Source organism: Mycobacteriales bacterium, assembly GCA_030697205.1.
Classification (GTDB): Bacteria; Actinomycetota; Actinomycetes; order Mycobacteriales; family SCTD01; genus JAUYQP01.
The window spans coordinates 1-54986 of record JAUYQP010000059.1 but is presented as its reverse complement, the minus strand read 5'-3'; the positions used below and the strand labels follow the sequence as shown (position 1 = coordinate 54986).

Genomic DNA, 54986 nt, shown 5'->3' with positions numbered 1-54986 from the left:
GGCACCTGTCGCACCGCCGCCAACCGCTCACGACGTCACCGTACGTCAGGCCGGTGCGACCACTGCGAGCAGGGCACCCGCATCGACCTGCTCGCCGGCAGCGACGTGCACCTCGGTGACCGTCCCGGCGGCGCTCGCCCGCACCGCGTGCTCCATCTTCATGGCCTCCAGCACCACCAGCACGTCCCCGGCGGCAACCTCGGCGCCGACGGTCGCGTCGACCCGGACGACGCTGCCGGGCATGGGGGCGACCAGCGCGCCCTCGGCCAGCTGCGAGCCGGGCAGCGGGAAGCGCTCGACCTCCTCGAGCACGGCGCTGCCCAAGGCGGAGTCGACGTACGCCGTGAAGCCCTGTCGCGCGACGGCGTAGCGGCGGCGCACCCCCGCGACCTCGAGGTCGACCTCCTCGGCGGTGGCCGACCACAGGGTGACGCCCTCGAGGCGCCGGCCGTCGACGTCGACCTCGACGCCCCCGCGCGGGAAGGAGTAGGCGACGACGGGGCCGTCGACGAAGGCCGTGGTCTCCGGGGCGCTCGGCAGGCTGCGCCAGCGGGTCGGCAGCCCGGCCTGCGTCGTCGCGGTGGCGCGGCGGTGGGCGACGGCGGCGAGGACCGCGGCAACGGCGTGGAGGGCACGGCCGTCGTCGTCGAGCAGACCGGCCCCGAGGACCGATGGGTCGTGGCGGTCGAAGAAGGCGGTGTCGGTGCGACCGGCCAGGAAGTCCGGCGAGCGCAGGACCCGCACGAGCAGGTCGCGGTTGGTGGTGACGCCGTGCAGACGGGCGCCCTGCAGCGCCGCGGCGAGCCGGCTCGCGGCCTGCGCGCGGGTCGCGCCGTGGGCGACGACCTTCGCGAGCATCGCGTCGTAGTGGGTGCTGACGACCGATGTGCTCTCCACGCCGGCGTCGACGCGGACGCCCGCTGTCGCCGGGATGTCGAAGCGGTGGAGGGTGCCGCTGGCGGGGAGGAACCCGGCGGTGGCGTCCTCGGCGTAGAGGCGGGCCTCGATCGCGTGGCCGGACAGGGTCGCGCTGGTCGCCTCGGGCGGCAGCGGGTGGCCCTCGGCGACGAGCAGCTGCAGGGCGACGAGGTCGAGGCCGGTGACGAGCTCGGTGACCGGGTGCTCGACCTGCAGGCGGGTGTTCATCTCCAGGAAGAACGGCTCGCCGTCGGGGGAGAGCACGAACTCCACCGTGCCGGCGCCGGTGTAGTCGACGGCCTTGGCGGCCGCGACCGCGGCCTCTGACAGCCGCGCGCGCAGGGCCTCGTCGACGGCGGGGGAGGGGGCCTCCTCGACGACCTTCTGGTGGCGGCGCTGGATCGAGCACTCCCGCTCGAAGAGCGCGACGACGGTGCCGTGGGTGTCCGCCATGACCTGCACCTCGACGTGGCGCGGGCTGTCGACGTAGCGCTCGAGGAAGACAGTGGCGTCGCCGAAGGCCGAGGCGGCCTCGCGCTGCGCGCTCGCGACCGCGTCGACGAGGTCGGCCTCGTCGCGCACGACCCGCATGCCGCGGCCGCCGCCGCCGGCGCTGGCCTTGACGAGCACCGGGTAGCCGATGGCGGTCGCTGCCGCCTGCACGTCGGCGGCGGGCAGGTCGGTGACGTCGGCGCCGGGCAGGCACGGCACGCCGGCGTCGGCCATCAGCGCCTTCGCACCGAGCTTGGAGCCCATCAGCCGCACCGCCTCCGGTGGCGGGCCGACCCAGGTGAGGCCCGCGTCGACGACGGCCTGGGCAAAGGCCGCGTCCTCGGACAGGAAGCCGTAGCCGGGGTGGACCGCGTCGGCGCCGGTGGCGAGGGCTGCGGCGATAACGAGGTCGCCGCGCAGGTAGGTCTCCGACGGTGCGGTCCCCGGCAGGCGCACCGACGCGTCGGCCTCGCGGACGTGGGGTGAGTCCGCGTCGGCGTCGCTGAAGACCGCGACCGTCGACAGCCCGAGGTCGCGGCAGGTGCGGAAGACCCGGCGGGCGATCTCGCCGCGGTTGGCGACGAGCACCCGGGTGATGACCGGCATCAGTGCCTCCACACGCCGTAGCCGTCGGTGCCCTGTACGACCTGGTTGTGCACGACCGACAGGCACAGGCCGAGCACGGTGCGGGTGTCGCGCGGGTCGATGATGCCGTCGTCGTAGACCCGCCCGGTGTTGGCGAGCGCCAGCGACTCGGCCTCGATCTGGGCCTCGACCAGCTCCCGCATCGCCGCGTCACCGGCTTCGTCGTACACCTGTCCCTTGGCCTCGGCGGACTGCCGGCCGACGATCGACAGGACCCCGGCGAGCTGCGCCGGGCCCATCACCGCGGACTTCGCGCCGGGCCAGGAGAAGAGGAAGCGCGGGCCGTAGGCGCGACCGCACATGCCGTAGTTGCCGGCGCCGTAGGACGCGCCCATGACGATCGTGAGGTGGGGGACGCGGCTGTTGCTCACCGCGTTGATCATCTTGGCGCCGTCCTTGATGATGCCGCGCTGCTCGTAGTCCTTCCCCACCATGTAGCCGGTGGTGTTCTGCAGGAAGACCAGCGGGGTGTGGGAGCGGTTGGCGAGCTGGATGAACTGCGCGGCCTTCTCCGACTCCTCGTTGAACAGCACGCCGCGGGCGTTGGCGAGCACCCCGACCGGGTAGCCGTGGACCGACGCCCAGCCGGTGACGAGCGACGAGCCGTAGAGCGGCTTCCACTCGTCGAAGCGGCTGCCGTCGACGACGTGGGCAAGGACGTCGCGCGGGTCGAAGGGCACCCGCAGGTCGGCGCTGACGACGTCGAGCAACCCGTCGGCGTCGACCCGTGGTGCGTCGGGGGACAGCGTCGGGCCGGGGCCGAGCTTGCGGTGGCGCAGGTCCCTCACGATGTCGCGGCCGATGCGGATCGCGTCGCGCTCGTCGGTCGCGAGGTGGTCGGCGAGGCCGGAGACGCGGGCGTGCATCTCGGCGCCACCGAGGGACTCGTCGTCGCTCTCCTCGCCGGTCGCCATCTTCACCAGGGGTGGTCCGCCGAGGAAGACCTTGGCGCGGCCCTCGACCATGACGACGTGGTCGCACATGCCGGGGACGTAGGCGCCGCCGGCGGTGGAGTTGCCGAAGACCAGCGCGATCGTCGGGATGCCCGCGGCGGAGAACTGCGTGAGGTTGCGGAAGAGAGCGCCGCCGGGGATGAAGATCTCGGCCTGGGTCGGCAGGTCCGCGCCGCCGGACTCGACGAGGTTGACCAGGGGCAGGCGGTTCTCCCGGGCGACCTCCATCGCGCGGCCGACCTTCTTGCTGGTCACCGGGTTGCTCGCACCGCCGCGCACCGTCGGGTCGTTCGCGACGATCATCACCTCGGTGCCCTCGACGACCCCGATGCCGGTGACGACGCTCGCCCCCAGCGGGAAGGCACTGCCGTACGCCGCGAGCGGTGACAGCTCGAGGAAGGGGCTGTCCTGGTCGACGAGCAGCTCGATCCGCTCGCGGGGGAGCAGCTTGCCGCGACCCCTGTGGCGCTCCACCGAGCGCGGGCCGCCACCGCCGCGGGCCGCCTCGTGGTGCGGCTCGAGGGCGGCCAGCGATGCCAGGGCGGCGGCGCGGTTGGCCACCGCCTCCGGGGAGCGGCGGTCGATCCGGTCGGCTAGGACGGGCACGGGGCCTCCCTCGCGGGTCATGTGAACGACGGCTAACGTAGCGCCATGCAGTCGAACCTCTACGACCCGGAGCACCTCGCCTTCCGCGACACGGTGCGCAGCTTCTGTGACAAGCACATCGCGCCCTTCCACGCGCAGTGGGAGAAGGACGGCATCGTCGACCGCTCGCTGTGGCTCGAGGCCGGCAAGCAGGGGCTGCTCGGCATGGACGTGCCGGAGCGCTTCGGCGGCGGCGGCGTGAAGGACTTCCGCTACAACGTCGTGCTCGCCCACGAGGTCACGCGCGTCGGCGGCAGCGGCGTGGGCTTCACGCTGCACAACGACGTCGTGGCGCCCTACCTCAACGACCTGACGACCGAGGAGCAGAAGGAGCGCTGGCTGCCGCAGTTCTGCAGCGGCGAGCTCATCACCGCGATCGCTATGTCCGAGCCCGGCACCGGCTCGGACCTGCAGGCGATCGCGACGCGCGCTGTCCGTGACGGCTCCGACTGGATCGTGACCGGGTCGAAGACCTTCATCACCAACGGCATCAACTCCGACCTGGTGCTCGTCGTGGCCCAGACCGACCCGGAGGCGGGGGCTCGCGGCTTCTCGATCCTCGCGGTCGAGCGCGGGATGAAGGGCTTCGAGCGCGGTCGCAACCTCGAGAAGGTCGGCATGAAGGCGCAGGACACCGCCGAGCTGTTCTTCGACGAGGTGCGGGTGCCCGCCACCAACCTGGTCGGTGAGGAGGGCCAGGGCTTCATCCACCTCATGGACAAGCTGCCCCAGGAGCGGCTGTCGATCGCGGCCGTCGCGGTGGGCGCGGCGCGCAAGGTCTTCGACCTGACCCTCGACTACTGCAAGGAGCGCAAGGCCTTCGGCAAGCCGATCGGCTCCTTCCAGCACAACCGCTTCGTGCTCGCCGAGATGGCCACCGAGATCGAGATCGCTGAGGTCTACCTCGAGAAGGCGGTCCTCGAGCACAACGAGGGGCGCTTCACCGTCCAGGACGCCGCGATGGCGAAGTGGTGGACGACGGAGCTGCAGAAGCGGGTCGTCGACCAGTGCGTGCAGCTGCACGGCGGCTACGGCTACATGATGGAGTACCCCATCGCCAAGGCCTACATCGACTCGCGCGTCCAGACCATCTACGGCGGGACGACCGAGATCATGAAGGAGATCGTCGGCCGGTCGCTCGGTGTCTGAGGAGAAGGTCCGCGACCACCTCCGGTCGCTCGGCGGGACGACCTTCGAGGGGCAGTTGCCCCCGCACTACCCGACCTGCCTCGGCTGCGGCCCCGACGCGGAGGCCGGCTTCCACCTCGAGGTCCACCGCGACGGCGACGAGGTCGTCACGACCCACGTCTTCACCGGCCGGCAGGGTGGTGCGCCGGGCATCGCCCACGGCGGTGCGGTCGCGACGGTCTGCGACGACCTGCTCGGCTTCTGCCTCTACGTCGCCCTCATCGCCGGCGTGACGCGTCACCTCGAGGTCGAGTACCGCGCGCCCGTCCTGCTCGGCGTGCCTTACGAGGTGCGCGGCAGGGTCGAGGCCGTCGACGGTCGCAAGCACTGGTTCGCCTGCACCGGCACGGCCCCCGACGGGACAGTGGCCTTCACCGCCCGTGCCCTGTTCCTGTCGGTGAAGCTGTCGCACTTCGACCAGGGCACCGACGGCAGCGGCGACGCCGAGCACCCCTCAGCCCCCTAGTCCCCAACCCCTCTCGTCGCCAGCCAAGAAGATCGGACGAGCAGTCGATATCGTCGCCAGATGAGCGACGACCTGCGACTCGTGGTCGAGCGGGAGGCGCTGCTCCTGCGTGCGGGGTCCGCAGCGATCCGTCGCGCGTGCGCGCCCTCCTGCACACCGACTTCCGCGAGTTCGGCGCGTCTGGTCGCATCTGGGACAGGGACTCGGTCTCGGACGCGATCAGCACCGCCCCCGTTGACGTCACGATGAGCGAGCTCGATGCGCGGTCGCTCGGACCCGACATCGCACTCGTCACGTACCGCAGCGACGACGGCCGACGTCAGGCGCTACGCAGCTCTGTCTGGGTGCGACAGGGTGAGGCATGGCTGCTCGTCTTCCACCAGGGAACGCCGGTCGCAGCCAGATGAGGCAGCCCGGTGCGGCACCTGTGGCGGCCCTCGGCGAAGGAGCGCTGTCCCGGCGACCACAACCGCGCCTGCGGGCCGGTGGCACCACCTTGCGGGCATGGAGCCGGTCGGATGCCGCAGTGCTGGTCCGTGCGTACGCCGACCCCGACATCCAGCGCTGGCACGGCCGGTCGTTGTCGCACGACCAGGCGGAGGAGTGGGTGGCGTACGAGGGTTCGCGCTGGGCGACAGACCTCGGTGGCAGCTGGGCGATCACGCGTTCTGACGTTGTCCTCGGACGCGTCGGGCTGAATGACATGAGCCTCGCGGAGGCCTGCGCGGGCGTCACCTACTGGGTGCTCCCGGAGGCACGTGGTCGGGGCGTCGCGGTGGCAGCTCTGCTCGCCGTCGTTGACTGGGCCTTCGACGAGCTCGGTCTGCACCGGCTGGAGCTCAACCACTCGACGGCCAACGTCGCGTCGTGCAGGGTGGCCGTCAGGACCGGTTTCCTCGAGGAGGGCACGAAGCGCTCGCGGGCCCTGCACCTTGACGGGTGGCACGACATGCACGCACACGCCGTGCTCGCAGACGACCCCAGGCAGACTGGTCGCAGCGCCTGACGCTCACCCGCACGTCGTCAGCGTGGGACGCGCCGGGCCAGGAGAGCCGAGAGCACCATGGTGCGGAGGAGCGCCGCCACGCGGTCGGGGGCGACGGCGGGGTCGAGGTATGGCGTGCCGTTGAGCATGGCCAGCCATCTCGGCGAGGGCGAAGCGGCTGTGCTGGAACGAGCCGATCGGCTTGCCGAAAGCCTCGGTCAGGTGGAGCGAGTCCCTGGGCACCTTGCCGCCGCACTACCCGAGGTCGGACCGAAGCACTCCGGGGCTCCCGGGATCGCGCACGGTGGCACGGTCGCTGCGCTCGTCGACGACGTGTGCGGCTTCCTCCTCTTTGTCGTGCGCAAGCCAGCAGTGACACGCAAGCTCGAGGTCGAGTACCTCAAGCCGGTGCTCGTAGGGGTGCGCTACGACCTGGTCGCGAAGGTGGACAGCTTCGAGGGTCGCAAGCTGTTCGTCTCCTGCGAGGGCCGCGGTCCTGGTGGGGAGCTGACCTTCCGAGGTGGTGGGCTGTTCCTCACCGTCGACGTCTCCCACTTCGACGCGGGCACGTCCTCCAGGGAGGGGGAGCCCCCGGTCGCTCTGTAGAGCAACAGGACCCCTGCAACCACGCAGCCCGCCTCGAGGCCCGTGGCGACGAGGTCGAGAGCACCGATGGCCTCTCGGTGGTCACCGCCGACCCCCCAGGGCACACCGACGGCGCGGGTCCACACCCACAGCGCGACGACACCGGCGTTCAGCCCGACGCAGCCCAGCACGACCCGCGGTCGCACAGGGCCCAGGAGCGCCAGGGCGAGCACGAGCTGTGCCACGGCGAGGCTGAGGAAGAAGACACCGAGCAGCCAGGCGTGGTCGGCGTGCGGCCCCACAACGACGGCGTGCACGCCACCGGCACCCGCGCTGCTGGTCGCCATGATGAGGGCAGGCGTGGACCTCGCGGGTCGCACGCGGTCGCTCGTGCGCCGCCACTCCAGCCAGAGCAGGCCCGCGAAGACGACGAGCGGCAGCGCGAACATCAGCAGGTGCGTGGCGTGCGTAGCCGTCGGGGATCCCCTCCTCGCCGCAAGGGTGGCGCGAGCGGGCCAAGGGCGCATGACCAGTTGTGATGGTCTTTCGCCACGGGTGCTGCGATCGGCCGCAAGGGGGGTCATGCTGTCCGCCGACCGGCCGATGAGGGGAGTCCGCTATGGGCTGGCGCATCGGTGCCGCGGCCAACATCGTGACGATGGTCGCGTACTTCGCCATCGTCGCGGCCATCATCGTCCCGTTGATCCGGGAGAAGCAGGTCAAGGCCAACCGGCTCGGCACGGCGACCGCCCTGATCTTCTTCACTTGTGCCGTCGTGCACGGTGGGCACGCCGTGCACGCGCTGCTCCCAGCGCTCGGGCTCGCGACGTCGAGCGGGCTCGGCATGCGCCAGGCCTTCGACCCCGCGACCGTGGCCTGGGACCTGTTCACCGCCGCTGTCGGTATCTACTACTGGACGCTGCGCCGGAGTTACGGCGCGCTCATGAGCGGGGCGAAGCTGTTCGAGGACCTTCGGGAGCGGCAGCGGCAGGCGCTCGAGATCAACGACGGGATCGTGCAGGGACTGGCGACGGCCAAGCTGGCCCTCGAGCTCGACCAGACGGCCGTGACCCGGGAGGCCCTCGAGTCCACCCTCGCTTCGGCGCGGGGGCTGATCACCGAGCTGCTCGGCGAGGTGACAGAGCGACCGGACTTCGAGGCCGGGGAGCTGCGCAGGTCGCGCCCCGCCCTGTTGAGGAAGCCATGACGGCTCAGGTCGTGGACTCGCTCCCTCCGCGCTCCGCAGAGGACGGGGTCACCACCCTGCTCGTCGACGACACCCCCACACTCAGGATGCTCATGCGCCTCGCGCTCGAGGGCACCGGCTTCGTGGTCGTGGGCGAGGCGGGCGACGGTCTGGCGGCGCTCGAGCTGGCCCGTCAGCTGGTACCGGATCTGGTCCTGCTCGACCTCGCCATGCCGGTGATGGACGGGCTCGAGGCGATGCCCCTGCTCCGCGAGGCACTGCCCGATGTGCGCGTGGTGATCCTCTCCGGCTTCGACCGAGCAGCCATGGAGTCGCAGGTCCTCGAGGCTGGGGCCGACGCCTACCTCCAGAAGGGTCTGGCGCCGGAGGCCATGATCCAGGCGCTGCGCGAGATCTTCCCCGCGAGGATGCCGGCCCCCGTCGCGCCCCCCGCGCCGTCTCGAGCCGTGCCCCCGCCGTCGAGGGAGGCTGACCGGCTCGCTGCGGTGGAGCAGGACCTGGAGGAGCTGCTCTACCTGGTCTCGCACGACCTGTCTGAGCCCGTCAACGTCATCAAGGGCTTCGCGGAGCGGCTCGCTCGGCGCACCAGGACCAACGAGGAGGCCGAGTTCTGCGAGTTCATCATCGACTCGGCCCAACGCATGCAGCAGTTGCTCGACGACCTGCTGGACTTCGCCAGGGCGGGGCGCGGTGAGCTACCTCAGGAGCTGCTCGACTGCCGGCGCCTCGTTGCTGACGTCATCGCTGGCCTCGGCAGCACGGCGACATCGGGCGCCCTCGTGTCGACGGGGGAGCTCCCGCGGGAGCTCGTGGCCAACCGCCTCGTGCTCACCCAGGTGCTCCACAACCTCGCGGTCAACGCGCTGAAGTTCGTACAGCCCGGCGTCGTACCCCACGTGCGGATCGAGGCTGAGTGCAGCCCCGGGACAGTGATCTTCCGGGTCAGCGACAACGGAGTGGGCATCGAGCCCGAGCACTTCGACCGGATCTTCCAGCCGTTCAAGAGGTTGCACAGCCGAGAGCGCTACCCGGGCAGCGGTATCGGTCTCGCGATCTGCAGGCGGCTCGTCGAGCGACAGGGCGGCCGCATCTGGGTGGACTCCGGCCCGAGTGGGAGCACCTTCTCAGTGGAGCTCCCCGCATGACCTGCCCCGATCAGGGCACCCCCCGTCGACCAGTACTCGTCGCCGTCCGCGGCGGTGACACAGGTCTGCACGTGCCCTCTCCGACGCGTAGCCCGGAGCTGTTGCAGGACCGCCGTCACGGCGCTGTGCGGACCAGGCTCAGCCTGCTGATGGTGGAGGACAGCGCTGCCGATGGACGCCTGGTCGTCGAGCTGCTCCGTGAGGCGGGGGTCGACTGGCTGGTGGAGCGGGTCGAGCGGATCAAGGAGGCGCAGGCCTACTTGGCGCGGCACCACGTCGATTGCGTCCTGCTGGACCTGGGGGTGCTCGACGCCGATGGGCTCGACGGTCTGCGCCTCGTCGTCGCAGCTGGGCCGGAGATCCCGGTCGTCGTCCTGACCCGGCGTGACGACGACGTGCTGAGCTCGGAGGCGCTGCGGCACGGTGCCCAGGACTACCTTCCGAAGCGCGAACTTGAGCCCCAGCTGCTGGCGCGCTCAGTGCGCTACGCCATCGAGCGCAAGGCCAGCGAGCTGCAGCTCGTGCACCTGGCGCAGCACGACGCCCTCACCGGCTTGGCCAACCGCAGGCTGCTGCTCGAGCGGCTCGAGGCCGCCCTCCTCCGACCGGAGGCTGTCACCACGATGTTCCTCGATGTGGACAACCTCAAGCTGGTCAACGACACGCTGGGGCACGACGCGGGGGACCAGTTGCTCCGGGTGGTGGCTGCGCGGATGCATGAGGTGGTCCGCCCGACCGACACCGTCTCCCGCTTCGGGGGCGATGAGTTCGCGATCGTCTGCCCCGGGCTGCACGACCCCGTCAAGGCCGGCGAGCTGGCCGCGCGGCTGCTCGAACGCGTCTCGTCGCCGCTCATCCTCGGGACCAAGGTCTATGTCCCTTCCGTCAGCCTGGGCGTCGCCGTGTGCGCGTCGGAGGGGTCGACCTCCACGGAGGAGGCCGTCGCGAACGCCGACCTCGCCCTCTACGCGGCGAAGCGGCATGGCAAGGCGAGGTACGAGGTCTTCAACGACTCGCTGCGCACCGCCCCTCCGCAGCAGCTCCTGCTGCACACCGAGTTGCGGACCGCTCTGGTGGAGCACGAGTTCGAGGTCCACTACCAACCAGAGGTCTCGCTGGCGACGGGGGAGCTGGTCGCCGTAGAGGCGTTGGTGCGATGGGCGCACCCCACCCGCGGCCTGCTCACGGCTGCCCAGTTCATCGACGGCGTCGAGGAGAGCGGCCTGGTCGCTGGTCTGGGCTGGTGGGTCCTGGAGCAGGTCTGCTCCACGCTGGCGAACTGGCCCGGTAGGACACCGCCGCGGTTCGCGGTCAACATCAGCCCTCGACAGCTCTCGGTCCCCGGCTTCGTCAGGCAGGTGGCCGAGACCTTGAGCTCCTCGGGCATCCGCCCGGACCAGCTCGAGCTCGAGGTGACCGAGTCCGCGCTGCTCGTCGACGACTCCGTGGCGCGCGTCCTGCGGGAGCTCCACGACATGGGCCTGCGACTGGCCATCGACGACTTCGGGACCGGTTTCAGCTCGCTGAACCACCTCAAGCTGTTCCCCGCCTCGACGGTCAAGGTCGACCAGAGCTTCGTGGCCGGGCTCGGGCAGGACCCGGTCGACGAGGCGATCGTGGCGGCTGTCCTGGGCGTTGCGACGAGCCTGGGGCTGTCCACTGTCGGGGAGGGCATCGAGACTGCTGCGCAGCAGGACCGCTTGCACGAGCTCGGCTGCGAGCTGGGCCAGGGCTACCTGCTCGATCGGGCTCTGCCCGTGGAGCAGCTGTACGCCAGCTACGCCGACGTGCTGCGGATCAGGCCGGGAGCAGCGCCGCCAGGGTGATGCGGCGCAGGACAGCAGCGCGCTGCTCGGGTGGCAGGGACGACTCGATGAGCGAGGTGGTGTTGAGCATCGCCAGAGCGGCTCCCACTGTCAGGGAGAGCTCCGCTGACGTCAGCTCAGGGCGCTCCGGAGCCAGCGCGGCTCCCCACAACCCCTCGTAGAGACGCATCCGCCTCCGTAGCGATCGCCTGACCTGGTCGCCGAGGGCACCTTGCTCTCGAACCCACACGCCGACCAGGGCGCGCTCCCCGACGACGAGCTCGACGTGCAGGTCGACCAGGTCCGAGATCCGATCAGCCCCATGTGCGCTGTCGAGCATCCGGTCCATGGTGCGGTCGACGAGTGTCTCGAGGAGGGCCTGCTTCGAGGCGAAGTGCCGGTAGACCCCCGGTCCGGTGATGCCCGCTGCGGCGCCGATGTCGTCGATGCCCACGGCGTGGTAGCCGCGGTGCGCAAACAGCGCCGCCGCAGCCCTCAGGAGCAGCTCGCGCCGGGGACTCACCGGGCTGACTGTGCTCACTCCCCGCACACTAGCCTCGCTGTGAGCGACCGTTCACATCCCCGACAGGAGGTCCCGTGGCGACCGACCACCGACCGCTGCTCGACGACCTGCGCGCGGAGCAGGCCGACCTCGCCAGGGTCGTCACCGGCGCGGACCTGTCCGCGCCGACCCCGGCTGACGGCTGGGACGTGCGCGACTCGCTCGCGCACCTGGCGGGCAGCGACGTCGAGGCAGTCCGCGCCGTGACCGACCCCGACGGCTTCCTCGCGCTGCTCCCGTCGGTCGGCGCCGACATCGACGGCTTCATCCAGGGCCAGGTCACGAGCCGGCGCGGCACGGCGCCGGAGGTCTTCCTCGCCGAGTGGCAGCAGGGCTTCGACGCGATGGTCGACGCCTTCGCGCCGCTCGACCCCGCGACCAAGGTGCCCTGGTACGGCCCGCCGATGAGCCCGGCGTCCTTCGTCACGGCACGGCTGATGGAGTACTGGGCGCACGGCCAGGACGTCGTCGACGGGCTCGGCGCGGAGCGGTTGCCGACAGCCCGGCTCCGGCACATCGCCCACCTGGGCTTCCGCACCCGCAGCTTCGCCTACGCCAACCGCGGCCTGCCGGTGCCGCCCGGTGACGTCCGCGTCGAGCTGACCGCCCCCGACGGGGGGACCTGGAGCTTCGGTGACCCCGACGTGACCGACGTCGTCGCCGGCCCAGCGCTGGACTTCTGCCTGCTGGTCACGCAGCGGCGGCACCGCGAGGACACGGCCCTGGTCGTGACCGGGCCGGTCGCCGACGACTGGCTCGACGTCGCGCAGGTCTTCGCCGGCCCGCCCGGGCCGGGTCGGGACAAGCGCGCATGAGCGTCGACTGGGAGACGCCCGAGCGGCTCGCGCTGCGCGACCTCGCCGCGAAGGTCGTCGCCGACCACGTCGCGCCGCACATGGCCGAGTGGGAGCGCGACGGCCTGCTGCCGCGCGAGCTGCACCGCACCTTCGCCGATGCCGGGCTGCTCGGGATCGGCTTCGACGAGGCGGTCGGCGGACAGGGCGGCGACTCCATCGACGCGGCCATCGTCGCCGAGCAGGTCGTCGTCGGGGGCGGCTCGACCGGCGTGCTCGCATCGCTGTTCACCCACGGCATCGCGGTGCCCCACATGGCCAAGAGCGGCAACGCCGACCTCATCGAGCGCTACGTCCGCCCGACCCTGCGCGGCGAGCTCATCGGGGCTCTCGGCGTCACCGAGCCCGACGGCGGCTCCGACGTCGCGGGCATCCGGACCCGCGCCGTCCGCGACGGCGACTCCTACGTCGTCAACGGTTCCAAGACCTACATCACCAGCGGGGTGCGGGCGGACTTCGTCACGACCGCGGTCCGCACCGGCGGTGACGGGCACGCCGGGATCTCGCTGCTCGTCATCGACAAGGGCACGCCCGGCTTCACGGTCAGCGGGCCCCTGGACAAGATGGGCTGGCGCTGCAGCGACACCGCCGAGCTGTCCTTCTCCGACTGCCGGGTGCCGACGGCCAACCTCGTCGGCGCCGAGGGCACCGGCTTCCTGCAGATCATGATGCAGTTCCAGACCGAGCGGCTCGCCCTCGCGACGCAAGCCGTCGCCACCGCGCAGCGCTGCCTCGACCTCACCCTCGCCTGGGTGAAGGACCGGCACACCTTCGGCAAGCCGCTGGCCGCGCGCCAGGTCGTCCGCCACAAGCTGGCCGAGATGGCCCGCCAGACCTGGGCGGCGCGGGTCGCGACGCGGGCGGCGTACGACGCCTGGCTCACGACCGGGGACGCCGTCACCGAGGTGTCGATGGCGAAGAACACCGCCTGTGCGGCCTGCGACCACGTCGTCGACGAGGCCGTGCAGCTGTTCGGTGGCCTCGGCTACATGCGCGAGAGCGAGGTCGAGCGGCACTACCGCGACGCGCGGATCCTGCGCATCGGCGGCGGCACAGACGAGATCATGAACGAGGTCATCAGCAAGCGCATCGGGCTGTGAGGACCGTCACGGGCCTGGCGCACGCTGCGTTCACCTGGCGGTGACCTGCGTCGTCCAGGCTTGACCGCATGGACGATCTCGACGACCTCTACGACCTGCGCTCCTTCGACGCCCTCACCGGCATCGACCTCACGCTCTGGCTCCGCCTCGTGCTCGTCGCCGTGGCGGCTCTGACCGTCGGCGGCGTGGCGGTGCTCGCCCTCTAGATGCCTTCTGCGGCCTCGGTGTCGGTGGTCGCGCCGTCGGCCTCGCGCTCGAAGGCCTCCTCGACCGCGAGGTCGCTGCTGGTCTGCTCGGCGACCTGCTCGGTCATCTCGTCGTCGCTGACGCCCTCGCCGGCGGGACGGGTGGTGCCGGGCTGCTCGCTCATGGTGCGCTCCTTGGCTCGGGGGGATGTGCGACCCCTACCCACGTCGGACGGCGATCCATGCCCCGTAGGCTCGCCCGGTGACCGACACCACTGCTGCCCGACCGGGCGCCCGCCCCGGCAACGACGTCATCGCGGCCGTCGTGCTCGCCTTCGCCCTCGTCATCGGAGGTGCCGTCGCCCTCGCCACCGCAGGTGGTGACGACGCGGCCCTCGGCGCTCCGGCGCCCGGCGCCTCAGAGCCCGCCCCCGAGCCGACCGATCCCGCAACGGCCCCCGCCAACGGCCAGTGCAGCTACCCGGCCGGGGAGAAGGCGAGCAAGGACGTCGGAATCCCGCCGGCCACACCGCTGCCCGTCGGCGGCAGGAAGGCCGTCCTGCAGACCTCGGCCGGTGCGATCACGCTGACGCTCGCGGCCAACGCGCCGTGCACGACGTCGTCGTTCGCCTTCCTCGCCGGCAAGGGCTACTTCGACAACACGCCCTGCCACCGCCTCACCACCCAGGGCATCTTCGTCCTGCAGTGCGGCGACCCGACCGGCCAGGGCACGGGCGGCCCGGGCTTCACGCTGCCCGACGAGGCGCTCGAGGGCGCGACCTACAAGGCCGGCACCGTCGCGATGGCCAACACCGGCCAGCCCGGCTCCGGGGGCAGCCAGTTCTTCCTCGTCTACGACGACACCGACCTGCCGCCGAGCTACACCCCCTGGGCGACCGTCACCGGTGGGCTCGACGTGCTGAAGGCCATCGCCGCCGCGGGCTCGGAGCCCGAGGGCGACGGCGCCCCCAAGCAGGCCGTCACGATCCAGGGCGTCACGATCAGCTGACGCCGCAGACCCGAGCCGCCAGCAGCACCAGGGTGCGGGTCACCCGCACGAGCTCGTCGATCGCGACGGACTCGTGCGGCGAGTGCGCGTCGCGGATGCTGCCCGGGCCGTAGTGCAGGGTCGGGACGCCGCCCGCGGTGAGCAGCCGCAGGTCAGAGCCGTACGGCGCACCGTGCACGTCAGGCACGTCGCCGTGCAGGGCGGTGTGCGCGCCCGAGACAAGGCCGAGCAGCGGATTGTCCTCGGCGAGCTGGCCGGGCGCGAACTGCCCGCCGGGCCACTCGACGACGACGGGGTGCTGCGCGAGCCACGGGTCGTCGGCGCAGACCTCGGCGACGGCGGCCTCGAGCTCAGCGCGGGCGTGCCCGACCGGTTCGCCGAGGGCGACCCCGAGCCGGCCCTCCGCGACGAGCAGGTCGGGGACGCTGCTCGCCCAGTCGCCGGCGCGCACGGTCCCGACCGACAGCGGGTAGGGGAGCGCGAAGCGCGCCATCAGCGGGTGCGGGTCGCGGTTGCGGCGCTGCTCGAGCCGACGCAGCGCGTGGTGGACGGGGAGGTACTTCTCGACCGCGTCGACGCCGTCGAGCCGCATGCTGGCGTGCACCGACCGGCCCGGCACGGTGAGGCGGAAGGTCAGCGCACCGGCGCAGGCCGGGATGATCGCGCCGGAAGTCGGCTCGCACACGACCGCGAGGTCGCCGGTGTGGCCGCGGCGCAGCGTCGCGAAGGTGCCCAGGCCGCCGTCCTCCTCGCCGACCACGCTCTGCAGATGCAGGCTCCCGCGCAGCCGCACCCCCGCTGACTGGAGAGCTTCGACGGCAGCGACCTGGGCGGCCAGGCCCGCCTTCATGTCGCAGCTGCCGCGGCCGTGGACGCGACCGTCGCGGACGACCGGGTCCCACGGGTCGTCGCGCCACTGCGCGCGGTCGCCGGTCGGCACGACGTCGATGTGGCCGTTGAGCACCAGCGACGGGCCGTCGCCGTCACCGACGGAGCCCACCAAGCCCCAGGCCTCGTCGCGCGGCGCCTCGGAGCCCGGGAAGGCCGGGTCCGCGGTCACCTCGGCGAGGTCGACCTGCCACAGGTCGGTGTGCATCCCGGCCGCCCGCAGCCGCGCCTCGAGCCGGTGCTGGGCCTCGCTCTCGGCCGCGGAGCCGGTGACGCTCGGGACCCTGACGAGGTCCTGCAGGAGCGACACCAGCCGCGCCTCGTCGACGGCGTCGAGCGCGTCGGCGACCTGGGCTGTCAGTTGCGGACCTCGCTGAGAGGGGATGGTGGTGGTCTCAGTGTGCACGCCTGCATCATCGGGGCCGGACGACGCGGACCCGAGCGCTACGGCACGAGATGGTCAGAAAGGATCCGTCGCATTCTCCCGGTCCGACCCGCTTCGTCACCGTCGCGACCATCGGCTGCCCCTAGGCCAGCGCGACCCGCAGCTCGGGCTCGGTGACGGCGCGGACGTCGTCGACGGTGACGCCCGGCGCGAGCTCGGTGAGGACCAGGCCGTCCGGGGTGACGTCGAGGACGGCGAGGTCGGTGATGACCTTCTGGACGCAGCGCTTTCCGGTCAGGGGGAGGGTGCACTCGCGCACGACCTTGGCGGAGCCGTCCTTGGCCGCGTGCTCCATCATCACGATGACGAGGTCGGCGCCGTGGACGAGGTCCATCGCGCCGCCCATCCCCTTGACCATCTTGCCGGGGATCATCCAGTTGGCGAGGTCGCCGGTCTCGCTGACCTGCATCGCGCCGAGCACCGCGACGTCGACGTGCCCGCCGCGGATCATCGAGAACGACGTGGCGCTGTCGAAGAAGCTGGCCCCGGCCTGGAGCGTGACGGTCTCCTTGCCGGCGTTGATGAGGTCGGCGTCGACGTCGGCCTCGGCGGGGTAGGCACCGACGCCGAGGATGCCGTTCTCGGACTGCAGCACGACGTGGACGCCGGCCGGCAAGAAGTTGGGCACGAGGGTGGGCAGCCCGATGCCGAGGTTGACGTAGGAGCCGTCGGTCAGCTCCTTCGCCACCCGGGCGGCGAGCTCGTCACGGGTGAGTGTCATCGCGCGACTGTCCTCTTCTCGATCCGCTTCTCGACACCCGGGGCGTGCACGACGCGCTGCACGAGGATGCCCGGGGTGTGCACCTCGGCCGGGTCGATCTCGCCGGGCTCGACGAGCTCCTCGACGTCCGCGATCGTGACGCGGCCGGCCGCCGCGCACAGCGGGTTGAAGTTCTGCGCGCTCATCCGGTAGACGAGGTTGCCGTGCCGGTCGCCCTTCCAGGCGTGCACGAGGGCGAAGTCGGTGCGGATCGCCCGCTCGAGGACGTAGTCGCGGCCGTCGAACTCGCGCACCTCCTTCGGAGGGCTGGCCAGCGCGACGCCGCCGTTCCCGTCGTACCTCCAGGGCAGGCCGCCCTCGGCGACCTGCGTGCCGACCCCGGCGGGGGTGAAGAAGGCGGGGATGCCCGCGCCGCCGGCGCGCAGCCGCTCGGCGAGGGTGCCCTGCGGCACCAGCTCGACCTCGAGCTCGCCGGACAGGAACTGCCGCTCGAACTCCTTGTTCTCCCCGACGTAGCTGCCGGTGGTGCGCCGGATCCGCTTGGCCGCGAGCAGCATGCCGAGGCCCCACTCGTCGACGCCGCAGTTGTTGCTCACCGTCTCGAGGTCGGTGACCCCGGTCGCGAGCAGCGCCTCGATGAGCGCCGTGGGGATGCCGCACAGCCCGAAGCCACCTACCGCGAGCGACGATCCGCTCGCGATGTCGGCCACGGCCTCGGCGGCACTGCCGAAGACCTTGTCCATGCGGTGCATCCTGCCGCACCGCACGCAGCTCAGAGCAGGGTGGCGGCCTTCTCGGCGGCGGCGAGCAGCCGCCCGGTCTCGCCGGGCTCGGTCACGGTGACCCGGATGCCGTCGCCGGCGAAGGTGCGGGCCAGCACGCCCTGCTCCTCGAGGACCTCCGCGACCGGCGCGGCGAGCTCGCCCAGCTCCAGCCAGACGAAGTTGCCCTGCGACGGGGGTACGACGAAGCCCATGTCCCGCAGGGCCGGTCTGACCGCCTCGCGCTCCGCGACGACGGTCGCGACCCGGCTGGCGAGCTCGTCGGCCGCGGCGAGCGAGGCGATGGCGGCGGCCTGCGCGACGCTGTTGACCGAGAAGGGCAGCGTGACCTTGCGCATCGCCGCGGTGACCTCCTCCGACGCCAGGCAGTAGCCGGCCCGCAGGCCCGCCAGGCCGTAGGCCTTGGAGAAGGTCCGCAGCACCGCGAGGTTGGGGTGGGCGCCGAGCAGCGGCACCCCGTCGACGGCATCGGGGTCGGTCACGAACTCGTAGTAGGCCTCGTCGCAGACGACGAGCACGTGCTCGGGCACGTCGGCCAGGAAGCGCACGACGTCGTCGCGGCGCAGCGCCGGGCCGGTCGGGTTGTTGGGGGAGCAGAGCAGCACCAGGCGGGTCCGGTCGGTGACCGCGTCGCGCATGGCGTCGAGGTCGAGGTGGCTGTCGACGAGCGGGACCTGCACGCCCACGCCGCCGGCGAGGCGGGTGAGGACGGGGTAGGCCTCGAAGGAGCGCCAGCCGTAGACGACCTCGTCGCCCTGGTCGACGGTGACGTCGAGCAGCTGCTGGACGAGCGCCACCGACCCGCAGCCGACCGAGACCTGGTCGGGCGTGACGGCGTAGTGGCCGGCGAGGGCCTCGACCAGCGCCGTCGCGAGCGGGTCGGGGTAGCGGTGCGCGTCGGCGGCGGCGGCCGCGACGGCCGCGGCCACCGAGGGCAGCGGCGGGAAGGGGGTCTCGTTGCTCGCCAGCCGCGCCGCCACCTGGCCGGCGGCAGGCCGCTTGCCGGGCTTGTAGGCGGCGATCTCGCCGAGGGCCGGTCGCATCCGCACGTCGCTCATGCCCTCACGGTAGGGCCGTGGGCCAGACTGCCGCCATGTGTCCTGCCGCACCACGTGGCGGTGGCGCCCAGCAGGCGACCTGGCAGCGGGTCCGCCGGGCCTCACCGCGGCTGTCCACGGCCGCCGTGCGCCGGATGGAGGCGCTGCCGTGGTTCGCGGCGCTGTCAGCCGAGCAGCGCTCCTGGGTCGGTCTGGTGGTGCAGAGCGGTCTCGCGAGCTTCGCCGGCTGGTTCCGCGACACCTCGGGCCCCCCGACCGCCGACGTGGCCATCTTCGCGGCCGCTCCGCGCGAGATGGCCCGGGCCGTGACGCTGCAGCAGACCGTGCAGCTCATCCGGGCCACCGTCGAGGTGCTCGAGGAGGCGGTGCCGACCCTGGCCGGCCCCGGGCCCGGCGAGGCGGCGCTGCTCGAGCGCGCCGTCCTGCGCTACTCCCGCGAGGTCGCCTTCGCCGCCGCCGAGGTCTACGCCGCTGCCGCCGAGGAGCGCGGCGCCTGGGACGCGCGGCTGGAAGCGAGCGTCGTCGAGGCCCTCGCCCGCGGTGACGTGGGGGAGGCCGTCCAGTCGCGGGCCGCCTCGCTCGGCTGGGGGCGGCCGGGGTGGGTGTTGGCCGTCGCGGGGGACGCCCCTGTCTCGGCCGCGGACTCCGCGGTGGCCGAGCTGCGGACCGCGGCCCGACACACCGCCCTGTCGCTGCTCGTCGGGGACCACGGCGGTCGGCTGCTCGTCGTCGTGGGCGGCGCGGGTGGTGCCGCCGCGGCCGTGACGCAGGTGGTGGCCGCCTTCGGTAGCGGGCCCGTCGTGACCGGGCCGGTGGTCGACGACCTGGTCGCCGCGGCCGGCTCGGTGCGCGAGGCGCTCGCCGGGCTCGACGCCGTCGCGGCATGGCCGGGAGCCCCGCGGCCGGTGCCGACCCAGGACCTGCTGGCCGAGCGGGTGGTCCTCGGCGACCCGGACGCCCGACGCCGCCTGCTGGAGGAGACCTACAACACACTCGCGTCTGCCGGGGGAGACCTGCTCGACACCGCCGCGGCCTACCTTGACGCCGGCGGATCAGTGGAGGGGACCGCCCGGGCGCTCTTCCTGCACCCCAACACCGTGCGCTACAGGCTGAAGAAGGTGACCGACCTGCTGGGGCTCGACCTGTCACAGCCACGTGACGCTCAGGTGACGCGGATCGCGCTCACGCTCGGCCGGACCAGCTCTTTGTAGGTTACTGACAAAGACCGCTGGTGATCTCGGTGCGCGTCGTCGAGGGCTTTCACCGCCGCGGGACGGCACTGTCGTCGGTGTGCTCGTCCTCCTCTCGCCCGGTCAGGGCTCCCAGACACCCGGCCTCCTCACGCCCTGGCTCGACTTCCCCGGCGCCCGCGCCGCGGTCGAGCGCTGGTCGGAGCAGGTCGGTCTCGACCTCGTCGCGCTCGGCACCACGGCCGGCGCCGACGAGATCCGTGACACCGCCGTCGCCCAGCCGCTGCTGACCGTCGCCGCGCTGCTGGCCGCGGACGCCCTGCTCGACGGTGCCGTGCCCGACGCGGTCTGCGGTCACAGCGTCGGCGAGCTGCCGGCGCTCGCCGTGGCCGGGGTGCTCACCGCCGACGAGGCGGTGTCGCTGGCTGTCCTGCGCGGGCGAGCCATGGCCGACGCCGCAGCCGTCCACCCCACCGGCCTGGTCGCCGTCCTGGGTGGCGACACCGCGCAGGTGCTGGCCCTCGCGGCCGAGCTCGGGCTCGAGCTCGCCACGGTCAACGTCGCGGGGCAGGTCGTGCTCGGCGGCCACACCGCGGCGCTCGAAGAGCTCGCGGCAGCGCCGCCGGAGCGGTCGCGGGTCCGCCCGCTCGACGTCGCCGGTGCCTTCCACACCGCGGCGATGCTCCCCGCCCGGGACCGCCTCGACCGTGCCGTGCAGGCACTCACCCCCGGTCGCCCGCTCTGCCCGGTGGTCGCCAACGCCGACGGTGCCGTCGTCACCGACGGGCGCGAGGCCCTCACCCGGCTGGTCGCGCAGCTCACCGGCCCGGTCCGCTTCGACAGCTGCCTCGCGACGCTGTCCGCGATGGGCACCCACGCCGCCGTCGAGCTCGCCCCGGGCGGCACCCTCACCGCGCTCGCCAAGCGCGCCCTGCCCGGCGCCCAGCTCGCGGCGCTCACCACCCCGGCCGACCTGGAGCTCGGCCGCTCCCTGTTGCCCGCCGGACTGCGGGAGAGCCCGGAGGTGCGCTTCCGGGTGGTCCCGTCCCCGGGCACCGGCGTCATCGACCTCACCCGGCTCGTCGGTGACCGCGTCGAGCAGGGCGAGCGCCTCGGCCTCGTCGCCGGGCGCTCCGGCAGCGAGGAGGTGCTCGCGCCGCTCGCGGGCACCGTCTCGGAGTGGGTCGTGTCCCACGGCGACCCCGTCCGTGTCGGTCAGCCCCTGGCGGTGCTCGCATGAGGGGCGCGGCCGTCACCGGCGTCGGCGCCCACAGGCCCGCCCGTCGCGTCGACAACCTCGCCATCGCCGAGCGCATCGGGTCGAGCGACGAGTGGATCCGCGAGCGCAGCGGCATCGTGACCCGCGGGGTCGCGGGCGACGACGAGTCGGTCGTGGACATGGCCGTGAGCAGCGGCGGCAAGGCGCTCGCCGCAGCCGGTGTCGACCCGGCCGACGTCGGCCTGGTGCTGCTGGCCACCTGCTCCATGCCCGGCCCGCTGCCTGGCGGCTCGCCCGAGGTCGCGTCCCGCCTCGGCGCGACCCGCGCCGGCGCCTCCGACATCGGCGCCGGCTGTGCGGGCTTCACCTACGCGCTGGCCCTCGCCGCCGACACCGTGCGCGCTGGCACTGCCCAGCACGTCCTCGTCATCGGCTCCGAGAAGCTGCTGCCGATGGTCGACCCCGACGACCGCGGCACCGCCTTCCTCTTCGGCGACGGCGCGGGCGCGGCCGTCGTCAGTGCCGCCGACATGGACGGCATCGGCCGGGTGGCGTGGGCCCACGACGGCGACCAGCATGCACTGCTCACCATCCATGGCACGCCGCCGCGGCTCGCCATGGAGGGCCAGGCCATCTACCGCTGGGCCACGATGTCGCTGCCCGCCCTGGCCCGACGGGCGTGCGAGCAGGCCGGCGTCGCCGTCGACGCGCTGCAGGCCGTCGTCCCCCACCAGGCCAACCTGCGCATCACCGAGTCGGTGGTCCGCAGCCTCAAGCTCCCCGGCACCGTCATCGTCGCCCGCGACGTCGTCGACAGCGGCAACACCAGCGCCGCGTCGGTCCCGCTCGCCCTCGCCCGGCTCGTCGAGGAGGGGCAGGTGGGCAGCGGCGACGCGGTCCTGCTGCTCGGCTTCGGCGCCGGCCTCACGGCGGCCGCGCAGGTCGTCCGTCTCCCCTGACCCACCCGCCCCACCCGTCGTACAACCCCTGAGAAACCTGGAGATCCCATGTCCTACCCCCACCCTGACCTGCTCGCCGGCCTCGCCGAGATCCTGCAGGAGATCGCCGGCACCGCGCCGAGCGCAGTCGTCCCCCAGGCGACCTTCCTCGACGACCTCGAGGTCGACAGCCTGTCGATGGTCGAGGTCGTCGTGGCCTGCGAGGAGCGCTTCGGCGTCCGCATCCCCGACGACGCGCTCGAGGGCCTCAAGACCGTCCAGGACGCCCTCGACTTCATCGCGAAGACGGGCGTCAACGCGTGAGGGCAGCCGTCACCGGCCTCGGTGCGCTGACCCCGCTCGGCCCCGACGTCGAGGCGCTGCGCCTCGGACTGCTCGCGGGCCGCTCCGGGGTCCGGCTGCTCGACGACCCGGCCTTCGCCGACCTCCCGGCGCGGCTCGCCGCGACCGTCGACGTCGAGGGCCGGCTCGAGCGGCTGGAGGCGCGCACCCTCGACCGGGTGCAGCAGCTGGCGCTGGTGGCGGCTCGTGAGGCCTGGGCCGACGCGGGTGCCCCCGAGGTCGCGCCCGAGCGGATCGCCGTCGTGGTCGGCTCCGGCATCGGCGGCGCGCTCACGATCCTCACGCAGTACGACGTCCTGCGCGAGCACGGTCCCCGTCGGGTGAGCCCGCACCTGGTGCCGATGCTCATGCCCAACGGCCCGGCCGCGACGGTCGGCCTCGAGCTCGGTGCCCGCGCCGGCGTCCACGCGACGGTGAGCGCCTGCGCGTCCGGCGCCGAGGCGCTCGCCCTCGCGCTGCGGCTGATGCGCGACGGTCTTGCCGACGTCGTCGTCGCCGGTGGCGCCGAGTCCTGCGTGCACCCGCTGCCGATGGCCGGCTTCGCGCAGATGCGTGCGCTGTCGACCCGCCACGACGAGCCCGAGGCAGCGTCGCGCCCTTACGACAAGGGCCGCGACGGCTTCGTGCTCGGTGAGGGCGCGGGCATCATGGTGCTGGAGCGGGAGGACTTCGCTGCGGCCCGCGGGGCGCGGGTGCACTGCTACCTCGCCGGCGCCGGCACCACGTCTGACGCCCACCACGTCACCGCACCTGACCCCTCCGGGCACGGTGCCGCCCGATCGATCACGCTCGCCCTGGCTGACGCCGGCATCTCCGCGGCCGACGTCGGGCACCTCAACGCGCACGCGACGAGCACTCCGCTCGGCGACGTGGCGGAGGCCCGCGCGGTGCGGCTCGCCCTCGGGTCGCACACGCCCGCGGTCACCGCGACGAAGTCCTGCACCGGTCACCTGCTGGGTGCGGCCGGTGCGGTCGAGGCCATCGCCGCCGCGGTCGCGCTGCGCGACCAGGTCGTGCCGCCGGTGCGCAACCTCGACGACCCCGACGACGAGGTCGACCTCGACGTCGTGCGCTTCACCCCGCGCGCCCTCGTCCACGACGCCGCCCTGTCGACGTCGTTCGGCTTCGGCGGCCACGACGTCTCCCTGGTGCTGACCCGATGACGGTCGCACCGGTCCGCCCGGCCTCCCTGGCCCACGAGCGGCTCGCACTCGTAGTCGACGACGCCGTGCTCGTCGAGGAGGTCTGCGGGGTCGTCGTCGTCGAGGGACTGGTCGACGGCACGCCGGCGCTCGCCTTCGCGACCGACCCGACCGTGCAGGGTGGCGCGCTCGGCATGGAGGGCTGCGCCGCGATCGCGCGGGTCACCCACGAGGCGGTCCGCCGCGGCTGCCCGATCATCGGTGTCTGGCACTCCGGGGGCGCCCGGCTGCGCGAGGGCGTCGCCGGCCTCGACGCGGTCGCCCGCGTCTTCGCCGCGCAGACGACCGCGAGCGGCAAGGTCCCGCAGGTCTCCGTCGTCCTCGGCCCCGCCGCTGGCGGCGCCGCCTACGGTCCCGCCCTCACCGACCTCGTCATCCTCGGCCCGCAGGGCCGCATCTTCGTGACCGGCCCCGACGTCGTGCGTCGCGTCACCGGCGAGGACTGCGACATGGTCCGGCTCGGCGGGCCCGAGGTCCACGGTCGCCGCAGCGGTGTCGTGCACCTCGTCTGCGACAGCGACTCCGACGCGCTCCAGCGCGCCCGCGACCTCGTCGTGCTGCTCGCGGCGCAGGGCACGGTCGGGGCTCTCGCGCTGCGTCCGGACCCCTCGGAGGTCATGCCCGAGGAGAGCAGGAGGGCCTACGACGTACGTCCGCTCGTCGACCGGTTGCTCGACGCACCGGGTCTGGAGCTGCAGGCCGGCTGGGCGCCCAACGTCGCGACCGTGCTCGGTCGCCTCGGCGGTCGCACGGTCGGGGTCGTCGCCAACAACCCGCTGCGCCTCGGCGGCTGCCTGGACTCGAGCTCGGGGGAGAAGGCCGCGCGGTTCGTCAACCTCTGCGACGCCCTCGGCGTACCCCTGCTCTTCGTCGTCGACGTGCCGGGCTACCTCCCCGGGCTCGCCCAGGAGTGGGACGGCGTCGTGCGCCGCGGGGCCAAGCTGCTGCACGCCTACGCCGCCTGCTCCGTGCCGCGCCTCACCGTCGTCACCCACAAGTCCTTCGGAGGTGCCTTCATCGCGATGGGCAGCAAGGGGCTCGGGGCCGACGCGGTCTTCGCGTGGCCGAAGGCGCAGGTCGACGTGATGGGGGCCTCGGCCGCCGTCGAGGTCCTGCACCGCCGGGCGCTCGCCGAGCTCGAGGGCATCGAGCGCGAGGCCGAGGTGCTCCGCCTCGCCGAGCAGCACCTGGTCGAGACCGGTGGGCTGCAGCGGGCCGTCGCATGCGGTGCCGTCGACCGGGTCATCGAACCGGCGACGACCCGACAGGTGCTGGCCGACGCGCTGGCGCTGCTGACCGACCGCCGCGGCGACCGCAAGAACACGCCGCTGTGAGCCGCTCCGTCCTCGTCACCGGTGGCAACCGTGGCATCGGGCTGGCGACCGCACTCGCGCTGCGCGACGCGGGCCACCGGGTCGCGGTGACGCACCGGGGGAGCGGGGCGCCCGACGGTCTGCTCGCGGTGAAGTGCGACGTCACCGACGTGACCTCGGTCGACACCGCCTTCGAGGAGGTCGAGGCCGCGCACGGGCCGGTCGAGGTGCTCGTCTCCAACGCCGGGATCACCGACGACGGCCTGCTGCTGCGGATGTCCGAGGAGTCCTTCGCGGCTGTCCTCGACGCCAACCTCACCGGGGCCTTCCGGGTCGCCAGGCGGGCCTCGCGGTCGATGCTGCGCGCGCGCTGGGGCCGGCTGCTCTTCGTCTCCTCCGTCGTCGGGCTGTCAGGCGGTGCGGGGCAGGCCAACTACGCCGCCTCCAAGGCCGGCCTGGTCGGCTTGTCGCGGTCGCTCGCGCGCGAGCTCGGCAGCCGCGGCATCACCTCCAACGTCGTGGCCCCCGGCTTCGTCGACACCGACATGACGGCGGGCCTCTCGGAGGACCGCCGCGCGGCCATCACCGCGTCGGTGCCACTCGGCCGGACGGCGACGCCTGAGGAGGTCGCGTGGGTGCTGGCCTTCCTCGCGAGCGATGCCGCCTCCTACGTCACGGGCGCGGTCGTGCCCGTCGACGGCGGTCTCGGCATGGGCCACTGATGGCCGAGGGCCGGGTCGGCGGCGTCGAGTGGTCGGCCAGCGGTGACGGCCTGCCGGTCACCGTCTTCGCGCACGGCCTCGCGGGGTCGCAGGCGGAGGTCCGACCGCTCGCGTCGCGCACGCCCGGCACCCGGGTGCTGCTGTCGTTCCGTGGGCACGGCGGCAGCGACCCGCTCGTCGACGGGTGGGACTTCGACCTGCTCGCCGACGACCTGCTCGCGGTCGCCGACGCGACCGGCGCGACGCGCGCGGTCGGGCTCTCGCTCGGTGCTGGAGCGCTGCTGCGCGCCCTCGTGCGCGACCCGTTGCGCTTCGACCGGGTCGCCTTCGTCATGCCCGCCTCGCTCGACGAGGTCCGCGACGACCGCGCCACCGACTGGCTGCTGCGGCTCGCGGCTGCGATGGACGCCGACGACCAGGCCGCCGTGACGGACCTGCTGCTGGCCGAGGTGCCCGATGCGGTCCGGCACCGCACCGGTGCGCGCTTGCTGGTGCAGCGGCGCGCCCGCCAGCTCGCGGGGAGCCCGCCGCCGCGCCCGCGCGGTCAGGTGCGCCCGCTCGACGACCTGTCGCAGCTGCGCCGGCTGACCGCTCCCGCCCTTGTCGTGGCCCAGGTCGACGACGACCTCCACCCCGTCTCGGTGGCCCGCCGGCTGGCCGCAGCGCTGCCCGACGCTCGGCTCGTCGAGCTGCCGCAGGGCGCGGTCTTCTGGACCTCCGCGCGCGAGACCGCTGACCTGCTCGCGGCCCACCTGTCCGAGCAGGCCGAGGTGCTCGTCGCCGGGTAGCGTGATCGACGTGCGGACCCTGTTCACCTCGCCGAAGTGGCTGCTGCTGCACGCCGTCGTAGTGGCGATCGCGGTCGCGATGCTCATGCTCGGCAGCTGGCAGTGGGGGCGCGCCGGCGACAGCGGCCGGGTGCAGAACTACGCCTACGCCGCGCAGTGGCTGCTGTTCGCGGGCTTCACCGTCGTCGCCTACGCCAAGCTCGCCCGCGACGAGATCCGCCCCGAGCAGGACGACGAGCCCGCACCGGTCGCCGACCTGCCGGTCCGCGCCCAGCCCGCGGCCCCGCTCGCCGCTGACGACGACCCCGAGCTGGCGGCGTACAACGCCTATCTGCGGTCACTCGCGGAGAAGGGCTCGTGAGCCTGCTCACGGCCTTCCGGGTGCTCGCGCTCACGGTCGGCGTCATGCTGCTGCTGCTCGTCGCCGCGATGGTCGTGAAGTACGGCTTCGACGAGCCCGCGCTCGTCGAGGTCGTCAGCCCGATCCACGGCTTCGTCTACTTCGTCTACCTCGTGGTCGCGCTCGTGCTCGGGCGTCGCGAGCACTGGCGACCGGTGCGCATCCTCGGCGTGCTGCTGGCCGGCACCGTCCCGCTGCTGTCCTTCGTCGTCGAGCGCCGCGTCCACCGCGAGCTCGCCCCGGCGGCGCGCGCCTGAGGGCTAGTCACTCCTCGCCATTCCGGCTGTCCCTGCCCGCGAGCACAGTGGGCTCGCCAACCAACGCGAGGAGGTCCACGGTGAGCGTTCGACGCAGCACGTGCGGCGTGTGGGTGATCGTCTCGGCTCTCGGACTCGTGATGACCGCGGGTTCCGGCACCGCTGTCGCGGCAGGCGGCAACGGCGTTTCCGGGTGCAGTGTCGCCGGCAACCCGGCCACCGATCCCAACCCCGGCTCGATGGTGCGTGAGCACCAGCCTTTCGGCGGCAACGGCAACGACGGTTCCAACCCCGGGTTCAACTTCGCCGGCTTCAGCGGGTGCAAGCCGTAGGAGCAGACCCGACTGGGCCGTCGCACCCGGCGGTCAGGGGGCGGTGTTGCGGACCAGCGACTCGGCCAGCGCGGCCATCGTGTCGCCGCCGCGCGGGGCGATGAACAGCCCCTCGGCCTCGGTGAGAAGGACGCCGTCGAGGTGGCAGGTCGCGGTGATCCAGCGCTTGCGACCCTCGACCCGGTCGAACGCCGCCCGCAGGTCGAGGTCTCGGTGCAGCGGGGTCGGCCTGCGGTAGGTGATCGTGAGTCGGCCGGTGAACCCCGCACTGCCCTGCGACCGACCCAGCAGCTCGTCGAACATCGCCGCGACCATCCCGCCGTGCACGTGCCCGGGCGGCCCTTCGTACGCGGCGCCGAAGCGCACCGTCCCGCGCGTCACCGGGTGGCCGTCGAGCTCGCCCTCGGTCCAGAGCTCGACCGGCGGCGCGAGCGGGTTGGCGGACCCTGACAGCGGGCTGTGGCGCAGGTGGTCGGTGGGTCGCAGGCCCGCCTCGCTGACGACACCGTCGGCGCCGCGCGGGCGCAGCTCGTCGAGCAGGTCGCCGAAGGCCTTCGCCGAGTCGGCGGCGCGGCGCAGGTCGGCGGCCTCGGGGCGCACCAGGACCAGCCGGTCGATGATGCGTCGCAGCTCGTCGGCGAGCCGGCGCTCCTCGAGGGCGGTCTCGGCGTCGGGCGGCTCGGGAGCGGTCCAGGCGGTGTCTGGTCGGTCCTCGGCAGGGCTGTCGCTCACGCCTGCGCACACTAGGGGAGCCGGTGTGATGAGGTGCACGGCGTGGCGGATCGCGCAGAGGTGCAGGCAGCGTTCGAGGTGTTCTGGACGGTGGGGTGCATCGAGGAGGACTGGTCGGCCTGGGTCGATCGGCTTACCCCCGACGTCGACTACGTCGAGCACCACTTCGGTGACTTCCGCGGCCGCGACGAGGTGCGCGCCTGGATCACCGAGCTCATGGTCGCGCGCGCCGACGTCCACGCTCTGCTCGAGTGGTATGTCATCGACGGCGACCGGCTCGTGCTGTCGATGCAGAACCGCTACTACAACCCCGACCCGGCCGGGCCGCCCTTCGACTTCCCCGGCATGACGGCGCTCACCTACAGCGGTGACGGGCTGTTCGCCCGCCAGGAGGACTACTGGTGCGCGAAGGGCGCGGCAGCGTCGTACCTCGCCTTCGTCGAGGCCGTCGAGGCGTACGGCGGGAAGGGCCTGGGAGGCGGGCGCCTCGAGCGGCTCGAGGCCGAGCGGCGCCAGGCCAACCTCGACGTGCTCGCGGCAGGCAGGGTGCGCTACAGCGCGACGGGCACGCGCCAGCCGTAGGGGTCCTCGGCGCGGCCGTACTGGATGTCCAGCAGCCGCTGGCGCAGCGAGGCCGTCACGCCCTCGAGGCCCTCGGCCTTGGTGGCCACGGAGCCGCCGGTCCAGTGCAGCTCGCCGACCGGCGTCACGACGGCCGCGGTGCCGCAGGCGAAGACCTCGGTGATCTCGCCGGAGGTGACCCCCTCGCGCCACTCGTCGACGGCGACGCGGCGCTCCTCGACCTCGTGGCCGGCGTCGCGGGCGAGGGTGATGATCGAGTTGCGGGTGACGCCGCGCAGGATGGTGCCGGACAGCGCCGGGGTGGCGATGCGGCCGTCGGCGTAGACGAAGAACAGGTTCATGCCGCCGAGCTCCTCGACCCAGCGGCGCTCGACCGCGTCGAGGAAGACGACCTGGTCGCAGCCGCGGGCGATGGCGGCCTGCTGGGCGACGAGCGACGCGGCGTAGTTGCCCGCGCACTTGGCCTCGCCGGTGCCGCCGGGGGCCGCGCGCGAGGAGTCCTCGGCGAGCCAGAGCTTGAGGGGGCGGATGCCGCCGGCGAAGTAGTTGCCGCTCGGCAGCGCCAGGACGGAGAACAGCGCGTCCGCCGACGGGCGCACGCCGAGGCCGACCTCGGTGCCCATCATGAAGGGGCGCAGGTAGAGCGACGCGCCGTCGGCGGTGGGGATCCACTCGTGGTCGGTGCGGACCAGCAGCTCGACGGCGGCGAGGAAGTCGTCCTCCTCGATGGTGGGCAGGGCCAGGCGCTGCGCGGAGAGGTTGAAGCGGGCGGCGTTCTCGCGCGGGCGGAACAGCGTGACCGTGCCGTCCTCGAGCTTGTAGGCCTTCATGCCCTCGAAGATCGACTGGCCGTAGTGCATGAAGTTCGTCGACGGGTCCAGCACAAACGGGCCGTAGGGGTGCAGGCGCCCGTCGTACCAGCCCTTGTCGGCCGACCAGTGGGCCGTGACCATGTGGTCGGTGTGCAGCCGGCCGAAGCCCGGGTCGACGAGCAGCGCGCGTCGCTCGTCGTCAGGGGTCGGGGTCGTGGTGAGCTCGACCTCGAAGTCGATCTGGCGCGGCATGCGGACCTCCTGGTGTGAAGTCCCCAGCGTAGCTACCGAGCGACCATCGTCAGCAGCTCGTAGTGGGCCACGACCGCGCCCTCGGCATTGGTGACCTCGGCGTCCCATCGGACCTCGCCGTAGTCGGCGCCGTCGCGCGGGTTCTTCTCCTTGCAGGTCAGCACGACCGAGATGACGTCGCCGGGCTTGACGGGGGTGACGAAGCGCAGCGAGTCGAGGCCGTAGTTGGCGAGCACCGGGCCGGGCGCGGGGTCGACGAACAGCCCCGCCGCGAGCGACAGCACGAGGTAGCCGTGCGCGACGATGCCGCCGAACAGCGGGTTGGCAGCGGCGGCGACCGGGTCGGTGTGGGCGTAGAAGCTGTCGCCGGTGAGCTCGACGAAGCGGTCGATCTCCTCCTGCGTGACCTCGTGGGCGGCGGTCCGGACGGAGTCGCCGACGGCCAGCTCGCCCAGGGTCTTGCGGAAGGGGTGCACGCCGTCCTCGACCCGTGGGGCGCCGGGCACCCAGCGGCCGGTGACGGCCGCGATCGTGGCGGGCGAGCCCTGCACGGCGGTGCGCTGCAGGTGGTGCAGGACGCCGCGGATGCCGCCGAGCTCCTCGCCGCCGCCGGCCCGGCCGGGACCACCGTGGACCAGCGCCGGCATCGGCGAGCCGTGCCCGGTCGACTCCTTCGCGCAGCTGCTGTCGAGCACGTGCACACGGCCGTGGTAGGCCGCCGCGCCGAGGACGACCTCGCGGGCGAAGGCCGGGTCGGCCGTGACGACGGTCGCGACCAGCGAGCCGCGCCCGCGGGCGAGCAGCTCGGGCACGTCGTCGGACGCGGAGTAGGGCAGCACGCTGCAGACCGGCCCGAAGGCCTCGACCTCGTGCACGGGCCCGGAGTGGACGTCGGCGAGCAGCAGCAGCGGCTCGAGGAAGGCGCCCCGGCCCAGTTCGAAGCCAGGGTCACCGACGACCACGTCGCCCCCGAGCGCGGCCACCGACCGTCGTACGGCGTCGCGTTGCTGGAGTGACACGAGAGCGCCCATCGTGGTCGCCTCGTCGCGGGGGTCACCCACGACGACCTTCCCAAGCCGGTCGCGCAGGCCGGCGACGACGTCGTCGACGCGCGCCGCAGGGACGAAGGCGCGGCGGATCGCGGTGCACTTCTGCCCCGCCTTCCCCGTCATCTCGCGGAAGACCTCGCGGGTGAAGAGCTCGAGCTCCTTCTGCCCGGCGTCGGGCCCGAGCACGCAGGCGTTGAGCGAGTCGGCCTCGGCGTTGAAGCGCACGTTGCGCGACACGACGGCGGGGTGCGCGCGCAGGACGGCGGCGGTCGCGGCGGAGCCGGTGAAGGACAGCAGGTCCTGCTCGGTGAGGTGGTCGAGCAGGTCGCCGGGAGGGCCGCTGACCAGCTGCAGCGAGCCCTCGGGCAGCAGGCCGCTCTCGACCGCGACGCGGACCAGGCGCTCGGTGACGTAGGCGGTCTGCGGCGCCGGCTTCACGACGGTGGGGACCCCGGCGACGAAGGCGGGCGCGAGCTTCTCCAGCACGCCCCAGACCGGGAAGTTGAAGGCGTTGACTTGCACGGCGACACCCCGCAGCGGCGTCATGATGTGCTGGGCGACGAAGGTGCCGCCGCGCGACAGCGACTCGACGGGGCCGTCGACGTAGACGGTGCTGTTGGGCAGCTCGCGTCGGGCCTTGGAGGAGTAGGCGAACAGCGTGCCGATGCCGCCGCCGACGTCGACGTCGCTGTCGCGCTTCGTGGCCCCGGTCATGGCGGACAGCGCGTAGAGCTCCTCGCTGTGGGACTGGAGGTGGGTGGCGAGCTGCTTGAGGACCCCGGCCCGCTCGTGGAAGGTCATGGCCCTCAGCGCCGGTCCGCCGACCCGCCGGCCGTGCTCGAGGACCGCCCCGAGATCGAGCCCGGTATCGCGGCCGAACCGCGCGACCTCGTCGCCGGTCGAGGCGTCGAGCAGCGGCTCGCCCTCGTCCTTCGGCGCGTGCCACCGTCCCTGCGCGTAGCTCTCCAGCAGCACGTCCCGCTCCTTGCCCTCTGCCCGGTCTGGGTCGAGCCGGACCCTACTGCCGGGTGGTGTGGTCGGGCGGTGCGCCGGGTGGTTGGGTGGGCGGCAGCACGGACCCAGGACCCGGTCGAGAGGAGCAGCAGTGGTGCACGAGGTGCGCGGTGTCGTCGCAAAGGGCAAGGGCCTGCCGGTGGCCGTCGAGACGATCCTCGTCCCGGACCCCGGGCCCGGCGAGGCACTGGTCCAGGTGCAGGCCTGCGGGGTCTGCCACACCGACCTGCACTACCGCGAGGGCGGCATCAACGACGACTTCCCCTTCCTGCTCGGTCACGAGGCCGCGGGTGTCGTCGAGGCGGTCGGTGACGGCGTCACCGACCTGGCGCCGGGCGACTTCGTCGTCCTCAACTGGCGCGCGGTGTGCGGCTCCTGCCGAGCCTGCGAGCGCGGCCGCCCGTGGTACTGCTTCGCCACGCACAACGCGACCCAGAAGATGACTCTCGCCGACGGCACGGTGCTCTCGCCCGCGCTCGGCATCGGGGCCTTCGCGGAGAAGACGCTCGTCGCCGCCGGCCAGTGCACCAAGGTCGCGACGGTCGACCCGGCCGCGGCCGGCCTCATCGGCTGCGGCGTCATGGCCGGCTGGGGCGCGGCGGTCAACACCGCGCCGGTCCAGAAGGGCGACACCGTCGCGGTCCTCGGCTGCGGCGGCGTCGGCGACGCGGCGATCTGCGGGGCGCTCTACGCCGGGGCCCGCCAGGTCATCGCGGTCGACCTCGACGACCGCAAGCTCGAGTGGGCGCGCGGCTTCGGCGCCACCCACACCGTCAACGCCGGCTCCGTCGACGTCGTGGCGGAGCTCCGGGCGCTCACCGGCGGCTTCGGTCCCGACGTCGTCATCGACGCCGTCGGGCGGCCCGAGACCTTCCGCCAGGCCTTCGACGCGCGCGACCTCGCCGGCACCGCCGTCCTCGTCGGCGTGCCCAACCCGACGATGACCTTCGAGGTGCCGCTCATCGAGGTCTTCGGCCACGGCGGGACGCTGAAGTCGAGCTGGTACGGCGACTGCCTGCCCTCGCGCGACTTCCCGCTGCTGGTCGACCTGTGGCAGCAGGGCCGCTTCCCGCTCGACCGCTTCGTCTCCGAGCGGATCGGGCTCGACGGCGTCGAGGAGTCCTTCCATCGCATGGAGAAGGGCGAGGTCCTGCGCTCGGTGGTCGTGCTGTGACCGCCCGCGTCGAGCACCTCGTGACGTCCGGGACCTTCAGCCTTGACGGGCAGGTCTTCGACGTCGACAACAACGTCTGGATCCTCGGCGACGACTCCGAGGTCATCGTCGTCGACGCCCCCCACGACCCCGACGCGATCGAGGCCGCGGTCGGTGACCGCACGGTCGTCGCGATCGTCTGCACCCACGCCCACGACGACCACGTCCGCTTCGCCCCGGAGCTCTCGGAGCGGACCAGCGCGCCCGTGCTGCTTCACCCCGACGACCGGGTGCTGTGGGACCTCACCCACTCGCTGCACGAGCCCGACGGCGACCTGCGGGACGGCATGCGCCTCGAGGTCGCGGGCACCCGCGTCGAGGTGGTCCACACCCCGGGTCACGCCCCCGGCGCGGTCTGCCTGTCCGTGCCCGACCTCGGGCTGGTCTTCTCCGGGGACACCCTCTTCCAGGGCGGTCCCGGTGCGACCGGCCGGTCCTACAGCGACTTCCCGACGATCCTGCGCTCCATCAAGGACCGCCTCGGCGCGCTGCCGCCCGAGACCCGCGTGCTGACCGGCCACGGTGCAGAGACCACCATCGGCGCGGAGCTCCCGTCGTACGACGAGTGGGTCAAGCGCGGCCACTGACCTGCAGATCGGTGGCAGAGTGCCGGGCGTGGACGCTGTCGTGCTGCACCCGGACCGGGCCCTCACCGAGGACGAGCTCGTCGCGGTGGCCCGCCACGGGGCCCGGGTCGAGATCAGCCCGGAGTCGCTGACCCTGATCCGCGACGCCCGCGCGCACGTCGACGCGCTGGCCGCGAGCGACGTCCCGGTCTACGGCGTGAGTACCGGTTTCGGGGCGCTCGCGACCCGCCACATCCCGGTCGAGAAGCGCACCCAGCTGCAGCGCTCATTGGTCCGCTCGCACGCTGCGAGCACCGGCGCGGAGGTCGAGCGCGAGGTCGTGCGTGGCCTGGCGCTGCTGCGGCTGCGGACCCTCGCCACCGGGCGCACCGGTGTGCGAGCGGAGACGGCAGAGGCCTACGCCGGGCTGCTCAACGCGGGCATCACGCCGATCGTGCGGGAGTACGGCAGCCTCGGCTGCTCCGGTGACCTCGCGCCGCTCGCCCACGTCGCCCTCGCGGTGATGGGGGAGGGGTCCGTACGCGACCACGACGGCCGCCTGCTCCCAGCAGCCGACGCGCTCGCGGCAGCCGGCCTCGAGCCCGTCACGCTCGCCGAGAAGGAGGGCCTCGCCCTCATCAACGGCACCGACGGGATGCTCGCCGAGCTGATGCTCGCCTGCCACGACCTCGCCGACCTGGCACGCCTCGCCGACGTGGCCGCGGCGATGAGCGTCGAGGCGCTGCTCGGCACCGACAGCGCCTTCGCCGAGGACCTCGTGGCCCTGCGGCCGCACCCCGGGCAGCAGGCGTCCGCCGCCAACCTGCGCGCGCTGCTCCACGGCTCCGAGGTCGTCGCGAGCCACGCCGGCCCGGAGGACACCCGGGTGCAGGACGCCTACTCGCTGCGCTGCGCCCCGCAGGTCGCGGGCGCGGTCCGTGACACCCTCGAGCACTGCCGCACCGTCGCCGCCCGCGAGGCCGCGTCAGCCATCGACAACCCGGTGCTGCTGCCCGACGGGCGGCTGGCGTCCAACGGCAACTTCCACGGCGCCCCGGTCGCCTACGCGCTCGACTTCCTCGCCATCGCCGCCGCGGATCTCGCGAGCATCAGCGAGCGGCGCACCGACCGGCTGCTCGACAAGAGCCGCAACCACGGGCTGCCGCCGTTCCTCGCCGACGACCCCGGCGTCGACAGCGGGCTGATGATCGCGCAGTACGCCCAGGCCGGCATCGTCAGCGAGCTCAAGCGCCTGGCCGCTCCCGCCAGCGTCGACTCGATCCCGAGCAGCGCCATGCAGGAGGACCACGTCTCGATGGGCTGGGGCGCGGCCCGCAAGCTGCGCCGCACCGTCGACGGCCTGCGCCGGGTCCTCGCCATCGAGGTCATGACCGCCGCCCGCGGTCTCGACCTGCGCGCGCCGCTCACCCCGGCCCCCGCGACCGCTGCGGTCGTCGCCGCGCTGCGCCGCACCGTCGACGGACCCGGCCCCGACCGGGTGCTCTCCGACGAGATCGAGGCGGCCGTCGCCGCCGTACCCGCTCTGCTCGACGCCGCGTCGCAGGTGACTGGAGGGCTGCAGTGATGGAGTGCCAGGGCTGGTTGCAGGAGGCCGCGCTGCGGTGCCTGCGCAACAACCTCCACCCCGACGTCGCCGAGGACCCCGCCAACCTCGTCGTCTACGGCGGCAACGGCAAGGCCGCCCGCGACCACGCGTCGCTCGCCGCCATCGAAGCCACGCTGAAGCGGCTCAAGGACGACGAGACGCTGATGGTGCAGAGCGGCAAGCCGGTCGCGGTCTTCCGCACCTTCGAGCATGCCCCCCGGGTGCTGCTCGCCAACTCGCTGCTCGTCCCGTCGTGGTCGACTTGGGAGGACTTCTGGTCACTGGAGGCGATGGGCCTCACGATGTACGGCCAGATGACCGCTGGCTCCTGGATCTACATCGGCACGCAGGGCATCGTCCAGGGCACCTTCCAGACCTTCGCGGCGCTCGCCGAGCAGAGGTACGACGGGACCCTGCGCGGCAAGGTCGTGCTCACCGCGGGCCTCGGTGGCATGGGTGGCGCGCAGCCGCTGGCGGTCTCCCTCAACGGCGGCGTCTCGCTGTGCCTCGACGTCGACCCGGCGCGCGTCCGGCGACGGCTGGAGACCCGCTACCTCGACGAGGTCGCCGACTCGCTCACGGCCGGGGTCGCCCGGGCCCGCCAGGCCGCGGCGGCGGGAGAGGCGGTGTCGATCGGCGTCGTCGCCAACGCCGCCGAGGCGCTGCCCGCGCTGCTCGCCGCGGGCGAGCACTTCGACGTCGTCACCGACCAGACCAGCGCCCACGACCCCCTCAACGGCTACGTCCCGGCGAGGCTGTCGCTGGAGGAGGCCGCAGAGCTGCGGGCCTCGAAGCCGTCTGAGTACGTCGACCGCGCCCGCGCCTCGATGGTCGAGCACTGCCGCGCGATGGTCGGCTTCGCGAGGGCCGGCAGCGAGGTCTTCGACTACGGCAACAACCTGCGTGGGGAGGCGCTCGCGGCCGGGCTCACCGACGCGTTCGACTACCCGGGGTTCGTCCCGGCGTACATCCGGCCGTTGTTCTGCAGCGGCACCGGTCCCTTCCGGTTCGTGGCGCTGTCGGGCGACCCGGCGGACATCGCGGTCGCCGACGAGGCTCTGCTCAATGAGTTCCCCGACAACCCCTTCGTGCAGCGCTGGATCCCGATGGCGCAGGAGCGGGTCGCCTTCCAGGGACTGCCGGCGCGGATCTGCTGGCTCGGCTACGGCGAGCGGGCCGCTGCCGGCAAGGTGCTCAACGACCTGGTCGCGAGCGGTCGGATCAGCGCGCCGGTCGTCATCGGTCGCGACCACCTCGACAGCGGCTCGGTGGCGAGTCCCTACCGCGAGACCGAGGCGATGCTCGACGGGTCCGATGCGATCGCCGACTGGCCGGTGCTCAACGCCCTGCTCAACGTCGCGTCCGGCGCGGCCTGGGTCGCGGTCCACCACGGCGGCGGCGTCGGGATGGGCAAGTCGATCCACACGGGCGCGCAGGTCGTCGCCGACGGGACCGCCGACGGGGCGCGGCGCGTCGAGCGGGTGCTCACCAACGACCCCGGCACCGGGGTGGTCCGTCATGCCGACGCCGGCTACGAGATCGCCCGCGACGTCGCCCGCGAGCGCGGCATCGACATGCCCATGCTGTGAGGCTCACCTGAGACCAGCGCACCCGATGCAGTGGGTCGCGTGCGGCCGGGCGGCGAGCCGCTCGTCACCGATCGGCCCGCCGCAGCGCTCGCAGCGGCCGTAGTCACCGGCTGCGCGCCGGAGGGCGGCGCCTTCGAGCGCCGCGACGGTTGCGCACGCCTGGTCGAGCAACGCGGTCAGCTGCTCGCGCTCGAACGCGATCGTCGCGCCTTCCGGGTCGTGCTCGTCGTCGGCGTTGGACCCCTCGGAGGCGGCCACCACCTCGGCCCGCTGTGCCGTGAGCGCCACGACCTGCGCGCGGGCGTCGTCGAGCGCAGTGAGCAGCGGGTCCACGACGGCTCCCTACCCAGTCGATGACGCCCACAGGCCCGCCGCTCGAGCCCGCCGTCCCGACATGCTTCAGAAAAGCCGACCCAGTCCGGAGGTGGGGGGCAGACTGCCGGCGTGGGATCGCTGCTCGTCACCGGCATCGGGACGCTCATCACGTGGGACCCCGAGCAGCCCGTGCGCGAGTCCGCGGCGCTGGTCGTCGACCGCGGCCGGGTCGTCTGGGTCGGGTCCGCGGCGGTCACGCCGGTCGCCGACGAGGTGCTCGACGTCGGGGGTGGCACCGTCGTGCCGGGCTTCGTCGACAGCCACACCCACCTGGTCTTCGCGGGTGACCGCACCGAGGAGTTCGAGGCGCGCCTCGCCGGGCGCCCTTACGCCGCAGGCGGCATCCGCACCACCGTCGCCGCCACCCGGGCCGAGTCCACCCCACGGCTCCGCGTCCGCGCGACCCGGCTGTCCGCGGAGGCGCTGCGCACCGGCACGACGACGATCGAGGTGAAGAGCGGCTACGGCCTCACGGTCGCCGACGAGCTGCGCAGCCTCGAGGTCGCAGCGACCCTCACCCCCCACCGCACGTTCCTCGGCGCGCACGTGACCCCCGAGGGCACGACGACGCGGGACTACGTCGACCTCGTGCGCGGGCCGATGCTCGACGCGGTCGCCGGGGTCGCCACCGCCGTCGACGCCTTCTGCGAGGAGGGCGCCTTCGACGTCGACCAGTGCCGCGAGGTGCTCAGCGCCGGCGCCGCCCGGGGGCTCGCCGTGCACGTCCACGCCAACCAGCTCCGGCCCGGTCCGGGGGTCCAGCTGGCCGCCGAGCTCGGCGCGCTGTCAGCCGACCACTGCACCCACCTCACCGACGACGACGTCACCGCGCTGCGCGACGCGGGCGTCACCGCGGTGCTCGTGCCGGCCGCGGAGTTCTCGACCCGGTCCGCCTACGCCCCCGCCCGCCGCCTGCTCGACGCGGGCGTCACGGTCGCCCTCGCGACCGACTGCAACCCCGGCACGTCGTTCACCACCTCGATGCCCTTCGTCGTCGCGCTGGCCTGCCGCGAGCTGGGGATGACCCCCCTCGAGGCGCTGCGGGCGGCCACCCTCGGCGGCGCCGCTGCGCTGCGCAGCGACGCCGGCCACCTGCGGGTCGGCGCGCCCGCGGATCTCGTCGTGCTCGACGCGCCCTCCCCGACCTGGCTCGCCTACCGGCCCGGTGTCGACCTGGTCCGCGCGGTCCTGCGGGCGGGTGAGGTCGTGCGCGGTGACCTGCCCATCGGGCCCGACGACGAGGACGCCGCGTGACCGACGACCCGCTGTGGCCGCGCGCCTCCACCCTGCTCGGACCGCCTGCCGGGCAGCGGGTCGGCGTCGTCGGCGTGCCCCTGCACCGCAGCTCGATCTCGCCCTCGCGCGCCGACCTCACCCCGGTCGCGGTGCGGGCCGCGCTGCACCGCTTCCCCACCTGGCACGCGGGGCTCGACGTCGACCTGCCCGCGCTCGCCGACCACGGCGACCTCGACGTCGCGGACCTCACGGGGACGGCCGCGGTCGAGGCGGCCCGCGCGGGGGTCGCCGCCCTCCCGTCGTACGACCTGCTCGTCCTTCTCGGGGGCGACAACCTCGTCACCTGGCCGGCGCTGCAGGCGCTCGCCCCGGACCTGTCGCGCGCCGGGCTGCTCACCCTCGACGCCCACCACGACGTGCGCGGCTGGCATGCCGGCCCGACCAACGGCACCCCGGTGCGCGGGCTGCTCGAGGCCGGGCTGCCCGGCCGCCACGTCGTCCAGGTCGGCATCGGCGAGCTCACCAACAGCAGGGAGTACGCCGGCTTCTGCCGCGCCGAGGGCATCACCACGGTGGGCCTCGCCGACTGCCGCGGGCGGGTGGGCGAGGTCGTCACGCGCGAGCTCGACCGCCTGGCGTTGACCTGCGACGTCGTCTACGTCGACCTCGACGTCGACGTCGTCGACCGCGCCTTCGTGCCCGGCTGCCCCGGGGCGCGGCCGGGCGGGCTGCTGCCGCACGAGCTGCTCGAGGCGGCGGTGGCAGCGGGAAAGCACCGGTCGGTGCGCGCCGTCGACGTCACCGAGGTGGACGCGGCGGCCGACATGTCGGGCATCACGGTGCAGCTCGCCGCGATGTGCCTGCTGTCCGTCGCGGCAGGGTGGGCCAGCCGCTAGACCTGCAGCGACGTGAGGCGCACACTCGGGGGACGAGGAGGTCCCACGATGACGACCTACCACTGCCCGCTCTGCGGACTGCGCTTCAGCTGGACCAGCGAGCTCGACGAGCACGCCCGTGAGGAGCACGCCCCGCACGACCTGGTTGTCGTGCAGGAGCACATCACCGCCTACAAGGCGCCGAAGGTCCGGACCGACGCCGGGGTGCCGGCCCGCACCTGACGCGGTGCGGACCGGCCCCGGGAGCTAGAGCAGCTCGAGGATGGTGGCGTTGGCCTGGCCGCCGCCCTCGCACATCGTCTGCAAGCCGTAGCGGATGCCGTTGTCGCGCATGTGGTGGACCAGCGTGGTCATGATGCGCGCGCCCGAGCCACCCAGCGGGTGACCGAGGGCGATGGCGCCACCGAGTGCGTTGGTGAGCTTGTCGTCGGCGCCGATGTCCTTGAGCCACGCCATGGGCACCGACGCGAAGGCCTCGTTGACCTCGAAGGCGCCGATGTCCGACAGCGACAGGCCGGACTTCGCGAGCGCCTTCTGGGTCGCGGGGATCGGGGCGGTGAGCATCGGCATCGGGGCCGCGCCGGTGACGACGGCGGTGTGGATGCGCGCGATCGGGGTGAGGCCGTTGGCCGCCGCGAACTCGCTCGTCGTGATGAGCAGCGCCGCGGACCCGTCGGAGATCTGCGAGGAGTTCGCCGCCGTGATCTTGCCGTCCTCCTTGAAGGGCGTCTTGAGGGTGGCGAGCTTCTCAAGGGTGCCGCCGGGACGGATGCCCTCGTCCTTGCTGATCAGGCCGTTCTCGGTCTGGATGGGCACGATCTGCGCGTCGAAGGCGCCGGCCTCCTGCGCGGCGGCGGCCCGCTCGTGCGACTGCAGGCCGTACTCGTCGAGCTCGGTGCGGCTGAAGCCCCACGTGTCGGCGATCTGCTCCGCGCCGAGGCCCTGGTTGGGGAAGCCCTCGCCGTAGCGCTCGGCGTACATCGCGCCGAGGGGGGAGGCGGTGAACGACGAGCCCATCGGGGTGCGGCTCATCATCTCGACGCCACCCGCGACGGCGAGGTCGTACTGACCGCTGATGACGCCCGCGGCCGCGAAGTGCACGGCCTGCTGCGACGAGCCGCACTGGCGGTCGACGGTCGTGCCGGGGACGTGCTCGGGCCAGCCGGCGGACAGCACGGCGGTGCGCGCGACGTCGAAGGTCTGCTCACCGATCTGCATGACGACGCCCCAGATGACGTCGTCGACGAGACCCGGGTCGATGCCGGAGCGCTCGGCGATCGCCTGCAGGACGAGGGCGGAGATGTCGGCGGAGTGGACGCCGGACAGGCCCCCACCGCGCTTCCCGACGGGCGTGCGGACTGCTTCGACGATGACGGCGTCCCTCATCGGACGACCTCCTGATCTCGGACGGACCCAGTGAACGACGGTTCGCGTGGAACCCCATTGCGCCACACGCGTGCCGCGCCGTCACCGGTGGGGTGGCGTGACGCGCGCCACTCAGGCGTACGCCGAGGTCAGCGGGCCTGCCAGACCGGCTCGCGCTTCTCGGCGAAGGCCGTCGGCCCCTCCATCGCGTCGTGGCTGCCGAGCAGGACGAGGAACTCCTCGGAGTTCTGCTGCCACTTGGCGGCCTCGCCCGCGCGCTTGCCGTCGACCGCGCCGTAGGCGATCCGCTTGCTGGCCTGCACCGCGAGCGGCGCGCCCTTGCCGATGAGGTCGGCGAGGGCGAGCGCCGCGTCGAGGGCCTGACCGGGGGCGACCACCTGGTTGACCAGGCCCCAGCGCAGCGCCTCGGCCGCGGGCATCGGCTCGCCGGTGAGGATGAGCTGCATCGCGACCTTCGGCGGCAGCTGCTCGGCCAGTCGGAAGACGCCGCCCGCGCCCGCGATCAGCCCCCGGCGTACCTCCGGGAGCCCGAAGCTCGCGGTCTCGACGGCGACCACCAGGTCGCAGGCGAGGGCCAGCTCGGTGCCGCCGCCGAGGGCGTTGCCGTTGACGGCGGCGATCGTCGGCTTGGACGTGAAGTGGTCGACGAAGCCGGCGAAGGACCAGTGCTCGGTGCCCGGGGCGAGGACGGGCTCGCCGCGCGAGATCGCCTTGAGGTCGGCGCCGGCGGAGAAGGCCTGGTCGCCTGCGCCGGTGAGGACGAGTGCCCTGATCTCCGGGTCGTGCTCGGCCTGCTCGACCGCCGCGCCGACGAGCGCGTGCACGTCGGCGTCGACAGCGTTCCGCGCCGCGGGGCGGTTGATCGTGACGACGAGCGTGCTGCCGCGGCGCTCCGTCAGGACCTTCGTCGGGTCGGACACCTCGTACACGTCATACCTCCAGGAGCGGGTGGGTGGCCCGACGAGTAGACACCAGGGCAGTCGTCGTAGGTTCGGCAGACCTGATCCGAGGAGCCTTCGTTGAGCAGTCCCGTCATCGCCGTCCTGGGCGGCACCGGCCCCCAGGGCCGCGGCCTCGCCCGCCGCTTCGCCGAGGCGGGCCTGTCGGTCGTGCTGGGCAGCCGCAGCGCCGAACGGGCCGCGGCCACCGCCGCCGAGCTCGGCCACGGCGTCACCGGCGCCGACAACGCCGGCGCGGCGACGCAGGGCGACGTGGTCATCGTCGCGGTCCCGTGGGACGGGCACGCCGAGCTGCTGACGGAGCTGCGGGCCGAGCTCGCCGGCAAGGTCGTCGTCGACTGCGTCAACCCGCTCGGGTTCGACAAGCAGGGGGCCTACGCCCTGCCGGTCGCCGAGGGCAGCGCCGCGCAGCAGGCCGAGCAGCTGCTGCCGGACAGTCGTGTCGTCGCGGCTTACCACCACGTCTCCGCGGTGCTGCTCGAGGACCCCGAGGTGACGAGCATCGACACCGACGTCCTCGTGCTCGGCGACGACCGTGAGGCGACCGACCTGGTGCAGGAGCTCACCGGTCGCATCCCGGGGATGCGCGGCATCTACGGCGGGCGGCTGCGCAACGCCCACCAGGTCGAGGCGCTCACCGCCAACCTCATCAGCGTCAACCGCCGCTACAAGGCCCACGCCGGGCTGCGCGTCACGGACGTCACGCTGTGACCAGCCCGCTGGCTGGGCCGCTCGTGGGTCTTCGTGTGGTCGAGCTGGCGGGCCTCGGACCGGCGCCGCACGCCGCGATGGTGCTCGGTGACCTCGGCGCCGACGTCGTGCGGGTCGAGCGGCCGGCCGCCTTCGCCATGGCGCCCGGGCAGGTCGACCCGCAGCTGCGCAGCCGCCGCTCGGTCGCGGCCGACCTGAAGACCCCCGAGGGCCTCGAGCTGGTGCTGCGCCTGGTCGAGAAGGCGGACGTGCTGGTGGAGGGCTTCCGGCCCGGCGTCACGGAGAAGCTGGGGCTCGGGCCGGAGGACTGCTGGGCGCGCAACCCGCGCCTCGTCTACGGCCGGATCACCGGCTGGGGCCAGGACGGCCCGATGGCGGCGCGCGCCGGCCACGACATCAACTACCTCGGGCTCACCGGCAGCCTCGACGCGATCGGTCGCGCCGGCGACCGCCCGGTGCCGCCGCTCAACCTGGTCGCGGACTTCGGCGGCGGCTCGATGCTGCTGCTGGTGGGCGTCCTGGCCGCCCTGCACGAGCGGCAGACCAGCGGCCGCGGCCAGGTCGTCGACGCCGCGATGGTCGACGGCGTCGCGCTGCTGTCCACGATGATGTGGGCGATGCGCGACCAGGGCCTGTGGGGCGACGTGCGCGGCACCAACATCCTCGACGGCGGCGCGCCCTTCTACGACACCTACGCCTGCAAGGACGGCGGTCACGTCGCCGTCGGCCCCATCGAGCCGCAGTTCTACGCCGCGATGCTCGCCGGGCTCGGCCTGTCCGACGCGGGCCTGCCCGACCAGCTCGACGTCGCCGGCTGGCCGGTCCTGCGCGAGGCCCTCACCGCGGCTTTCCTCACCCGCACCCGCGACGAGTGGACCGAGGTCTTCGCCGGCGTCGACGCCTGCGTCACCCCGGTCGTCACCCCTCGCGAGGCCCCGACCGAGCCGCACCTCGCTGCCCGCGGCACCCTCGTCGAGGTGGGGGGCAAGGTCCAGCCCGCCCCGGCGCCGCGTTTCTCGCGGACCCCCGCTGCCGCCCCGGCGGTCCCGAGCGTTCCAGGGTCCGACAACGACGCGGTCCTCGCGGACTGGCTGGGCGCCTGAGCTAGCGGGCCGCGACGGCGAGGCGGGCGCCCAGCGCGACGAAGACGCCACCCGTCACCCGCTCGACCCACTGCTGGACGCGTGGTCGTCGTACGACGCTCTGGGCTCCTCCGACGAGCGCGAGGAAGCCGACCCAGAACACCGCCATCACGACGAGCGCGACGAGGCCGAGCAGCGGCAGCTCCCAGGCACGGGTGCTGCTGACATCGACGAACTGCGGCAGCAGGGTGAGGAAGAACAGCGCGGTCTTGGGGTTGAGCGTCCCCGACAGGACCCCTTGGAGGTACGCCGACTCCGGCAGCACCCGGCCGGTCCGTCGGGGTGGCGGTGCCTCGCCCTCAGGGGTCGCGCGGGTGAGCAGCAGGCGCAGCCCGAGCACCGTGAGGTAGACCGCACCGGCGAGCTTCAGTGCCGTGAAGGCCGTCGCCGAGGTGGCGAGGACGGCGGACACGCCGAGCAGCGCGGCGGTGAGGTGGACCGTCACGCCGGTCATCGAGCCGAGCGCGACCAGCCACCCCTGCCGGCGCCCGGACACCAGGGTCCAGCGCAGGGCGAGAGCGGTGTCCGGGCCGGGGGTCAGGGCGAGCAGGAAGACCGCTCCGGCGAAGGCGGCCAGCGTCGTCGTGTCCACCCCTGCAGGCTACGGAGCCGGGCAAGGCGGCCGGGCTGGAGCGCCCGGAAGGGTGACCAGGACGGCGACCTCCTGCCGACGGGGTGGTCACCCGATCGGGGTAGACGTTGCGGTCATCGCTGGGCACACCGGGGCGAAGTCCCTGGTCAGTTGTGAGGTTGTCAATAGTCCACTGAAGGGATCGCGCCAACGCGTCGAAGTACTAGGCACCCGACCCAAGGAGTGCTCGTGCGGATGCGTCCCGGACTGCTGGTGCTGCTGCCCCTCGCGGTGGCCGTTCCCGCGGTCTCCGTCGTGCTCGGCACCGGTCCTGCCGCTGGCGCGTCCGCCCCGCAGGCGACGTGGACGGCCGTGGCGGCGACGCTCCCTGACGGTGGCCCCGCGGTGTTGCGAGGTGCGGTCGTCGCTGCGTCGCAGCCCGCCCCGACCGCCGTCACGGTCACCTCCCCGGCCACGCCGGTCACCGCTGCCGCGCCCCCGACCCGGGCCAGGGCTGCGGCCCAGCCGGCCTCGCGCACCCGCGCCGTCGTGGTCCGCCGGGCGACCGCTCCTCGTCCGGTCGCCACCGCGTCCGCCCCGACCGCCCCGTCCGCGAAGCCCGCACCCAAGCCCGCCCCTGTCCGGACCGGTCGTGACGACTACCCCTACCGCACCGCGACGACCAACAGCTACGACGACTGGGGCTTCACCAAGCGCCAGTGCGTGAGCTTCGCCGCCTGGCGCCTCGCGCAGGCGGGTCGGGCCCTCGACAACCGCGCCGACGGCTGGGGCAGTGCCTCGTACTGGGACGACGTCGCCCGCCGGCTCGGCAAGGCCGTCACCACGAAGCCGGCCGTCGGCACCGTCGCGCACTGGCAGGCCGGCGAGTCCTCGGCCTACTACGCGCCCGGGTCCACGACGGCCAACGGCCGTTACGCCGCCGGCTCCTACGGCCACGTCGGCTGGGTCACCCACGTCTTCGCCGACGGCTCGGTGCAGGTCGAGGCCTACAACGGCAGCGGTGACCGCAGCTGGTCGACGATGCGCGTGAAGGCCCCCCGCTTCCTGCGGCTGTAGCCGCCGGTAGCGTCGGCCGCGTGCTGGTGCGCGGGCTGGTCTTCGACGGTCCCGGCCGCGCGCCGACCCTCGAGCAGCTCGAGCTCGCCCCACCCGGGCCGGGTGAGGTGCTCGTCCGGTACACCGCGTCGGGGGTGTGTCGCTCCGACCTCCACGTCGTCGACGGCGACTGGGCCCGGCCGACCCCCGTCGTGCTCGGTCACGAAGGTGCCGGCGTCGTCGAGGCGCTCGGCGACGGTGTCCACGACCTCGCCCTCGGCGACAGCGTCGTGCTCAGCTGGCTCGCCCCCTGCGGCACCTGCCGGGCCTGCGTGGCCGACCGGTCGTGGCTGTGCACCGGTAGCGCCGCCGGCACGCACCTGCTGCCGGACGGCACCGCCCGGCTGACCCGCGCCGACGGCAGCGCCGTCCGGCAGTACCTCGGGATCGGGACCATGGCGGAGGCGGCGGTCGTCACGCGCGCTGCCGTCGTACGCGTGCCCTCTGCCGTGCCCGCCGAGGTCGCCGCCCTCATCGGCTGCGGCGTCGCGACCGGCTGGGGCGCGGTCGTGCGGACCGCTGCGGTCCAGCCCGGCGAGCGGGTCGTCGTCGTGGGCTGCGGGGGAGTGGGGCTGGCCGCCGTCATGGCCGCGGCCGATCTCGGCGCCGACGTCGTCGCGGTCGACCTGTCGCCCGCGAAGCTCGAGGCGGCACGGGCAGCCGGGGCCACGACGGCGCTGTCCGACCCCGACTGGCCGCAGCGGCTCGGCGACGTCGACGTCGGGCTCGACTGCATCGGCTCACCGGCCGTCGCCACCGCGCTGCTCGGCGCGGTCGTGCCCGGCGGCCGGGTGCTGCTCGTCGGCATGACGGCCCAGGGCGTGACGGTGCCGGTCGACGGCTACGCCCTGCCCGACCGCGGCGTCAGCCTGATCGGCTGCTGCTACGGCTCGACCGTCGCCGCCCGCGACTTCCCGCGGATCGCCGAGCTCTACCTCGACGGGCGGCTGCCGCTCGACGACCTCGTCGACCGCCGGGTCGGCCTGGCCGAGGTGGGTGACGCGCTCGACCGCATGCGGCGCGGCGAGGGCCTGCGCGCGGTCGTCGACCCGACGCTCTGACGCCTCCGAGGCGTCAGCCCGTGACGACGGCCTCAGGGACGAGGGCATCGGGTACGACGGCAGCGTCCGGCTCAGGCACCGTGTCCGTGACCGGCAGCAGCACCGTGTCCGTCACCGGGGGCGCGACCGGTGGGGTCGCCGCGTCGATGACCGGGTCCGTCACCGGAGGCACAGTGACGGTCACCGGGTCAGTGACCGGGTCCGTCACCGGAGGTGCTGCGGGGGGAGCGGGCACCTCGGCGAGCACGGCGCGGTAGGCCTCGACGGCCTTGGCGAAGCCCTGCCCACGCCGGTCGGTGGCGTCGAGGTCGGGCAGCGTCATGGCGTCGCGGCGGTCCGGGTGGTTGATCCACTGGCGCAGGGTCGCGACGTCGCTGCGGTGCTCGGCACCCCGGCCCTTCGAGGGGGCGTCGGCCGGCCCGGGCGTCGTGGGTGCTGGTGCTGGTGCGGGTGCCGGCGTCGCCGTCGTGTCCGTCGGGGCGGCGGCACGCGGGCGGGGCGCCGGGGTGGCGTGCGGGGTGGGGGCGTCGATGCGCATGGTGTGACCTCCTGTCGCGGAGCCCATCGGCAGGACCGGCCCGGGGCTGAGGCCGCTACGGTCAGGCACCCCCGCCCGAGGAGCTGCACATGATCGCCAGGCACGTCTCGCCGTGAGCCGACGCTTCGAGGAGCTCGACTGGCGCGAGACGCCGATCGGCGAGATCAGCCTGCGCCGCCGCGTCGAGCCGACGCTCGGGGTGGACGTCTTCGAGGTGCTGCTCGGCGAGGAGTACCTCATGTCGAGCCTGTTCACCGTCGCCGAGGTCGCGCTGGCCGACCTCGGCCTCGCTGCCCTCGACCGGGGCGAGCTCGACGTCGTCGTCGGCGGGCTCGGCCTGGGCTGGACCGCGCGGGCGGCGCTCGCCCACGACGAGGTCCGGCGGCTGCGGGTCGTCGAGCACCTCGAGGCCGTCATCGACTGGCACCGCCGTGACCTGCTGCCGCACGCCGCCGAGCTCACCGGCGACCCGCGCGCCGAGCTGGTGCACGGCGACTTCTTCGCCCTCGCCGCTGCCGGTGAGCTGGGACCGGCCGACGTCGTCCTGCTCGACGTCGACCACTCGCCCCGCCACGTCCTGCACCCCAGCCACGCCGGGCTCTACACCGTGCGTGGCCTCGCCGGCCTGCAGGAGCAGCTGCTGCCGGGCGGAATCTTCGCGCTGTGGTCCGACGACCCGCCGGAGGAGGGGTTCACTGCGCTGCTGCGCCAGGTCTTCGCGACCGCCGAGGCGCACGTCGTGCCCTTCGCCAACCCGTTGACCGGCGGCACCTCGGCCAACACCGTCTACGTCGCCTGCCGGGCCTGAGCGCGCACCCTCAGCTGGTGGGCGCTGTGGTCGTCGAGGACCGGGGCGCTGGCGACGGGAGGACGACGCCGGGGTTGAGCCGGTGGTCGGGGTCGAACGCGCGCTTGATCGCCACCATCGCGGCGAGCTCGGTGTCGGACCGCGACAGGCCCAGCCAGTCGACCTTGGCGCGCCCGACGCCGTGCTCGGAGCTGATGCTGCCGGCGAGGTCGGCGACGAGGTGCAGGACGGCGTCGGTGACGGCCCGGCCCGCGTCGCCGGTGTCGAGGACGTTGACGTGCAGGTTGCCCTCGTTGACGTGGCCGAAGACGATCAGGCGCGCGCCGGGAGCGGCTGCCTCGACGGCGGGGCCGAGCCGCTCCACGAGGTCGGCCAGTGCGGGCACCGGCACACTGACGTCGAGCTTGACCGGGATGCCGGCGGCGCTGATCGCCTCGGTGTGCTGCTCGCGGTAGGACCACAGCGCCCGCCGCCCGGGGGCGTCGGCAGCCACCGTCGCGTCGAGCAGACCGGCCACCTCGGCGACGACCTCGACGAGCTCGTCGGTCGGGTCGGTGCGCCCGACCGACTCGACCAGCAGGTAGGCGGGGTGCGCGACGGGGAACGGCGCGGGCAGGCCGGCGTAACCGCGGACCAGGTCGAGACCCGCGGCGTAGAACAGCTCCGCGGCGGCGAGGCCGGGCAGGTGCTCGCGCAGCGCCGGCAGCGCCGCGATGGCCGCGGCGGTGTCGGCGAAGGCGAGCAGGGCAACCGCGCGCTGGGTCAGCTGCGGGACGAGCCGCAGGCGCAGGCGGGTCACGACGCCGAGGGTGCCCTCGCTGCCGCACATCAGCGCGACGAGGTCGTAGCCGGTGTTGTCCTTGGCCAGCCCGGCGAGCCGGGTGAGGACCGAGCCGTCGGCGAGCACGACCTCCGCACCGGCGGTCTGCTCGCGCATGCTGCCGTAGCGGAGCACCCGGACCCCACCGGCGTTGGTCGCGACGAGACCGCCGACGGTGGCGGAGTCGCGCGCGGCGAGGTCGACCCCGAAGTCGAGGCCGGCGGCGCGGGCGTGCGCGGTCAGCGCGGCAAGGGTGACCCCGGCGCCGACGGTGACCTGCGCGGCCGGGACGTCAACCTCGTCGAGCTGGTCGAGCCGGGTGAGGCTGAGCAGCACCTCGCCGCCGGCCGGCACCGAGCCGCCGACCAGGCCGGTGTTGCCGCCCTGTACCTGCACGCGCGCACCGGCCTGGGCGCAGGCGCGCAGGACAGCCGCGACCTCGTCGGTCGTGCGGGGGCGTACGACGGCAAGTGACTCGCCGCTGAACCGCCCCGTCCAGTCGGTCTCATAGCCGCGCCGCAGGTCCGGGTCGGTGAGGACGTGGTCGGCCCCGACCGCGTCGCGCAGGTCGTCGAGCAGCGTCATCGCACGACGTCCAGCCGGACGGTCTCGGGCAGGCAGGCGAGCGCCTCGAGCACATCGGGCGCGTCGAAGGGCGCGACGTCGGTGATCACGTAGCCGAGGCCGCCGCGGGTGCCGAGCACCTGCGCCTCGATGTTGAGACCGTGCTGGGCCAGGACGCCGTTGACGGTCGCGAGGACGCCCGGGGTGTTGAGGTGCAGCAGCAGCAGCCGGTGGGCGCCGGGGACCTTCTGCAGGCTGACCGGCGGGAGGTTGACGCTCAGCGAGGTCGAGCCGTCGAGCCGGTGGTCCCGCAGCTTGCCGGCGACGAAGTTGCCGATGTCCTGCTGCGCCTCCTCGGTCGAGCCGCCGACGTGCGGGGTGAGGATGACGTTGGGCAGCCCGCGCAGCTCGGAGACGAACTCCTCGCCGGGCTGCTTGGGCTCGTGCGGGAAGACGTCGACGGCAGCGCCGGCGAGGTGGCCGCTCTCAATGTGGCGGCGCAGTGCCGCGTGGTCGACGACGAAGCCACGGCTGAGGTTGAGGAAGACGCTGCGCGGCTTCATCCGCGCGAACTGCTCCTCACCGAACAGCCCGCTGTTGCCCGAGCGACCGTCGACGTGCAGAGTCACGACGTCGGACTGCGCGAGCAGCTCCTCGAGCGTGCCGGAGCGGCGGGCGTTGCCGAGCGCGAGCTTGTCTGCGGTGTCGTAGAAGAGCACCGACATGCCGAGGCCCTCGGCGAGCACCGACAGCTGGCTGCCGATGTTGCCGTAGCCGACGATGCCCAGCCGTCGGCCGCGGATCTCGTGACTGCCGACCGCGGACTTGTCCCACACGCCCGCGTGCATGTCGGCGTTCTTGTCGGTCAGCCGCCGGGTCAGCGCGATGATCTCCGACAGCGCGAGCTCCACCACACTGCGAGTGTTGGAGAAGGGCGCGTTGAACACCGCCACGCCGCGCTCGGTCGCCGCCGCGAGGTCGATCTGGTTGGTCCCGATGCAGAAGGCGCCGATGGCCCGCAGCGCGTCGGCGGCCTCGAGGACCCGCGGGGTCACGGTGGTGTTGGAGCGCAGCCCGAGCACCTCGACGCCCCGCACGGCCTCGACCAGCTCGTCCTCGGACAGGGCGCCCGCGCGGCGCTCCACGTCGTACCCCGCATCCCGAAGGGTGAAGGCGGCGTCGTCGTGGATGCTCTCGAGGAGCAGGGCGCGTGGGGCTGTGCTGGTCACCGCCGCAAGGTTACCGAGCAGCAGCCGCGGTCACCTCCCGGACGTGACCCCGAGTCCGGCCCAGTGGTCGTTGAGCGCCCGGTTGGTCCGGATCCGGCTGTTGGCGCGGAAGGGCACGTCGCGCGGCGTTACAGATCGAGGATCAATGCCAGCGCATCGTCGACTCTTTGCATCTCGTCGACGGTGAGGATGCCAGCAAGCTCACTGAGCCGATCGAGGTCCACGGTCATGAGCTGGTCGCACATGACCAGGGTCTGCTGGTTCGCGATGACGACCTGTGGCCGGAAGCTGGTCTGGCGCGCGCTCGTGCTCGTGAAGGCGACGACCCACGTGCTCAGGTTGAGCCACTCCGGCTGGAGGACGACCGCGAACCGGCGACCCTTCTGCTCGTGACCCTTGCCGCGTGCGGGGAGCCGATGGACCTCACCTCGCACGCAGCGCCGCCATGTCGCGCTGGATCTCCCGGATCTCGGCCCGGTCGACCGGGTCGTCCTTGATGGCCTGTGCCTCTGCGGCAGCGACCTGTCGGCGTTCGTCCCGACGCATCGCAGCGAGGGCGTCCAGGATGACCTGGTCGGCGCTTTGCCGGCGAGCGGCTCCGAGCTGGAGGAGGAGGTCACGTGTGCTGGTCTGGACCTTCACGGTGGTCGTAGCACTCATGACCGAAGTCTACTCTGGGTAGACCATCCTGGTAAGAGATCCACCGCAGGACGCACTCTGCCCACAGGTGCCCCACGATCTTGGTTGTGGGGCCGTTCACGCCGCGCGGATCAGGTCCTGCACAGGCCCTGACCTGGTGTTTCGTGGGGTGAGTGACGGGGCTCGAACCCGCGACAACCGGGATCACAATCTGGCTGTGCACCCTCGTGGAGGTGCATGACTCTTGTATTTTCGCAGGTCAGAGCCTGTTTGGCTAGGCTGAGAGAAGTCGCTGTGGGGCAGGCGTGGGGCAGGTTCTGCCCCACGTTTGCCCCATGATCTTGGTCCGCGAAGCCATCGAATCTGATAATCTGATTCCATGCGAACTGTTACGGCAACCGAAGCGAGCCGATCCTTCGCCGCGCTGCTCGACGAGGTCGAGGCGGGGGAGACCGTGGTCGTCACCCGCGGCGGTCGCCGCGTCGCTTCGATCGGGCCTGCCACTGCCGGCAACGGGGGCGAGGTCGTAGCCCTGCTCCGGAAGGGCCCGCCCGACAAGCAGTTCGCTGCGGACGTGGCAGCGGCTCGGGATGCAGTGACTCTGGACGGACCGGCGTGGCCCGCAGGCTGATCCTCGACACCGGAGTCCTCGTCGCATCAGAGCGCGGCGCCCCAGCGGTGATGGCCGAGGCCATCGACCGTGACGACGACGTCGTCATCGCCGCTGTCACTCTGGCCGAGCTACGCACCGGCATCGAGCTGGCTGGCCCGCGTCATCGAGCCGCCCGAACTGACTTCCTCGTCAAGATCTTGGAGACGATGCCGGTGGAGACGTACGACATCGCGGTGGCCGAGGCACACGGCCGCTTGCTCGCCCACGTTCACCGTAGCGGCACCAAGCGCGGAGCCCACGACCTGATCATCGCGGCGACCGCGGTTGCGACCCGCCGCATCGTGCTCACCACCGATCGCAGCGCCCGCTTCCATGATCTGCCAGGCGTCGACTGCCTGGTCGTCGGCTAGTCCATCACCGACCGTCGCGCGATCCCGGCCTTCCTGTGTGGGTAGGTCGGCGGGTAGGTGCGGGTACTCCGCGCGCGGCCGTCGCACGCTGCTACTGCCGGTCCGTTCTGCGTGTGCGGCTCGGATCCGGTCACGTTGGCCTCAACGAACAGAGCGGCGCTTCTGGACGGTCTGACATCCCTTCACGGACGTAGCCGCTAGCGCTGTATCAGTAGATCGACGACGGCTTTCGTGTCACTCAGGTCGTCGATGACCCTGTCGGCGCCAGCGGCTTCGAGTGCGATCCGTTCGGCGTGGCCGGTGGCCACGAGTAGGCATCGCACGCCGCCGGCCTGGGCGCAAGCGGCGTCGAAGGGCGTGTCACCCACTACCCAAACCCGGTCGAGGTCGACCGGGCCGTAACGGGTCGCCGTGCGCTCGAGCGCGATCTGAACCAAGTTGTTGCGGTCGGCGTCATCTGAGCCGAAGGCACCGACCTCCAAGTCGATCCATCGGTCGAGCGCGAACGTGTCCAGCTTGAGCACGGCGTTGGCCCGGGTATTGCCAGTGAGCACGGTGTTCACGACGTCGGGATGGTCGTGCAAGCAGGCGAGGACCGATTCCACGCCGGGCAGCACGACTCCTCGTTCGCGCATCTCGCCTTGCCCCGCCACCAGCCCCCGCTCGAGCTCGGCCACCAGTGCCGGCACGTGCGACTCGTCGTGGTCGATCGAGAGGGCGGCCAGAATCTCGCGGGCGATCTGCGGGTCGGTCTTACCGCCGTACGGGACGCCGTGGTCGCCGGCGGGCACACCGAACATGGCCTCAACGGCGGCGGCGAACACCGTTCCCGCGATTTGTCCCGCCCGTACCAACGTCCCGTCGATGTCCCATAGCACCACTGTTCGCACGCCTCACCCTCCCACCCGACCGGCTCAACCCTCGCGGCGTGGGCCGATGGACATCGCCGACTATCAGAGCAGCACCACGCGCCGATGGGCAGGACAGACGTCCGCATCGGCGCTTACGGCTGGACGGGCCGCCAGCCGCGACGTTCGACGAGGCATAGCTCGGCCGTACCCTCGTTGCATGAACATGGGCCGGGCTGCCGTGCTGGAGCAGTTCCGCTGGGTAGAGGGTCATGCCGACGTGTGGCGCGTGTTTGCCGACGCCGACGCGCTGCGGGACGTCGTAGAGGGACTCGCCGCACCTTGGCGTGACGTCGGGGTCTCCCGAGTCGTCGGGATCGAGTCCCGCGGCTTCCTGCTGGGAGGCGCCACCGCAGTGGCGCTCGGCGTCGGCTTCATCGGCATCCGCAAGGCGGGCACGGGCCTGCTACCCGGCGCCAAGGTTCGGGCGACGGCCGCCGAGGACTACCGAAATCAGCGCCATGACCTACGGATGCAGTCGATCCTCCACTCAGGAGATCGCGTCCTCATGGTGGACGACTGGGCGGAGCGTGGCAGCCAGGCGTCGGCGGCTCGGGATTTGGTGAAGATGTGTGACGCGGAGTGGCTGGGTCTCTCGCTTGTTGTCGACCAGCTCCTGCCGGAGACGCGACTCGCGCTGGGTCGCGTGACTGCTCTGGTGCACGCCCATGAGCTCGGGTCCAGTAGCGGCGAGGCGCCGCATCGTGCGTTTCCTGAGGCTGCGCATGCGAGGGTCGGTCGGCGTCCGTAGCGGCGCTGCTGGACGCGCGCGAGCAGCACCTCCGTAGCTTCGCTACTGCGCGGCTTCCGCAGGCTCACCAAGGAGGTCGAGCAGATCGATGACCTCATCGACGGTGTCGCCAGGTACGAACGCGTCAGGGTTGTCGCGGTACAGGGCGTGACGGGGATGCGCGGCATTGGTAACGAGGACGGGTCGCATTCCGGCCGCCAGTGCCCCGGTGAGTTCGCCGCTGCCGCCGTCGCCGACGAACCAGCAGTCCTGCGGGTGGAGGCCGAGGAGTCGCGCCGCCTTCGCGAAGCCGCGCGGGTCGGGTTTCCGGTAGCCCTCGGCCCAGGAGAAGACGGTCGCGTCGAAGTGCTCTGCGAACGGCGTCGACGGCCACAGCTCGCACAGCTCGCCGCTGCAGTCGCTGAGCAGCGCAAGCCGGAACCCCCGCGCCCTCAGCTCCCGAACCATGTCGATCGCTCCGGGACGCGCCGTGTGGAGCCGGCGTGCGCCCTCATGGTGCGCCTGGATGGCCCTGTCGAGCTGTTGTTCTGTGGGTTCGGCGCCGCAGCGCCCCGCGATCGCCTGGAGCGTCGTCCTGGTGCCACCGAACACACCCGTCGCCCGCTCGGTGAACGAGGCAGTGACCTTCGTCCAGAACTCGTCCGGCGGGACGCCTAGCGCGACCGCGGTCGCGTCGTAGACGGCCCGCCGGTACTCCTCCTCGTCCGGGTCCGTCAGCGTCCCGAAGAAGTCGAACACGACGCCGCGAAAACTCGGCATGGTGGCGGCGGTCATACGGTGGCGCCGCTCGGCACTCCGTCGTGACGCCGCTGTGTTCCTGAGGCGCACGTGGTCACGGTGTGCACGCTAACCCGGCTGTTTCACGGGAAGTGAGGCGACACGGGGCCTGAAAGCGCGAAAGTGCCCGTTCTGCTTGAGAAACTTGGACTTCTTCAGGGAACAAGTCACCAAGCAGAGGAGCACTTCGCAGGTGAAGCGTATCGGGGGCTTTCGCAGGGTCAAGATCAGCGCCGATGGTCGGGGTGTCGTGTCGCACGCCGGGGTCGGGTTGTTGCGTGAGATGGCCGAGCAGACCGGGCTGGTCGACGCGGTCAGCGCGGCGCTGCTCGATACCTACAAGGGCCAGCCGGTGCACCCGCCGGGGCGGGTGTTCACCGATCTGGCGGTCGCGATCGCCGATGGCGCGGACGCGATCAGTGGCATCGCGGTGCTGGGCGACCGGACCGAGCTGTTCGGGCAGGTCGCGTCGATGCCGACGACCTGGCGGGTGCTGGACCGGATCGACGCGGTGCACCTGAGCGCGGTCCGGGACGCTCGGGCGCGGGCCCGCGCGGTGTGTCAAGTACCGGGTTTGATGGAGGGTCTGAACTCACGCGAAGCGGGTTGCTTCGGTGAGGCTGGACTTGCGGTGCAGGGTCTCGTACTCGACCGGTGGGAGCAGCCCAATCTCGCCGTGAAGGCGTCGATGGTTGAACC

The 54986-nt window shown here is 72.9% G+C and carries 63 protein-coding genes and 1 pseudogene (1 of these 64 running past the window's edge); 41 read left to right on the top strand and 23 right to left on the bottom strand.

Annotated elements, in window-relative coordinates; genetic code table 11:
• The 3 genes in view from Q8R60_19675 to Q8R60_19665 are tightly spaced (at most 14 nt apart) and all read right to left on the bottom strand, a layout consistent with a single transcriptional unit that may run on beyond the window.
• A protein-coding gene (locus Q8R60_19675; GenBank protein MDP3714692.1) for a hypothetical protein crosses the window boundary here: on the bottom strand, nt 1–31 show its beginning. It extends 302 nt beyond the left edge of the window; the window shows 31 of its 333 coding nt (coding positions 1–31); it begins with the start codon at nt 29–31; its stop codon lies beyond the left edge, outside the window.
• Between the two features lie 14 nt (nt 32–45).
• Nucleotides 46–2016, bottom strand: coding sequence for a biotin carboxylase N-terminal domain-containing protein (locus Q8R60_19670; protein MDP3714691.1), 1971 nt, complete (start codon nt 2014–2016; stop codon nt 46–48).
• Nucleotides 2016–3635 carry a carboxyl transferase domain-containing protein gene (locus Q8R60_19665; GenBank protein ID MDP3714690.1) on the bottom strand — a complete coding sequence of 540 codons (1620 nt, stop codon included), beginning with the start codon at nt 3633–3635 and terminating at the stop codon, nt 2016–2018. The genes Q8R60_19670 and Q8R60_19665 overlap by 1 nt, the downstream gene beginning before the upstream one ends.
• Before the next feature lie 24 nt (nt 3636–3659).
• On the opposite strand from Q8R60_19665, the gene Q8R60_19660 reads away from it, so the two are divergent.
• From Q8R60_19660 to Q8R60_19625, 8 genes are all read left to right on the top strand, one after another.
• Nucleotides 3660–4802, top strand: coding sequence for an acyl-CoA dehydrogenase family protein (locus tag Q8R60_19660; GenBank protein MDP3714689.1), 1143 nt, complete (start codon nt 3660–3662; stop codon nt 4800–4802).
• The gene (locus Q8R60_19655; GenBank protein MDP3714688.1) at nt 4795–5307 is read left to right on the top strand and encodes a PaaI family thioesterase; all 513 of its coding nucleotides are present in this window, start codon (nt 4795–4797) and stop codon (nt 5305–5307) included. Before Q8R60_19660 ends, Q8R60_19655 begins: the two co-directional genes overlap by 8 nt.
• 47 nt (nt 5308–5354) lie before the next feature.
• Nucleotides 5355–5714: a DUF4440 domain-containing protein gene (locus tag Q8R60_19650; protein ID MDP3714687.1), complete on the top strand. Its 360-nt coding sequence runs from the start codon at nt 5355–5357 to the stop codon at nt 5712–5714.
• Nucleotides 5711–6313, top strand: coding sequence for a GNAT family N-acetyltransferase (locus Q8R60_19645; GenBank protein MDP3714686.1), 603 nt, complete (start codon nt 5711–5713; stop codon nt 6311–6313). The genes Q8R60_19650 and Q8R60_19645 overlap by 4 nt, the downstream gene beginning before the upstream one ends.
• Nucleotides 6314–6514: 201 nt before the next feature.
• Nucleotides 6515–6898 carry a PaaI family thioesterase gene (locus tag Q8R60_19640; protein MDP3714685.1) on the top strand — a complete coding sequence of 128 codons (384 nt, stop codon included), beginning with the start codon at nt 6515–6517 and terminating at the stop codon, nt 6896–6898.
• Between the two features lie 598 nt (nt 6899–7496).
• Nucleotides 7497–8084 (top strand): hypothetical protein, encoded by a 588-nt coding sequence (locus Q8R60_19635; protein MDP3714684.1) that lies wholly within the window; start codon nt 7497–7499, stop codon nt 8082–8084.
• The gene (locus tag Q8R60_19630; protein ID MDP3714683.1) at nt 8081–9229 is read left to right on the top strand and encodes a response regulator; all 1149 of its coding nucleotides are present in this window, start codon (nt 8081–8083) and stop codon (nt 9227–9229) included. The genes Q8R60_19635 and Q8R60_19630 overlap by 4 nt, the downstream gene beginning before the upstream one ends.
• A gap of 152 nt (nt 9230–9381) precedes the next feature.
• Nucleotides 9382–11055 (top strand): EAL domain-containing protein, encoded by a 1674-nt coding sequence (locus Q8R60_19625; protein ID MDP3714682.1) that lies wholly within the window; start codon nt 9382–9384, stop codon nt 11053–11055.
• Here the strand turns inward: Q8R60_19625 and Q8R60_19620 are convergent.
• Nucleotides 11027–11557 carry a helix-turn-helix domain-containing protein gene (locus tag Q8R60_19620; GenBank protein MDP3714681.1) on the bottom strand — a complete coding sequence of 177 codons (531 nt, stop codon included), beginning with the start codon at nt 11555–11557 and terminating at the stop codon, nt 11027–11029. The two genes, Q8R60_19625 and Q8R60_19620, sit on opposite strands and share 29 nt — an antisense overlap.
• Nucleotides 11558–11631: 74 nt before the next feature.
• Here Q8R60_19620 and Q8R60_19615 point away from each other — a divergent pair, with 74 nt between their 5' ends.
• The 3 genes from Q8R60_19615 to Q8R60_19605 all read left to right on the top strand — a co-directional run bounded on the left by Q8R60_19615 (nt 11632) and on the right by Q8R60_19605 (nt 13756).
• On the top strand, nt 11632–12411 hold the full coding sequence (locus Q8R60_19615) for a TIGR03084 family metal-binding protein (GenBank protein MDP3714680.1): 780 nt from the start codon (nt 11632–11634) through the stop codon (nt 12409–12411).
• Nucleotides 12408–13550 (top strand): acyl-CoA dehydrogenase family protein, encoded by a 1143-nt coding sequence (locus Q8R60_19610; GenBank protein ID MDP3714679.1) that lies wholly within the window; start codon nt 12408–12410, stop codon nt 13548–13550. The genes Q8R60_19615 and Q8R60_19610 overlap by 4 nt, the downstream gene beginning before the upstream one ends.
• A gap of 68 nt (nt 13551–13618) precedes the next feature.
• A complete protein-coding gene (locus Q8R60_19605; protein ID MDP3714678.1) occupies nt 13619–13756 on the top strand; it encodes a hypothetical protein in 138 nt (45 codons plus the stop codon).
• Here the strand turns inward: Q8R60_19605 and Q8R60_19600 are convergent.
• Nucleotides 13753–13920 (bottom strand): hypothetical protein, encoded by a 168-nt coding sequence (locus tag Q8R60_19600; GenBank protein MDP3714677.1) that lies wholly within the window; start codon nt 13918–13920, stop codon nt 13753–13755. The two genes, Q8R60_19605 and Q8R60_19600, sit on opposite strands and share 4 nt — an antisense overlap.
• Before the next feature lie 77 nt (nt 13921–13997).
• On the opposite strand from Q8R60_19600, the gene Q8R60_19595 reads away from it, so the two are divergent.
• The gene (locus tag Q8R60_19595; protein ID MDP3714676.1) at nt 13998–14744 is read left to right on the top strand and encodes a peptidylprolyl isomerase; all 747 of its coding nucleotides are present in this window, start codon (nt 13998–14000) and stop codon (nt 14742–14744) included.
• Here Q8R60_19595 and Q8R60_19590 read toward each other — a convergent pair.
• The 4 genes from Q8R60_19590 to hisC form a co-directional block, all read right to left on the bottom strand.
• Nucleotides 14737–16038, bottom strand: coding sequence for an ArgE/DapE family deacylase (locus Q8R60_19590; GenBank protein MDP3714675.1), 1302 nt, complete (start codon nt 16036–16038; stop codon nt 14737–14739). The genes Q8R60_19595 and Q8R60_19590 overlap by 8 nt on opposite strands.
• 121 nt (nt 16039–16159) lie before the next feature.
• The gene (locus Q8R60_19585) at nt 16160–16798 is read right to left on the bottom strand and encodes a CoA transferase subunit B (GenBank protein ID MDP3714674.1); all 639 of its coding nucleotides are present in this window, start codon (nt 16796–16798) and stop codon (nt 16160–16162) included.
• Nucleotides 16795–17541 carry a CoA transferase subunit A gene (locus Q8R60_19580; protein ID MDP3714673.1) on the bottom strand — a complete coding sequence of 249 codons (747 nt, stop codon included), beginning with the start codon at nt 17539–17541 and terminating at the stop codon, nt 16795–16797. Before Q8R60_19580 ends, Q8R60_19585 begins: the two co-directional genes overlap by 4 nt.
• 29 nt (nt 17542–17570) lie before the next feature.
• Nucleotides 17571–18638, bottom strand: coding sequence for a histidinol-phosphate transaminase (gene hisC, locus Q8R60_19575; protein ID MDP3714672.1), 1068 nt, complete (start codon nt 18636–18638; stop codon nt 17571–17573).
• Nucleotides 18639–18655: 17 nt separating this feature from the next.
• Here hisC and Q8R60_19570 point away from each other — a divergent pair, with 17 nt between their 5' ends.
• The 12 genes and pseudogenes from Q8R60_19570 to Q8R60_19515 all read left to right on the top strand — a co-directional run bounded on the left by Q8R60_19570 (nt 18656) and on the right by Q8R60_19515 (nt 27362).
• Nucleotides 18656–19849, top strand: coding sequence for a helix-turn-helix domain-containing protein (locus tag Q8R60_19570; GenBank protein ID MDP3714671.1), 1194 nt, complete (start codon nt 18656–18658; stop codon nt 19847–19849).
• Between the two features lie 79 nt (nt 19850–19928).
• Nucleotides 19929–20804: pseudogene (locus Q8R60_19565) on the top strand (ACP S-malonyltransferase).
• A 48-nt stretch (nt 20805–20852) separates the two neighbouring features.
• Nucleotides 20853–21068, top strand: coding sequence for a biotin/lipoyl-containing protein (locus Q8R60_19560; protein MDP3714670.1), 216 nt, complete (start codon nt 20853–20855; stop codon nt 21066–21068).
• Nucleotides 21065–22006: a beta-ketoacyl-ACP synthase 3 gene (locus Q8R60_19555; GenBank protein MDP3714669.1), complete on the top strand. Its 942-nt coding sequence runs from the start codon at nt 21065–21067 to the stop codon at nt 22004–22006. The genes Q8R60_19560 and Q8R60_19555 overlap by 4 nt, the downstream gene beginning before the upstream one ends.
• A 48-nt stretch (nt 22007–22054) precedes the next feature.
• The gene (locus Q8R60_19550) at nt 22055–22309 is read left to right on the top strand and encodes an acyl carrier protein (protein MDP3714668.1); all 255 of its coding nucleotides are present in this window, start codon (nt 22055–22057) and stop codon (nt 22307–22309) included.
• On the top strand, nt 22306–23511 hold the full coding sequence (locus Q8R60_19545; GenBank protein MDP3714667.1) for a beta-ketoacyl-ACP synthase II: 1206 nt from the start codon (nt 22306–22308) through the stop codon (nt 23509–23511). The genes Q8R60_19550 and Q8R60_19545 overlap by 4 nt, the downstream gene beginning before the upstream one ends.
• On the top strand, nt 23508–24884 hold the full coding sequence (locus Q8R60_19540) for a carboxyl transferase domain-containing protein (protein MDP3714666.1): 1377 nt from the start codon (nt 23508–23510) through the stop codon (nt 24882–24884). The genes Q8R60_19545 and Q8R60_19540 overlap by 4 nt, the downstream gene beginning before the upstream one ends.
• Nucleotides 24881–25585: a 3-oxoacyl-ACP reductase FabG gene (gene fabG, locus Q8R60_19535; protein MDP3714665.1), complete on the top strand. Its 705-nt coding sequence runs from the start codon at nt 24881–24883 to the stop codon at nt 25583–25585. Before Q8R60_19540 ends, fabG begins: the two co-directional genes overlap by 4 nt.
• Nucleotides 25585–26373 (top strand): hypothetical protein, encoded by a 789-nt coding sequence (locus Q8R60_19530; GenBank protein MDP3714664.1) that lies wholly within the window; start codon nt 25585–25587, stop codon nt 26371–26373. The genes fabG and Q8R60_19530 overlap by 1 nt, the downstream gene beginning before the upstream one ends.
• A gap of 10 nt (nt 26374–26383) precedes the next feature.
• Nucleotides 26384–26734, top strand: coding sequence for a hypothetical protein (locus Q8R60_19525; GenBank protein MDP3714663.1), 351 nt, complete (start codon nt 26384–26386; stop codon nt 26732–26734).
• Entirely contained in the window at nt 26731–27030 is a 300-nt protein-coding gene (locus tag Q8R60_19520) for a DUF3817 domain-containing protein (protein MDP3714662.1), read from the top strand. The genes Q8R60_19525 and Q8R60_19520 overlap by 4 nt, the downstream gene beginning before the upstream one ends.
• A gap of 80 nt (nt 27031–27110) precedes the next feature.
• Complete coding sequence (locus Q8R60_19515; GenBank protein MDP3714661.1) at nt 27111–27362, top strand: hypothetical protein; 252 nt, start codon at nt 27111–27113, stop codon at nt 27360–27362.
• Nucleotides 27363–27395: 33 nt separating this feature from the next.
• Here the strand turns inward: Q8R60_19515 and Q8R60_19510 are convergent, their stop codons facing one another.
• The gene (locus Q8R60_19510) at nt 27396–28094 is read right to left on the bottom strand and encodes a PaaI family thioesterase (GenBank protein MDP3714660.1); all 699 of its coding nucleotides are present in this window, start codon (nt 28092–28094) and stop codon (nt 27396–27398) included.
• Nucleotides 28095–28136: 42 nt separating this feature from the next.
• Between Q8R60_19510 and Q8R60_19505 the strand changes: the two genes are divergently transcribed.
• Nucleotides 28137–28676: a nuclear transport factor 2 family protein gene (locus Q8R60_19505; protein ID MDP3714659.1), complete on the top strand. Its 540-nt coding sequence runs from the start codon at nt 28137–28139 to the stop codon at nt 28674–28676.
• On the opposite strand, the gene Q8R60_19500 is transcribed toward Q8R60_19505, so the two are convergent.
• Entirely contained in the window at nt 28646–29740 is a 1095-nt protein-coding gene (locus Q8R60_19500; protein ID MDP3714658.1) for a branched-chain amino acid aminotransferase, read from the bottom strand. The genes Q8R60_19505 and Q8R60_19500 overlap by 31 nt on opposite strands.
• 32 nt (nt 29741–29772) lie before the next feature.
• Nucleotides 29773–31764 carry a phenylacetic acid degradation bifunctional protein PaaZ gene (paaZ, locus tag Q8R60_19495; protein ID MDP3714657.1) on the bottom strand — a complete coding sequence of 664 codons (1992 nt, stop codon included), beginning with the start codon at nt 31762–31764 and terminating at the stop codon, nt 29773–29775.
• Between the two features lie 130 nt (nt 31765–31894).
• Here paaZ and Q8R60_19490 point away from each other — a divergent pair, with 130 nt between their 5' ends.
• Genes Q8R60_19490 through hutU form a run of 4 tightly spaced genes read left to right on the top strand, consistent with a single transcriptional unit; the run spans nt 31895 to nt 36777 of the window.
• The gene (locus Q8R60_19490; GenBank protein MDP3714656.1) at nt 31895–32977 is read left to right on the top strand and encodes an S-(hydroxymethyl)mycothiol dehydrogenase; all 1083 of its coding nucleotides are present in this window, start codon (nt 31895–31897) and stop codon (nt 32975–32977) included.
• Entirely contained in the window at nt 32974–33603 is a 630-nt protein-coding gene (locus Q8R60_19485) for an MBL fold metallo-hydrolase (GenBank protein ID MDP3714655.1), read from the top strand. The genes Q8R60_19490 and Q8R60_19485 overlap by 4 nt, the downstream gene beginning before the upstream one ends.
• A 28-nt stretch (nt 33604–33631) precedes the next feature.
• The gene (hutH, locus tag Q8R60_19480) at nt 33632–35167 is read left to right on the top strand and encodes a histidine ammonia-lyase (GenBank protein MDP3714654.1); all 1536 of its coding nucleotides are present in this window, start codon (nt 33632–33634) and stop codon (nt 35165–35167) included.
• A complete protein-coding gene (hutU, locus tag Q8R60_19475) occupies nt 35167–36777 on the top strand; it encodes a urocanate hydratase (GenBank protein ID MDP3714653.1) in 1611 nt (536 codons plus the stop codon). Before hutH ends, hutU begins: the two co-directional genes overlap by 1 nt.
• Nucleotides 36778–36780: 3 nt before the next feature.
• On the opposite strand, the gene Q8R60_19470 is transcribed toward hutU, so the two are convergent.
• Nucleotides 36781–37110, bottom strand: coding sequence for a TraR/DksA family transcriptional regulator (locus Q8R60_19470; protein ID MDP3714652.1), 330 nt, complete (start codon nt 37108–37110; stop codon nt 36781–36783).
• 111 nt (nt 37111–37221) lie between these two features.
• Between Q8R60_19470 and hutI the strand changes: the two genes are divergently transcribed.
• Genes hutI through Q8R60_19455 form a run of 3 tightly spaced genes read left to right on the top strand, consistent with a single transcriptional unit; the run spans nt 37222 to nt 39506 of the window.
• Nucleotides 37222–38406 carry an imidazolonepropionase gene (gene hutI / locus Q8R60_19465; GenBank protein ID MDP3714651.1) on the top strand — a complete coding sequence of 395 codons (1185 nt, stop codon included), beginning with the start codon at nt 37222–37224 and terminating at the stop codon, nt 38404–38406.
• Nucleotides 38403–39284, top strand: a complete 882-nt coding sequence (locus Q8R60_19460) for an arginase family protein (protein ID MDP3714650.1) — start codon at nt 38403–38405, stop codon at nt 39282–39284. The genes hutI and Q8R60_19460 overlap by 4 nt, the downstream gene beginning before the upstream one ends.
• A gap of 48 nt (nt 39285–39332) precedes the next feature.
• A complete protein-coding gene (locus Q8R60_19455) occupies nt 39333–39506 on the top strand; it encodes a hypothetical protein (GenBank protein ID MDP3714649.1) in 174 nt (57 codons plus the stop codon).
• A gap of 24 nt (nt 39507–39530) precedes the next feature.
• On the opposite strand, the gene Q8R60_19450 is transcribed toward Q8R60_19455, so the two are convergent.
• Together Q8R60_19450 and Q8R60_19445 are read right to left on the bottom strand one after the other, a co-directional pair.
• Nucleotides 39531–40670, bottom strand: a complete 1140-nt coding sequence (locus Q8R60_19450) for an acetyl-CoA C-acyltransferase (GenBank protein ID MDP3714648.1) — start codon at nt 40668–40670, stop codon at nt 39531–39533.
• Between the two features lie 128 nt (nt 40671–40798).
• Nucleotides 40799–41590 (bottom strand): crotonase/enoyl-CoA hydratase family protein, encoded by a 792-nt coding sequence (locus tag Q8R60_19445; GenBank protein ID MDP3714647.1) that lies wholly within the window; start codon nt 41588–41590, stop codon nt 40799–40801.
• A 99-nt stretch (nt 41591–41689) separates the two neighbouring features.
• Between Q8R60_19445 and npdG the strand changes: the two genes are divergently transcribed.
• Together npdG and Q8R60_19435 are read left to right on the top strand one after the other, a co-directional pair.
• A complete protein-coding gene (gene npdG, locus Q8R60_19440) occupies nt 41690–42340 on the top strand; it encodes an NADPH-dependent F420 reductase (GenBank protein MDP3714646.1) in 651 nt (216 codons plus the stop codon).
• A gap of 8 nt (nt 42341–42348) precedes the next feature.
• A complete protein-coding gene (locus tag Q8R60_19435) occupies nt 42349–43443 on the top strand; it encodes a CaiB/BaiF CoA-transferase family protein (protein ID MDP3714645.1) in 1095 nt (364 codons plus the stop codon).
• A 1-nt stretch (nt 43444) separates the two neighbouring features.
• Here the strand turns inward: Q8R60_19435 and Q8R60_19430 are convergent, their stop codons facing one another.
• On the bottom strand, nt 43445–44074 hold the full coding sequence (locus tag Q8R60_19430) for a LysE family translocator (GenBank protein ID MDP3714644.1): 630 nt from the start codon (nt 44072–44074) through the stop codon (nt 43445–43447).
• 234 nt (nt 44075–44308) lie between these two features.
• On the opposite strand from Q8R60_19430, the gene Q8R60_19425 reads away from it, so the two are divergent.
• Both Q8R60_19425 and Q8R60_19420 read left to right on the top strand, forming a co-directional pair.
• On the top strand, nt 44309–45130 hold the full coding sequence (locus tag Q8R60_19425; GenBank protein MDP3714643.1) for a CHAP domain-containing protein: 822 nt from the start codon (nt 44309–44311) through the stop codon (nt 45128–45130).
• A 20-nt stretch (nt 45131–45150) separates the two neighbouring features.
• On the top strand, nt 45151–46230 hold the full coding sequence (locus Q8R60_19420) for an alcohol dehydrogenase catalytic domain-containing protein (GenBank protein MDP3714642.1): 1080 nt from the start codon (nt 45151–45153) through the stop codon (nt 46228–46230).
• Nucleotides 46231–46243: 13 nt separating this feature from the next.
• On the opposite strand, the gene Q8R60_19415 is transcribed toward Q8R60_19420, so the two are convergent.
• Nucleotides 46244–46768, bottom strand: a complete 525-nt coding sequence (locus Q8R60_19415; protein ID MDP3714641.1) for a hypothetical protein — start codon at nt 46766–46768, stop codon at nt 46244–46246.
• Nucleotides 46769–46880: 112 nt separating this feature from the next.
• Here Q8R60_19415 and Q8R60_19410 point away from each other — a divergent pair, with 112 nt between their 5' ends.
• Nucleotides 46881–47576: a spermidine synthase gene (locus Q8R60_19410; protein MDP3714640.1), complete on the top strand. Its 696-nt coding sequence runs from the start codon at nt 46881–46883 to the stop codon at nt 47574–47576.
• A 10-nt stretch (nt 47577–47586) separates the two neighbouring features.
• On the opposite strand, the gene Q8R60_19405 is transcribed toward Q8R60_19410, so the two are convergent.
• The 4 genes from Q8R60_19405 to Q8R60_19390 all read right to left on the bottom strand — a co-directional run bounded on the left by Q8R60_19405 (nt 47587) and on the right by Q8R60_19390 (nt 50849).
• On the bottom strand, nt 47587–48981 hold the full coding sequence (locus Q8R60_19405) for an FAD-binding oxidoreductase (protein ID MDP3714639.1): 1395 nt from the start codon (nt 48979–48981) through the stop codon (nt 47587–47589).
• Complete coding sequence (serA, locus tag Q8R60_19400; protein MDP3714638.1) at nt 48978–50189, bottom strand: phosphoglycerate dehydrogenase; 1212 nt, start codon at nt 50187–50189, stop codon at nt 48978–48980. Before serA ends, Q8R60_19405 begins: the two co-directional genes overlap by 4 nt.
• Before the next feature lie 128 nt (nt 50190–50317).
• Nucleotides 50318–50623 (bottom strand): type II toxin-antitoxin system PemK/MazF family toxin, encoded by a 306-nt coding sequence (locus Q8R60_19395; protein ID MDP3714637.1) that lies wholly within the window; start codon nt 50621–50623, stop codon nt 50318–50320.
• Nucleotides 50613–50849, bottom strand: a complete 237-nt coding sequence (locus Q8R60_19390; protein MDP3714636.1) for a hypothetical protein — start codon at nt 50847–50849, stop codon at nt 50613–50615. The genes Q8R60_19395 and Q8R60_19390 overlap by 11 nt, the downstream gene beginning before the upstream one ends.
• 358 nt (nt 50850–51207) lie before the next feature.
• Here Q8R60_19390 and Q8R60_19385 point away from each other — a divergent pair, with 358 nt between their 5' ends.
• Together Q8R60_19385 and Q8R60_19380 are read left to right on the top strand one after the other, a co-directional pair.
• Complete coding sequence (locus Q8R60_19385; protein ID MDP3714635.1) at nt 51208–51459, top strand: type II toxin-antitoxin system Phd/YefM family antitoxin; 252 nt, start codon at nt 51208–51210, stop codon at nt 51457–51459.
• The gene (locus Q8R60_19380) at nt 51444–51851 is read left to right on the top strand and encodes a PIN domain-containing protein (GenBank protein ID MDP3714634.1); all 408 of its coding nucleotides are present in this window, start codon (nt 51444–51446) and stop codon (nt 51849–51851) included. Before Q8R60_19385 ends, Q8R60_19380 begins: the two co-directional genes overlap by 16 nt.
• Nucleotides 51852–52048: 197 nt before the next feature.
• Here Q8R60_19380 and Q8R60_19375 read toward each other — a convergent pair whose 3' ends face one another.
• Nucleotides 52049–52732: a haloacid dehalogenase-like hydrolase gene (locus Q8R60_19375; GenBank protein MDP3714633.1), complete on the bottom strand. Its 684-nt coding sequence runs from the start codon at nt 52730–52732 to the stop codon at nt 52049–52051.
• 187 nt (nt 52733–52919) lie between these two features.
• Between Q8R60_19375 and Q8R60_19370 the strand changes: the two genes are divergently transcribed.
• Nucleotides 52920–53510: a hypothetical protein gene (locus Q8R60_19370; GenBank protein ID MDP3714632.1), complete on the top strand. Its 591-nt coding sequence runs from the start codon at nt 52920–52922 to the stop codon at nt 53508–53510.
• Nucleotides 53511–53552: 42 nt separating this feature from the next.
• On the opposite strand, the gene Q8R60_19365 is transcribed toward Q8R60_19370, so the two are convergent.
• Nucleotides 53553–54284 (bottom strand): HAD-IA family hydrolase, encoded by a 732-nt coding sequence (locus Q8R60_19365; GenBank protein MDP3714631.1) that lies wholly within the window; start codon nt 54282–54284, stop codon nt 53553–53555.
• 196 nt (nt 54285–54480) lie between these two features.
• Between Q8R60_19365 and Q8R60_19360 the strand changes: the two genes are divergently transcribed.
• On the top strand, nt 54481–54986 hold a 506-nt coding region (locus Q8R60_19360; protein ID MDP3714630.1), incomplete at its 3' end, for a transposase.

Bases quoted from the DNA above. Each gene is read 5' to 3' on its own strand.
- Q8R60_19645 (MDP3714686.1), top strand. From the start codon at position 5,711: ATGAGGCAGCCCGGTGCGGCACCTGTGGCGGCCCTCGGCGAAGGAGCG.
- Q8R60_19600 (MDP3714677.1), bottom strand. From the start codon at position 13,920: ATGAGCGAGCAGCCCGGCACCACCCGTCCCGCCGGCGAGGGCGTCAGC.
- Q8R60_19550 (MDP3714668.1), top strand. From the start codon at position 22,055: ATGTCCTACCCCCACCCTGACCTGCTCGCCGGCCTCGCCGAGATCCTG.
- Q8R60_19585 (MDP3714674.1), bottom strand. From the start codon at position 16,798: ATGACACTCACCCGTGACGAGCTCGCCGCCCGGGTGGCGAAGGAGCTG.
- Q8R60_19630 (MDP3714683.1), top strand. From the start codon at position 8,081: ATGACGGCTCAGGTCGTGGACTCGCTCCCTCCGCGCTCCGCAGAGGAC.
- Q8R60_19665 (MDP3714690.1), bottom strand. From the start codon at position 3,635: ATGACCCGCGAGGGAGGCCCCGTGCCCGTCCTAGCCGACCGGATCGAC.
- Q8R60_19670 (MDP3714691.1), bottom strand. From the start codon at position 2,016: ATGCCGGTCATCACCCGGGTGCTCGTCGCCAACCGCGGCGAGATCGCC.
- Q8R60_19370 (MDP3714632.1), top strand. From the start codon at position 52,920: ATGAACATGGGCCGGGCTGCCGTGCTGGAGCAGTTCCGCTGGGTAGAG.
- Q8R60_19500 (MDP3714658.1), bottom strand. From the start codon at position 29,740: ATGCCGCGCCAGATCGACTTCGAGGTCGAGCTCACCACGACCCCGACC.
- Q8R60_19555 (MDP3714669.1), top strand. From the start codon at position 21,065: ATGAGGGGCGCGGCCGTCACCGGCGTCGGCGCCCACAGGCCCGCCCGT.
- hisC (MDP3714672.1), bottom strand. From the start codon at position 18,638: ATGAGCGACGTGCGGATGCGACCGGCCCTCGGCGAGATCGCCGCCTAC.
- hutU (MDP3714653.1), top strand. From the start codon at position 35,167: ATGGAGTGCCAGGGCTGGTTGCAGGAGGCCGCGCTGCGGTGCCTGCGC.
- Q8R60_19610 (MDP3714679.1), top strand. From the start codon at position 12,408: ATGAGCGTCGACTGGGAGACGCCCGAGCGGCTCGCGCTGCGCGACCTC.
- Q8R60_19385 (MDP3714635.1), top strand. From the start codon at position 51,208: ATGCGAACTGTTACGGCAACCGAAGCGAGCCGATCCTTCGCCGCGCTG.
- Q8R60_19455 (MDP3714649.1), top strand. From the start codon at position 39,333: ATGACGACCTACCACTGCCCGCTCTGCGGACTGCGCTTCAGCTGGACC.
- Q8R60_19365 (MDP3714631.1), bottom strand. From the start codon at position 54,284: ATGACCGCCGCCACCATGCCGAGTTTTCGCGGCGTCGTGTTCGACTTC.
- Q8R60_19660 (MDP3714689.1), top strand. From the start codon at position 3,660: ATGCAGTCGAACCTCTACGACCCGGAGCACCTCGCCTTCCGCGACACG.
- Q8R60_19390 (MDP3714636.1), bottom strand. From the start codon at position 50,849: ATGAGTGCTACGACCACCGTGAAGGTCCAGACCAGCACACGTGACCTC.
- Q8R60_19605 (MDP3714678.1), top strand. From the start codon at position 13,619: ATGGACGATCTCGACGACCTCTACGACCTGCGCTCCTTCGACGCCCTC.
- Q8R60_19540 (MDP3714666.1), top strand. From the start codon at position 23,508: ATGACGGTCGCACCGGTCCGCCCGGCCTCCCTGGCCCACGAGCGGCTC.
- Q8R60_19405 (MDP3714639.1), bottom strand. From the start codon at position 48,981: ATGACGCTGCTCGACGACCTGCGCGACGCGGTCGGGGCCGACCACGTC.
- Q8R60_19530 (MDP3714664.1), top strand. From the start codon at position 25,585: ATGGCCGAGGGCCGGGTCGGCGGCGTCGAGTGGTCGGCCAGCGGTGAC.
- Q8R60_19450 (MDP3714648.1), bottom strand. From the start codon at position 40,670: ATGAGGGACGCCGTCATCGTCGAAGCAGTCCGCACGCCCGTCGGGAAG.
- Q8R60_19415 (MDP3714641.1), bottom strand. From the start codon at position 46,768: ATGCGCATCGACGCCCCCACCCCGCACGCCACCCCGGCGCCCCGCCCG.
- Q8R60_19425 (MDP3714643.1), top strand. From the start codon at position 44,309: ATGCGTCCCGGACTGCTGGTGCTGCTGCCCCTCGCGGTGGCCGTTCCC.
- Q8R60_19580 (MDP3714673.1), bottom strand. From the start codon at position 17,541: ATGGACAAGGTCTTCGGCAGTGCCGCCGAGGCCGTGGCCGACATCGCG.
- Q8R60_19635 (MDP3714684.1), top strand. From the start codon at position 7,497: ATGGGCTGGCGCATCGGTGCCGCGGCCAACATCGTGACGATGGTCGCG.